Annotated in this window: 32 protein-coding genes; 17 read left to right on the top strand and 15 right to left on the bottom strand. The window is 66.0% G+C overall.

What is annotated here, in order from left to right; all coding sequences use genetic code 11:
* Positions 1-693 precede the first annotated feature (693 nt).
* Positions 694-1,185, bottom strand: coding sequence for a hypothetical protein (locus JWQ81_RS30065; protein WP_297546888.1), 492 nt, complete (start codon positions 1,183-1,185; stop codon positions 694-696).
* Between the two features lie 258 nt (positions 1,186-1,443).
* Here JWQ81_RS30065 and JWQ81_RS30060 point away from each other — a divergent pair, with 258 nt between their 5' ends.
* Entirely contained in the window at positions 1,444-1,605 is a 162-nt protein-coding gene (locus JWQ81_RS30060) for a hypothetical protein (RefSeq protein ID WP_297546886.1), read from the top strand.
* Positions 1,606-1,638: 33 nt separating this feature from the next.
* Here JWQ81_RS30060 and JWQ81_RS30055 read toward each other — a convergent pair whose 3' ends face one another.
* The 3 genes from JWQ81_RS30055 to istA all read right to left on the bottom strand — a co-directional run bounded on the left by JWQ81_RS30055 (position 1,639) and on the right by istA (position 5,184).
* The gene (locus JWQ81_RS30055; RefSeq protein ID WP_297546885.1) at positions 1,639-2,454 is read right to left on the bottom strand and encodes a hypothetical protein; all 816 of its coding nucleotides are present in this window, start codon (positions 2,452-2,454) and stop codon (positions 1,639-1,641) included.
* Positions 2,455-2,942: 488 nt separating this feature from the next.
* On the bottom strand, positions 2,943-3,767 hold the full coding sequence (locus JWQ81_RS30050) for an ATP-binding protein (protein WP_297546884.1): 825 nt from the start codon (positions 3,765-3,767) through the stop codon (positions 2,943-2,945).
* The gene (gene istA / locus JWQ81_RS30045; RefSeq protein WP_297546883.1) at positions 3,712-5,184 is read right to left on the bottom strand and encodes an IS21 family transposase; all 1,473 of its coding nucleotides are present in this window, start codon (positions 5,182-5,184) and stop codon (positions 3,712-3,714) included. The genes JWQ81_RS30050 and istA overlap by 56 nt, the downstream gene beginning before the upstream one ends.
* Positions 5,185-5,823: 639 nt before the next feature.
* Here istA and JWQ81_RS30040 point away from each other — a divergent pair.
* A complete protein-coding gene (locus JWQ81_RS30040; protein WP_297546882.1) occupies positions 5,824-16,146 on the top strand; it encodes a LamG-like jellyroll fold domain-containing protein in 10,323 nt (3,440 codons plus the stop codon).
* A 402-nt stretch (positions 16,147-16,548) separates the two neighbouring features.
* Here JWQ81_RS30040 and JWQ81_RS30035 read toward each other — a convergent pair whose 3' ends face one another.
* The 5 genes from JWQ81_RS30035 to JWQ81_RS30015 form a co-directional block, all read right to left on the bottom strand.
* Positions 16,549-17,040 (bottom strand): integrase core domain-containing protein, encoded by a 492-nt coding sequence (locus tag JWQ81_RS30035; protein ID WP_297546880.1) that lies wholly within the window; start codon positions 17,038-17,040, stop codon positions 16,549-16,551.
* Positions 17,041-17,507: 467 nt separating this feature from the next.
* A complete protein-coding gene (locus JWQ81_RS30030) occupies positions 17,508-18,206 on the bottom strand; it encodes a hypothetical protein (protein ID WP_297546878.1) in 699 nt (232 codons plus the stop codon).
* 271 nt (positions 18,207-18,477) lie between these two features.
* Positions 18,478-20,703, bottom strand: coding sequence for a DEAD/DEAH box helicase (locus JWQ81_RS30025; RefSeq protein WP_297546876.1), 2,226 nt, complete (start codon positions 20,701-20,703; stop codon positions 18,478-18,480).
* Positions 20,678-22,018, bottom strand: coding sequence for an ATP-binding protein (locus JWQ81_RS30020; protein WP_297546874.1), 1,341 nt, complete (start codon positions 22,016-22,018; stop codon positions 20,678-20,680). The genes JWQ81_RS30025 and JWQ81_RS30020 overlap by 26 nt, the downstream gene beginning before the upstream one ends.
* Positions 22,015-24,195, bottom strand: a complete 2,181-nt coding sequence (locus JWQ81_RS30015) for a TerB N-terminal domain-containing protein (protein ID WP_297546873.1) — start codon at positions 24,193-24,195, stop codon at positions 22,015-22,017. The genes JWQ81_RS30020 and JWQ81_RS30015 overlap by 4 nt, the downstream gene beginning before the upstream one ends.
* On the opposite strand from JWQ81_RS30015, the gene JWQ81_RS30010 reads away from it, so the two are divergent.
* Positions 24,165-24,377, top strand: coding sequence for a hypothetical protein (locus tag JWQ81_RS30010; protein ID WP_297546892.1), 213 nt, complete (start codon positions 24,165-24,167; stop codon positions 24,375-24,377). The two genes, JWQ81_RS30015 and JWQ81_RS30010, sit on opposite strands and share 31 nt — an antisense overlap.
* Positions 24,378-24,911: 534 nt before the next feature.
* Positions 24,912-25,973 carry a hypothetical protein gene (locus tag JWQ81_RS30005; RefSeq protein WP_297546871.1) on the top strand — a complete coding sequence of 354 codons (1,062 nt, stop codon included), beginning with the start codon at positions 24,912-24,914 and terminating at the stop codon, positions 25,971-25,973.
* A gap of 40 nt (positions 25,974-26,013) precedes the next feature.
* Here the strand turns inward: JWQ81_RS30005 and JWQ81_RS30000 are convergent, their stop codons facing one another.
* On the bottom strand, positions 26,014-26,274 hold the full coding sequence (locus JWQ81_RS30000; protein WP_297546869.1) for a hypothetical protein: 261 nt from the start codon (positions 26,272-26,274) through the stop codon (positions 26,014-26,016).
* Positions 26,275-26,659: 385 nt separating this feature from the next.
* Between JWQ81_RS30000 and JWQ81_RS29995 the strand changes: the two genes are divergently transcribed.
* Complete coding sequence (locus JWQ81_RS29995; RefSeq protein ID WP_297546867.1) at positions 26,660-27,307, top strand: hypothetical protein; 648 nt, start codon at positions 26,660-26,662, stop codon at positions 27,305-27,307.
* A gap of 803 nt (positions 27,308-28,110) precedes the next feature.
* Here the strand turns inward: JWQ81_RS29995 and JWQ81_RS29990 are convergent.
* Together JWQ81_RS29990 and JWQ81_RS29985 are read right to left on the bottom strand one after the other, a co-directional pair.
* Entirely contained in the window at positions 28,111-29,265 is a 1,155-nt protein-coding gene (locus JWQ81_RS29990) for a hypothetical protein (RefSeq protein ID WP_297546865.1), read from the bottom strand.
* On the bottom strand, positions 29,252-30,025 hold the full coding sequence (locus tag JWQ81_RS29985; protein ID WP_297546863.1) for a hypothetical protein: 774 nt from the start codon (positions 30,023-30,025) through the stop codon (positions 29,252-29,254). The genes JWQ81_RS29990 and JWQ81_RS29985 overlap by 14 nt, the downstream gene beginning before the upstream one ends.
* A gap of 173 nt (positions 30,026-30,198) precedes the next feature.
* On the opposite strand from JWQ81_RS29985, the gene JWQ81_RS29980 reads away from it, so the two are divergent.
* Positions 30,199-30,453: a hypothetical protein gene (locus tag JWQ81_RS29980; RefSeq protein ID WP_297546861.1), complete on the top strand. Its 255-nt coding sequence runs from the start codon at positions 30,199-30,201 to the stop codon at positions 30,451-30,453.
* Between the two features lie 90 nt (positions 30,454-30,543).
* Here JWQ81_RS29980 and JWQ81_RS29975 read toward each other — a convergent pair whose 3' ends face one another.
* Positions 30,544-30,813, bottom strand: a complete 270-nt coding sequence (locus tag JWQ81_RS29975) for a hypothetical protein (RefSeq protein WP_297546858.1) — start codon at positions 30,811-30,813, stop codon at positions 30,544-30,546.
* Positions 30,814-31,178: 365 nt separating this feature from the next.
* Positions 31,179-31,898, bottom strand: a complete 720-nt coding sequence (locus tag JWQ81_RS29970; protein WP_297546857.1) for a TetR/AcrR family transcriptional regulator — start codon at positions 31,896-31,898, stop codon at positions 31,179-31,181.
* A 361-nt stretch (positions 31,899-32,259) separates the two neighbouring features.
* Here JWQ81_RS29970 and JWQ81_RS29965 point away from each other — a divergent pair, with 361 nt between their 5' ends.
* From JWQ81_RS29965 to JWQ81_RS29920, 10 genes are all read left to right on the top strand, one after another.
* On the top strand, positions 32,260-32,511 hold the full coding sequence (locus JWQ81_RS29965) for an SDR family NAD(P)-dependent oxidoreductase (RefSeq protein ID WP_297546856.1): 252 nt from the start codon (positions 32,260-32,262) through the stop codon (positions 32,509-32,511).
* Positions 32,512-32,594: 83 nt separating this feature from the next.
* On the top strand, positions 32,595-32,981 hold the full coding sequence (locus tag JWQ81_RS29960) for a nitroreductase/quinone reductase family protein (protein WP_297546855.1): 387 nt from the start codon (positions 32,595-32,597) through the stop codon (positions 32,979-32,981).
* 298 nt (positions 32,982-33,279) lie between these two features.
* Positions 33,280-34,188, top strand: coding sequence for a haloalkane dehalogenase (locus tag JWQ81_RS29955; RefSeq protein WP_297546854.1), 909 nt, complete (start codon positions 33,280-33,282; stop codon positions 34,186-34,188).
* A gap of 12 nt (positions 34,189-34,200) precedes the next feature.
* A complete protein-coding gene (locus tag JWQ81_RS29950; RefSeq protein ID WP_297546852.1) occupies positions 34,201-34,434 on the top strand; it encodes a hypothetical protein in 234 nt (77 codons plus the stop codon).
* An 11-nt stretch (positions 34,435-34,445) separates the two neighbouring features.
* Positions 34,446-35,411, top strand: a complete 966-nt coding sequence (locus JWQ81_RS29945) for an SDR family oxidoreductase (RefSeq protein WP_297546850.1) — start codon at positions 34,446-34,448, stop codon at positions 35,409-35,411.
* Positions 35,412-35,419: 8 nt separating this feature from the next.
* Entirely contained in the window at positions 35,420-36,346 is a 927-nt protein-coding gene (locus JWQ81_RS29940) for a TIGR03564 family F420-dependent LLM class oxidoreductase (RefSeq protein ID WP_297546848.1), read from the top strand.
* Positions 36,347-36,751: 405 nt separating this feature from the next.
* Positions 36,752-37,669, top strand: a complete 918-nt coding sequence (locus tag JWQ81_RS29935; protein WP_297546846.1) for an SDR family NAD(P)-dependent oxidoreductase — start codon at positions 36,752-36,754, stop codon at positions 37,667-37,669.
* A 46-nt stretch (positions 37,670-37,715) separates the two neighbouring features.
* Positions 37,716-37,919 carry a hypothetical protein gene (locus tag JWQ81_RS29930; RefSeq protein WP_297546845.1) on the top strand — a complete coding sequence of 68 codons (204 nt, stop codon included), beginning with the start codon at positions 37,716-37,718 and terminating at the stop codon, positions 37,917-37,919.
* Positions 37,920-38,000: 81 nt separating this feature from the next.
* Positions 38,001-38,141, top strand: a complete 141-nt coding sequence (locus JWQ81_RS29925; protein WP_297546843.1) for a hypothetical protein — start codon at positions 38,001-38,003, stop codon at positions 38,139-38,141.
* Positions 38,142-38,607: 466 nt separating this feature from the next.
* On the top strand, positions 38,608-38,787 hold the full coding sequence (locus JWQ81_RS29920) for a helix-turn-helix transcriptional regulator (RefSeq protein WP_366942351.1): 180 nt from the start codon (positions 38,608-38,610) through the stop codon (positions 38,785-38,787).
* On the opposite strand, the gene JWQ81_RS29915 is transcribed toward JWQ81_RS29920, so the two are convergent.
* On the bottom strand, positions 38,746-38,907 hold the full coding sequence (locus JWQ81_RS29915) for a hypothetical protein (RefSeq protein ID WP_297546841.1): 162 nt from the start codon (positions 38,905-38,907) through the stop codon (positions 38,746-38,748). The two genes, JWQ81_RS29920 and JWQ81_RS29915, sit on opposite strands and share 42 nt — an antisense overlap.
* A gap of 16 nt (positions 38,908-38,923) precedes the next feature.
* Here JWQ81_RS29915 and JWQ81_RS29910 point away from each other — a divergent pair, with 16 nt between their 5' ends.
* The gene (locus JWQ81_RS29910; RefSeq protein WP_297546839.1) at positions 38,924-40,216 is read left to right on the top strand and encodes a hypothetical protein; all 1,293 of its coding nucleotides are present in this window, start codon (positions 38,924-38,926) and stop codon (positions 40,214-40,216) included.
* Positions 40,217-40,499 lie beyond the last annotated feature (283 nt).

Raw genomic sequence — 40,499 nt, 5'->3', positions numbered from 1 at the left:
CATAGGTGTACGTGCCATGGTGTGGCCCTCCCCGACCATCGCCGTCACTTAGTTCTGGCTAAGTTCTGGCTACGGTCAGTCTAGCGACCAGGGGAGGAGGTGCCACAAACCTCTGACCTGGCCTTATCGGTACCCCCGGTCCGACTCGAACGGACACTGGACGGATTGACAACCCGCGGGGCAAGAGCGTCGGCCAAGCGCGCTCATGTCGAGTTTACCTTGCTACGGCGCTGTTCGCGTCATCGGCGGGCTCGTGCGTCGGGCACAATCCTGGCGTAACTCTGGCGCGAGGAGATGCTCATCGAATTGGTCTTCGACGCTGCAGCAGGGTGGCGCGCGTCTTGCACGAATGGCTAGTCGGATTTGGGGTGGGCCGCGACTCTGCATTCGCACGTGATCGTCTGCGGCGTCGCGGCCGGCCGGTTCCAGTCGAGCGATGCGTCGCGTTGCGCCTGGGGCGCCGACACCGAGCTGGTGGAGCGGGCAGCTCGACTTCGAGGTGCGTGGTGGGCCGGAGCCGGAGACCGTGGCGCTGGAGGCGTTCGGCCAGGACATCCCCGAAGCGTGCGTCTTGGCAACGATTATCCGCTCGGTCGTAGTGTCTGTGGAGCAGAACACCGGGCTGGCCCGCGACCGTCGGGCGCATCCCGAGGTTCAGTCCGTTATGGATTCAGGTGCTGGGATTGATCCTGTCTATGGCGGAGCTCCTGTCGCGGGGCCTTCTATCGATGACGGGTTTCGGTGCAGGCTGCTCCACTGCTCGAAGGCCAGCAGTTTTTCGTCGTCGTCGCCGATGCGCTTGCGGAGGTCGTGAAGCAGGCTGGCTCGGCGTGCCTGATTCGCCTGGGATAGGCGCCTGGTGTTGTTCCAGCGGGATTGCTTCGCGAATCGCTCCCACGCTGCTTGCCGGCTGACGCCGAGCGCGTCGGCGATCTCGTCCCAGGTGACTCCGAATGTGCGAGCGAGTTCGATCTCGAGTGCGAGCTCGCGTTCCGCGGCCGCCGCGAATTCGCAGGCGCGGAAGATCCACTCACTGAAGTCGCTTTCTGCGGTGGGCTGCCGTTTTCCCCGAGCGGCGGCGTCGGCAACGACGCGGTGCTGACGCGCCAGATCCGTGTACGCCCGACTGAGCATGGCCAAGGACTCCGCGTGCGCGCGGAGGGTGTTCCGGTACGTCTTGCTCATGACGAAACACTCCGCGAAGTTGGTCAAGCTGTCAAGCTAGGCTTGACAGCTTAAATCCGGGTTGCCTTGACGAGGTCAGATCCACAGGAAAGGAAGCCTGCCTCTCCTGCCTGCGGTTTTGCCTCGACCGGGTCAGGGTAGGCTTGACACAGGGAAAAGTGGCACCCCAGTGGGGGGCTAAAGGACGAAGACGGTCGCCGATGACGGAGGTCGGCGGAAGGCTGTGGTGAACCTCGAACCGCACCTTCAGGAGTCCCCATGTGGAATTTCGTCACCCATCTCCAGATCCCCGCGCTCGGCGTTGGCGGAGGGCTCGCCGCGCTGGGAATCGGCGTGCGCTCGGTCTTCAGGTATCCCCATATGTGGCGATACCTGGAATCCCGCTCACGAGCGCGTGGCTCGGTACGCAAGCCGAAGTGAACGAGTCCAGGTGAGCGCAGACTGCACTGCGCATCAGTGAATGACGCGGACCAGAGCAGCAGTCATACCGATCAACGTCTCGACCTCGGCGCGGGTGTAGGTGTAGTCCTTCGTGCCGGCGTCGCCATGCATTGCGCCGCTGGCTTGGTCCTCCAACGCCGAGCGGATCAAGGACCACCGCTCGTCGGCCGTGCGGTCGACCTTGTTCTTGTTCCCAGGCCAGGTCCAGCTGCTGGTCGTCTTGATGGTTTCGAGGGCCTTACGTACCTGCAGCATCGCGCTGTCGATGTCGCGCCCACCGAGCAGCCGCTGAGCCTCACGCAGGAAGTCGGTGACGGCCCCACTTGGCTCGTCATCCGCTGGGAAGGGGATCACCATGTCCACACCGAGCGTGCGGCCGAGGCTGGCAAGTTGTTGGCGCCACGTGCTTTCGGCGACGCTGATGTGCAGAGTGGTCTCGGGACCGCCGGGAAAGCCGGACGCCTGCGGCAGGAACCCGCGGATCTGCAGCTCCAAGCGCAGGTCACCGGTGCGGCTATGTTCGAGTGCTAGCAGTTGAGCGTTCGTGATCAGGTACTGCAGATGATGGCGTCGCGTCTCGCCGGTCGGTACAAAAGGGACCGATACGTTCGTCGACGCGAGTGGGACCCGCGGACCGTTGCTTTGCTGGGCATGGACGGTCGTGTCGAGGTATAGCAGTTGACCCGCTTTCTCGCCGATCTCCGGGATGCCCACTTCCAGCTGGAGCTGGAAGTAGGGCGCACCCATCCCTTTAGAGATCCACAGGCTTTCTGGGGCGACGTTCACGCTGTACGTCCCGAGCCCCGGGTCGAACTTCAGCTGGTCCACGGTGACGACTCCTCATCTCGTGCCTCTGTAGCGTGCTGATTCTGTCACGCGGAGCCCCTATAGCTGGTCAGGTTTCCTCCGGAATGTCGAAGGTCGGGCGCACGGTCCGGAACCATGGGTCGTGCACGGTGCTGGAGGACTCGACCGTCCAAACTTTGAGGACTCGCGATACTTGAGAGCAGCCCTGAAGGCGCGGTCAGGTCAGACGTCGAGCGGGCTTGGTTCTGATCGTGCCGCCATCCTGTCGATTTCGCCTGGGAAAGATAGTGTCTGTAGCGGTCATCAACGATCTCGGCGCGGATGAGGGTGCCTTCTTCACGTCGGAACGTGCGAGGAGCTCCGCTACGGTATGACAGCCAATCGAAGCTGGTATTGACCCAGGTGTCTGTCAACGGTCATCGGGAACTCCGGGCGGGCGGACAGTTGATCTCAGGGCTGGCGGGCAGGACTTCTCCTGGCTGATGGACAGCAGTTCTCCGGACGGTCGGCTAACTCAAGGCGACCACCCCCTTGCCGGCGATAGCTTCGGCGAGACGGTGACTCTCACCTTTCGTGGTGACCAGGTGGGCGTGGTGAAGTAGCCTGTCGACCGTGGCTGTGGCCAGGGTTTTCGGCATGATCGAATCGAAACCACTGGGATGGATATTGCTGGTCACCGCGATCGAACGACGTTCGTAAGCGGCGTCGATGATCCGGTAGAACGCCTCAGCGGCCTCCTGTCCAGCGGGCAGCATCCCGATATCGTCAACCACGATCAGATCGCACCCGCAGATCCGGGAGATCGTCCGAGCCACCGACCCGTCGACCTTGGCTTTGCCGACCGCGGCGGTCAGGGTCTCCAGCGTGAACCAGGACACCCGCAGGTCGTTCTCGATCGCCGCGTGCGCGAGCGCCTCCACGAAATGCGACTTTCCGGTGCCCGACGGCCCCGCGACGGCCAAGTTCTCGTGCCGTCCGATCCATTCCAGTGTGGACAGTGAGTTCTGGGTGGCTTCGGTGATCGAGGACCCTCCGCGCGCCAGGACGAGAACGTCTTGCCGGTGGGGAAGTTCGCGGTTTTGCGCCGCATTCGCCGGGTCGCGGAGTTGCGGCCGGTGACCTCCTCGCCGAGCAGGACGCGGAGCACCTCGGCGGGGTCCCAGCGTTGCGCCCGCGCGGTCGCCAGGACGTCGGGGGCGGCTTTGCGCAGGTAAGGCAGTCGCATCCGGCGCAGGACACCGTCCAGCTCGTCGGGCAGGGCGGGGGCTTTGGGGCTGCTCACTGGCCGAACACCTCCCAGCCGCTGGTGCCCGGCTGCGCGGAGTGGGCCTCATCGGCCACCACGACGTCGCTGGGCGGCCCGGAGGCGGTCAGGTGGTCCAGGATCGAGGCGAGGTCGTCCTCGGCGAACCGGCCCGCGATCGCCGCCAGCCCGAGCGCATCGTCGACCCGGCTGGAGTCCAGGATCGCCGCCAACTCAACCGCTTTGGCCATCTTGACCCGGATCCGTGTCACCCCGGTCGACGCGGCTTCGACCAGCCACCGACGAGCACCCTCGCCCAGGGCGAGGAACGCGACCTCTTCGGGGGTTCGTGCCCTGATTTTCGGTGGGCGGGGCAGGTTCCCGCCGGGGTGGTGCGGGTAGTGCGCATCGTCGATGCGCGGAGAACCCGGGGTGGACAGCACATGCCGGGCGATCTCGGTGAGCCCGGCGGTGGTGTCCCCGACGATGACCAGCTCGTCGCCGTTGACACGGGCCCAGACTTTGCTGCCCTGGTGCCCGTCGGGGGTCGAGTAGCGCACCGACCCGAACCGGATCGTCTGGTCGTCGTCGACGAGGCGTTCCTCACCGAGTGCGATCGCGTGCGGTTCGGCGGGCAGGACGTGCAGCTGCAGGCGTTCGGTGGCCAGCCGGATATCCGGGGCGGTCCCGCCTTCGCGGTGGGTGCGGGCGTTGACCCGCTCGCACCACTCGACGGAGGCGTCGGCGAGGTCGGTGAACGTGGAGTAGGCGGGCAGCAGGTTCGCTGTGGTGGGCACCAGGTCCGCTTTGGCAATCTTGACGGTGTGCTCGGCGCCGCCCTTGGATTCGGGGTCGAACGGCTCGCACGTCTCCACTTTGCAGCCGTAGTGCCGGCCCGCGGCGACGATCTGAGGGTGACGCACCGGGACTCCGGCGACCCGGTCCATCGTCACCGTCCGGGCATTGTCGGTCAGCAGATACGTTGGTGCACCACCGATTCTGCGCAGAGTCGCGTCCACGCAGGACACTAGAGTGCCCAGCGTCTGGTCCCATGCCGGCAGCACTACGCGGAACCTCGACCAGGACAGCCAGGCGCAGAACAGTTGTGTGCGTCGCCCGCCGACGCGGGGGCCTTCGCCCCAGTCGAACTGCATCCACATCCCCGGCTCGGGGGTCCACGGCCGGTACTTGCGGCGATGCCCTGCTTTCCACGCTGCTTTCGCCTCGGCGACCGCGCGCCGGGTGGTGCGGTCGGTGCCGGTGAATCCCATCGCGATCAGTCGTTGGTGCACGACGTCGGCGCGAACCCGGCCTTCCGAGTTCGTCACCAGCTCTTCGATCTTGTCCAGGTACGGGTCGATGCCGCGGACGCGCCGGGTCGGGGTGAACGGGTCGCCGCCGGCGTCGCGGATCGCGACGTAGCGGGCGACGGTCTTCTCGTCGACCCCCGCGAGTTCCGCTGCGGAGTGCGCACAGCGTGTCATGTCGAACGCTTCCAGAATGTCCATGATTTTCCTGTCAGACTTGGTCAAGGGACTCCTTCGGCACCGAGAGGGTTGGCAACTGTCAGCAACCAGAGCCAACCCCGCCGGAGGGTCCCTACCTGCATTGATGTCAGGCGTGTCCCGGAGATCTCATGTCCATAGACCCGGAGATTTCATGTCCGCCTATCCGGACCAAACTGTCCGCCCACCCGGATTTTTTCATGTCCGCTGGCAGCTCTCGGTCCGAAGCGATGAAGTCGTGCGCGCAGGTGATGCATCGGCATTGTGTCTTGTTTGCCCGAATCGCTGGGCCATATGGACGTATGTGGCGATGTGTGATTGATGTGATGTGGGTCTCTGAATTTTTGCCCCGTTAGTGGATGTATGTCTTATTTTTACGGTTCTGCTCGCCACTCCTCGTATAAAAACATGTGAAAAGTAGCAATTGGCGCATGTGTAACGTTGTCACGTTTCGGTAACCGTGATTAACGCAAGGCGGGACCGGGCGATAAGTTCCCCGACGGCGTTTGAGGTAGCTGTTGAGCGGGGTTTGCTGGGCAGCGATGGACGCGTTTCTTTCTATTCCTGTTTTTCTTTTTCCGTCTTGCGGTCCCGCTCCTTTCCTGGAGCGGGTTCGTGCTGCGTGAGGGTGGGATTTCAATCATGGCTCGTCGATCTGTGCTGCCTGCTGGGCGTGGTTTTTCGCGGCTGCTGTCACTGCTGCTGGTCATCGTCGTCGGCGCCGGTGTGGCGACGGTCGCCCCCACCTCGGCTGCCGCCGCGACGATCGGGACGCTCCCGCAGCAGGCCGGCGGATCGGCTGCCGGGCGAGCCCACGACGTGTCTTCGGCGGCGACGACGGCGAAAGCCGCTGGTGCGGGCCACGACGCGCCCCCTGCCACGGGTGGATTAGGCCCGGACCAGGCGTTCCCCGCGCAAGGGATCCCGGAGTCTCCGGTCGCGCAGACCTCGGTCCAGGTGGGTGCGCCGCCGTCGTCGGCGGTGGCCGGGTTCAACGATCAGACCAGCCATGAGTTGACCGATCAGCGGTCGGCGACCACGCAGGTGTACGCCAACGCCGACGGCACCAAAACGGAGCGCAAGTACCAGGAGCCGCAGTTCTACCAGGTCCCCGACGGCACGTGGACCAAGATCGACCCCTCGCTGGTCCCCGACGGGCAGACATGGCGGACCAAGGCAACGCCCACCACCGAACGCTTCGGCCAGGCCGCGAACGTCGCCGACATCGCCTCATTGCAGCTCAACTCCGCCACCTCGGTCGGATTCTCCGTCGCCGGTGCGAGCGGTGCGGCCGCGCAGGTCACCGGTGACGCCGTGACCTACCCCGATGTCCGCCCGGGTGCCGACTTGCACTTGCAGGCGACGTCGTCGGGGACGAAGGAAACGATCCTGCTCAAGTCCAAGGACGCCCCCGCGACCTGGGACTTCCCGCTGCACCTGGCCGGCCTGACCGCCACCCTCGACGGTGGTGGCGCAGTGCAGCTCACCGACGCGGCCGGCGCCGTGCAGGGCACCATCCCGCCGGGTTTCATGGAGGACTCCAACCTCAACCCGCTCTCCGATGAGGGCGCTCGCTCCACCGCGGTGACCTACACGTTGGTCGGAGACGCGGCGAATCCGGTGCTGCGGGTCACCGCCGACGCGGCGTGGCTGGCCGACCCGGCCCGGGTGTTCCCGGTGAAGGTCGACCCGACCGTGGTCGGTCCCGGCACCAACGGCAGCACCTATACCCAGTCGCCCTACAACGCCGACAACTCCGGTGACCCGAACTTGAGCGTCGGGACCTACAACGGCGGCGGGAACACGGCCGCGGCGTACCTGAAGTTCGACTCGGCGACCTCCGGGCTGGCCGGGGACCACATCCTGGGCACGAAGCTGTGGATGTACGAGACCTACGCCTACTCCTGCCAGGCACGCGATGTGTCGGTGTACCCGGTGACGCAGGGGTGGTCGGTCGGTGGCACCAAGACCTATCCCGGCCCGGCCTACGGCGGCGTGCTCGCGACCGCGTCGTTCGCCCACGGTTACGACGGCAGCTGCGGCTCGCAGTGGCAGGGGATCGACCTGGGCAACAACGGGGTCAACCTCGTGACCGGGTGGAGGAACGGCGCGGCGAACAACGGCCTGACCGTGCGGGCCTCCGACACCGACAGCTACGCGTGGAAGAAGTTCGCCTCCGCCGCGTCGGGCAACGCCCCCTACCTCGAGGTCACCTACACCCCGTACTGGGCGACCTACAGCGTCGACGCGATGAACCCCCAGGTCAGCACCAACGCCGACGGCACGATGGCGGTCACGGTCACCAACCAGGGCCGCGACACCTGGACCCCCACCAACTCCTACAAACTCGGCTACCGCATTTGGGACTCCGCTGGCAACGAGCTGCCCGCCACCAGCAGCGCCTGGACACCGATGCCGTCCACCGTGGCACCCGGGCAGAGCGTGACGGTCAACGCGACGGTCAAGTCGCTGCCACCGGGCAGCTACACACTGCGGTGGGACATGGACAACTACGGGACCGGGCGGTTCTCGTGGGACTCGGTGCCGATGTCGGCCCCGGTCACGTTCACCCTGCCGAACCAGGCCCCGCAGATCGACTCGATGTCGCCGCTGAGCAACTCCAACGCCACCACGCTGACCCCGACACTGGCGTTGAGCGCGCACGACCCGGACAACTGGCCGGGCCAAGGCGTGCAGTACCGCTTCAACATCTGTGACTCCACCGGCGCGACGTGCACCGACTCCGGGTTCCTGACCTCCCCGGTGTGGTCGGTGCCCGCCGGGAAACTCAAGTGGGGCCAGACCTACACCTGGTACGGCAAGGCCACCGACACCAACGCCGAAAGCCCCTGGACGCTCGGCGCCTACTTGTCCACCCAAGTTCCGCAACCGGCGATCACCAGCCACCTGTCCTCGGTCGCCGGCGGCGGCGTGGACCCCGGGGTCGGCAACTACACGACGGCGGTCACCGACGCCTCAGTGTCCGCGGTCGGCCCCGCGCTGTCGGTGGTCCGCACCTACAACAGCCTCGACCCGCGGCACACCGCCGCGTTCGGTTCCGGGTGGTCCACGCGCTGGGACACCGCGCTGCGCCCGGACACCGACGGCTCCGGCAACGTGGTCATCACCTCCCCGGACGGCCGGCAGACCCGCTACGGGCGCAACCCCGACGGCTCCTACTCCTCACCGTCGGGGGAGACCACGACCCTGCTCGCGGTCTCCGGCGGCGGCTGGACGCAGCGCAGCGCCGACGGCAGCCGCTACGCCTTCGACACCACCGGACGCCTGAGCACCATCACCGACGTGTCGGGCCGCGTGCAGACCATCGCCTACGACACCGCCGGGAAACTGCACACCGCGACCGACGCCGTCTCAGGGCGGTCACTCACGTTCACCTGGACCGGCAACCACGTCACCCAGGTCACCACCAGCTCCGCGCTGGCGCTGGCGTGGAACTACACCTACACCGGCGACCAGCTCAGCAAGGTCTGCGACCCCACCAACGCCTGCACGTCCTACGCGAACACCACCGCGTCGCACTACCGCAGCGTCACCCTCGACGCGAACCCGCACGCCTACTGGCGCCTGGCCGACCCGGCGGGCACCACCGCGGTCAGCGACGTCCCCGGCTACTTCGGCACCACCGACGGCACCGCGAGCAACCTCACCTACGGCCAGCCCGGCCCGCTGGCCGGCAGCCCGACCACCGCGGCCGGGTTCAACGCCACGTCCAGCTTCGTGAAACTGCCGGACAACCTCGTCCGCAACTCCTCCTACTTCGCCGTCGAGCTGTGGTTCAAGACCACCTCCACCGCCGGCGGTGTGCTGTTCTCCACCGGCAACGACCAGCCGGGCACCGCGGCCCCGGGCGGGGCGATGCCGATGATCTACGTCGGCACCGACGGCAAGCTCTACGGCTACCAATGGACCGGACAGCTCAACGGCATGGCATCGGCGACCGCGGTCAACGACGGCGCGTGGCACCACGTCGCGCTGTCGGTGGCGCTGGACACCCAGACCCTCTACCTCGACGGCGCCTCGGTCGGCTCCCGCACCGGGACCTCGCCGAACATCGACCCGAACGACTTCATCGGCGCCGGCGCCGTCACCAGCCGCGCCTGGCCCGCACGCCCGACCAACAACTGGGGCTACTTCTCCGGCACCATCGGCGAAGTCGCGCTGTATCACCAGCCGCTGGGCGCGACCGTCGTCGCCGAGCACTACGCGGCACGCGCGGCCAGCGACCAACTGACCTCGATCACCAAGCCGGGCGGCGCCACCGCGGCGTCGCTGATCTACAACGGCGCGGCCGACCGCGTGTCGCAGTACGCCGACGCCAACGGCGGCACCACCGCCATCGCCGTACCCACCGTCGAAGGCGACGGATTTCGCTACACCGGCGCTGTCACCGACTCCGCCCCGGACGCGAACTGGCGCCTGAACGAAACTTCGGGCACCACCGCGGACGGCAAAGCCCAACTCGACCGCGCCACCTACGTCCGCGGCACCGGCGGTAGAACCACCGGACCGTTCGACGCCGCCAGCGGTGCCCAGTCCTTCGACGGCACCACCAGCTACGCCCGGCTGCCCGACAACGAGCTCAGGGGCGCCAGCCAGACCGCGGTCGAGATGTGGTTCAAGACCACCTCGACCGCCGGCGGTGTGCTGCTGTCGACCGGGAACGACCTGCCGGGCACCGCGAGCCCGGGCGGGTCGATGCCGGTCCTCTACGTCGGCGCCGACGGCAAGCTCTACGGCCACATGTGGAACGGCTCGGTCACCGCGATCACCAGCCCCGCCGCGGTGAACGACGGCGCGTGGCACCACGTCGCGCTCTCGGCCGCGCTGGACACCCAGACGATGTACCTCGACGGCACCGCTGTCGGGTCGACCACCTCCGGCTCCCTGCCCGGGATGCTCAACGCCCTTGACCCGGAGAACTTCATCGGCGCGGGCGCTGTCTCCACCCGTGCGTGGCCGGCGCGCCCGACGAACAACTGGGGCTACTTCTCTGGCTCCATCAGTCAGGTCTCGCTCTACCAGCACACCCTGTCCGCAACGGACGTGACCGCGCACTACAACGCCCGCGGCACCGAAGTCGGCTACCTCACCGCGGTGCGGTCGTCGGAGCCGCACGCCCTGTGGGGGCTGGAGGACGCGACCAGCAGCGCCTACGCCGGCAACGACCCCACCGTGTCCACCGCGACCTACACCAACGTCGGGCTGTCCGCGGCACCGGCGATGCGCGGTGGGGCGGCGGCGTCGTTCAACGGCAGCACCTCGTATGTGCGCCTGCCCGACCGCCAGGTCATGGGCCGCGCCCGCCTCGGGGTGGAGATGTGGTTCCAGACCAGCGCCACCACCGGCGGTGTCCTCTACTCCACCGGCAACGCCCCGCCCGGCTCCGCGACGCCGGGCGGTGCGATGCCGATCCTTTACGTCGGCACTGACGGCAAGCTGTACGGGCATTTCTGGACCGGCGCCATCGCCGGCATCGCCACCCCGAACGCCGTCAACGACGGCGCGTGGCACCACGTCGTCCTCGACGGCGACGAGAACACCCAGTCGCTCTACCTCGACGGGAACCTCGTCGGCAGCCAGGACGGGCTGTTCGCCGGGCTCGACACCGAGGACTTCGTCGGCGCAGGGTACACCGCGAGCAACCCCTGGCCCGCCCGCCCCACCGACAACTGGGGTCACTTCTCCGGCTCCATCGGCGAGGTCGCGGTCTATCACCGCCCGCTGGACTCCGCGAGCATCGCGGGGCATTACTCCGCCAAGGTCGCCGCCAACGCCGTGCGGGTCACCGACCCCGCCGGCGCGGTCACCACCTACACCTACGACCCGACCCGCGGCGGCCGGCTGACCACGGCCACCACCCCGGCCGGGGGCACCACGCAGTACGCCTACGACACGGGCGGGTTCCTCAACCGGGTCACCGACGAGAACGGCCACGCCACCACCCTGGTCAACGACGCCCGCGGCAACGCGCTCTCGCGCACCACGTGCCGCACCTCGGGCACCGACCAGTGCTATACCGACTACCGCAGCTACTACCTCAACACCGCCGACCCGCTCGACCCGCGCGACGACCGGGTCACCGCCGACCGCGACGCCCGCTCCGCCTCGGCGACCGACAACACCTACCTCACCACCTACGCCTACACCACCACCGGCGCGATCTCGTCGACCTCGGTACCCGGGGCGAGCACCGGGGCGCAACGCACCAGCACCACCACCTACACCGCCGGCACCGAAGCGGCCACCGACAGCGGAACCGAACCCGCCGGGCTGCTCGCGACGAGCACCGACCCCGCCGGGGGCGTTACCCACTACGCGTACAACACCGCCGGTGACCTCACCCGCACCACCGACCCGGTCGGGCTGGTCGTCACCTACACCTACGACGGCATCGGCCGCAAAGCCACCCAGAACGTCGCCTCCTCCACCGTCCCCGGCGGAGCCACCACGACCTACGGCTACGACGCGATGTCGCGGCCGACCCTGCAGATCGACCCGGCCACCGCCAACGCCGTCACCGGGGTCGGCCACCAGCGCCGTACCGCCACGGTCTACAACCCCGACGGCACCGTCACGAAGTCCACAGTGGACGACACGACCGGGGCGGACCCCGCGCGCACCACCGCCTACACCTATGACGCACTCGGCCGCCCGAAGACCGTGACCGACCCGGCGGGCGGAGTCACCACCACCGCCTACGACGCGTTCGGCGCCGTGGTCGACACCATCGACCCCAGCGGTACCGAGTACACCTCGACCTACACCACCGCGCGCCACCAACTGGCGACCACGACGGTCAAGGGTTTCACCGGCGACGGCCAGGCCGCCCACGACGTGGTGCTGCAGTCCCGCGCCTACGACCCGGCCGGGCGGTTGGCCAGCGTCACCGACGCGATGGGCCGCACCACCAGTTCCACCTACTTCGACGACAACCTGCCCGCCACCCAAGTCCTCACCGGCTACCTCGACCCGGCCACGGGGCACACCCGGGACCTGGTGCTGGCCAGTGACACCTACACCGGCACCGGGCAGGTAGCCACCGCCACCAAGGGCGACGGCCGCTACTCCACCACGACCACCTACGACCCGGGCGGTCGCGTCACCAACACCACCGACCGCGACGGCACCACCGTGCTGCGCTCCATCGGCACCGTCGTCGACACGCTGGACAACCCGACGCGGGTCACCGCACGCAACGCCGACGGCAGCGTCGCCGCCGACACCGAAACCGGCTACGACCCGATGGGCCGGGAAACCTCGGCGACCACCCACACCACCGGCACCGCGACCCTGGTCACCACCATCGCCCGCGACGAACGCGGCCTCCCGACCTCCACAGTGGACCCCCGAGGCACCGTCGCCGGCGCGAACCCGGCCGCGTTCACCACCACCTACGCCTACGACGCACTCGGCCAACCGACCACCGTCACCGCCCCCGCCGTGTCCACGGAGACCGGTGGTGCGGCCGCGGTCACCGCGTCCCCGGTCACCTTCACCGGGTATGACACCTTCGGTGAGACGGTCGACACCCGCGACGCCAACGGCAACCTCACCCACGCCAGCTACGACCCCGCGGGGCGCCCCACCGGAATCACGCTGCCCGCCTACGTCCCGCCCGGGCAGAGCACCCCGGTCACGGCGAGCACGAGCACCGCCTACGACCACGCCGGCCGGGTCACCGCCACCACCGACGCCCGCGGCAACACCACCACCTACGGCTACGACCAGCTCGGTGACCAGCGCAGCAAGACCGACCCACCCGCCCTCGTCGGGCAGGCCGGCGGCACCTGGCAGACCAGCTTCGACGCCCTCGGCGAGCCGCTGGTCACCAGCGACCCGAACGGGGCATACGCCACCGCCACCTATGACCAGCTCGGCCACACGCTCACCACCACCGCCATCGAGCGCAACCCGGCCCCGACCCGCAACCTCACCACCCGCTACACCTACGACCCGCTCGGCGACCCGGTCTCGGTCACCAGCCCCAGCGGCGAGGTCAGCACCGCGACCTACGACGATCTCGGTCACCAGCTCACCTCCACCACAGCGTTGGGCAAGACCACCAGTACCGGCTATGACGGCGCTGGGCGCACCACATCGGTCACCGACCCGCTCGGCAACAAGCGCACCGCCGCCTACGACCAGGCCGGCCGCGTAACCGCGCAGTCCGATGTGGACCCCCACGGCGCGATCCTGCGCACGTCCGGGTTCGGCTATGACGGCGCCGGGAACCAGACCACCGCCACCGACCCGCTGGGCGCGACCACCACTCAGACGTTCAACGCGGCCAACGAGCTGACCTCGACGACTCGGCCCACGACGGCGACGACGTCGATCACCTCGAGCTACGGCTACGACAAGGTCGGCAACATCACCCGCAGCACCGATGGCAACGGCCACGCCACGGTGTTCACGGTCAACCCGTGGAACCTGCCCGAATCCACCATCGAACCCGCCACCGCGGCGACCCCGACAGCGGCCGACCGCACCTACACCGTCGCCTACGACCGCAACGGCAAGCCTGCCAGTCAGATCAAGCCCGGTGGCGTCACGATCACCAACACCTACGACGCCCAGGGCAACCTGACCAAGCAGACCGGGACCGGCGCGTCGGTCGCCACATCGGACCGAGTCTTCGGCTACGACCCCGCGGGCCGTATGACCAGCGTGTCCACCCCGAGTGGCACCGACAACACCTACACCTACGACGACCGCGGCGACCTGATCACCGCCACCGGCCCGTCGGGCACCTCCAGTGCCACCTTCGACGACGACGGCCGCCAGGCCACCGCGACCACCGAGGCAGGGACCGCGACCTACACCTACGACAACGCCGGGCGCCTGGCCACCGCCGCGGACCCGCTGACCGGAACCACCGCGACCTACGGCTACGACGACGCGAGCCAGCCTACCAGCACCGCCTACGGCACCGGCAAAGCAGCCCGCACGTTCGGCTACGACGCGTTGGGCCGGCAGAACAGCGACACGATCACCGACCCGGCCGGGTCCACCACGGCGTCGACGACGTACGGCTACGACACCGCGGACCACCTGACCAGCAAGACCACCACCGGCGTCGCCGGTGCCGCGGCGAACACCTACAGCTACGACCAGGCCGGGCAGCTCGCCACCTGGACCAACGGCGCCACCACCACCCAGTACGGCTGGGACGGCGCGGGGAACCTCACCACCGACGGCTCGAGCACCGCGTCCTTCAACGAGCGCAACCAGCTCACCGCCAAAGCCGGCACCTCCTACACCTACACACCGCGTGGCACCCAGGCCTCGCGCACCACCGGCGGTACGACGACGAACAAGGCGTTCAACGCCTACGACGAACTCACCACCGACGCCACCACCAACTACACCTACGACGCTCTCGATCGTCTCACGACGGCCGGCACCACGAACCTGACCTACGCTGGAACTGGCCACGAGATCACCGGCGACGGCACCTCGACCTACAGCTACACCCCGATGGGCACTCCCTTGGGGGTGAGGCAGGGCGGTGTCGCATCCGTCGCGTCCGCCGATGCGCACACCGACCTGACCGCGTTGGTCGATCCGGCCACGGGTGCGGTGACCGGGTCGCGCACCTACAGCCCGTTCGGCCAGGTCACCGCGTCTGCGGGCACGCAGACGTCGCTGGGGTATCAGGACCAGTACACCGACTCGGCCAGCGGCAACGTCAACATGGGGGCCCGCTGGTTCCAGCCCTCCACCGGCGGCTTCGCTTCACGCGACACCACTGGGCTGGACCCGCGCGACACGAGCAACGCCAACCGCTACGGCTACGCCGCGACCGACCCGATGACCGGGACCGACCCGACTGGCCGTCTCGTTGGCGAGTGCGAGGCCGCTGGTGTGGCGACCCTCGAAACCGGACCCGGCGCGTTGGCGGTGTTTGGAGGTTGCGAGCTTGGCGAGGCGGCGCTTGAGTGGTTGTTCGGCCAGACGCTGCGCAACCTCGCCCAGGACGCCATAAGCGGTGCCGCCCGAAGTGGATCGCCGTCTCGCCCGCCTAGCTTGGGGCCGTCATTTGCGACCTGGCCCAGCGACTACACCGAAATTCAGGAGCTGAGGGCTGCTAGTAGGCAGAGAACACCTACCGGTGGTCAGCCGGGTGGTACGGGGGGATCCGGCAGATGCGTCACGCACTGTAGTTCCATACCGAAGAGCTACCGGCCAGCACCGCAAAAGGCGAAGTCTTCAGCTGCTGACGACGCCGCAGCTGCGGCGCGGATGCGTGAATTGCTTCGGCAGGAGCAGATCGACAAGGACGCTCGGACACCGCACCCGAAGCCCTCAGCGACGGCTACCATTGCGAGCGACCTCACCGAGTTGTTCAACGACGCCTTCAACGCCACTCCCATCGCCCTGGGGATCCTCGATCCCAGCGGCATCGACGGCGGGGACAATCCATACCAATCCGCGCAGGTTGACAGGTCCACCGGTCCAGGAGCATTGTCACCCGCAACAGGCCAACTGGCTGGTGCCTGCGCTACGGGCGGGAATGTCAATGCAGATGGCACACGATCTGCCCAAGCCTGGACGTGTGGCGACGCGGGCTACGCTCGTCGTACGGCCAATACCGGGGTCTTCTCGGGGCTGCAAGTTCCTATGCAAAAGCGAGTCGTCAGGCAGATCGCTCGAGACTCCGGCGTCGGGCTCGACGGGGTGACGGTAAAGATCAACCGTGACCCTGACCTGATCGGGCGTGGACTGTTCGGCCATACATCACCGGATGGGACAATCACGTTGTACCCGGACGCGTTCGGTTCCGAGGAAGACCTCGTGAAAACACTCGGTCACGAGCGGATGCATGTCATGCAGGTCGGACTGTACGGACCGGCCACCTCGTTGGAGCAGGAAAGCAGCTGGGAACGGGCCGCATATAGTTCGGAGGACCAGTTCTGGAACTACTACAACGGGGGATTGGGCTGATGGCTGGCAGACAAGCCTGGCTGGCTGTGTTGGCGCGTGTCGTCGACGGTAGACAGTCGACGGGGACCGGGCTGTGCCCGAATTGCGATAGGGATCAGCTTGAGATCCGGTACATTGTCGACGAAGAAACGCGCGTCGGTTACCTGTTATTCTGGTGCAATGCCTGCCTGCATGGCATAACAGTTTCGCGAGTGCGCGCTCCAAAGGGTATGCCTACGAGGGTCATCGGCGATCCGGAGGCGATCGTCGACGTCCCTGATTTCACTCGAGATGATTGATTTCACAAGGTGGCACAGTTGGGTCGGTCAGCATGCTGGCAACTAATCGCGTACCGAATTGCGTAATCGATGGTGTCAATGTGGGGTTCAAGAGATCTTGGACTGTGCCGCTGACGGTGATGGGCTACGCCTGGGCGGCTTTCGCGGTGGTCTTCTGTCGTAGTCTCTCATGAGGGGTTTGGCCGTCCAGGCCGCCGTGGGGCCGGTGGTAGTTGTAGTAGTCCTCCCATTCCTGCAGCTTGTCGCTGAATAGCGTGCTGTCGTCGATGACGATGCCGTAGAGGAGCCGGTAGAACTCTTCGGTGTCGATGCGGTGGGAGCGTTTGACCTTCTCGTTCAGGCGGGGTGTGCGGGGTTTGATGTAGACGTGCTGGATGCGCTTGTCCAGCACGTGCCAGTGGAACGCTGATGGGAATCCTGCGCCGTTGTCGGTCTGGATGACGTCGACGATTTCGGTGAATGCGTAGCGTCTCCGGGTGCGGCGGGAGGCGGCTTGGGGCCACGCGATCCGGTTAATCACCATCGCTGGCAGTTCTTGACCATCCTCACGAGAGGAATTTCGGAAGTGGTCCAGGCCGGACGCAATGTGAAATCGGGACGAACGTTCCTTCGTCACGTGGCAGCTCCCTTGCAGCAGATTTGCAGCACGATCTAGAGGTAGCGACCTCGTCGACGCGATGGTGGTCTCATTCTGCACGCGGCGGGATCATGTGACTTCGTCAATGTGGCCGGTGGAAGTCGCTACTTGGCGTCGCTGCGCTACAAGTCGGTTGACGGTGCAGAGCGGATGACCTTGAGCGCTAACCGTAGAGATGATGTTCAGTGTGGCGTGTTCATCGCCGTAGTTGCAGATCGTGCTGTAGCCCGTGACACGATGTGCGCGATTCCGTTTGGGGGCCTTACTGTCATTCTCGAAGAACTACTTGGTTATCATTTCATTTCGGTCGAGTCCGTCTGCCCTGGCACAACCACGAGCGAGAACCGCTCTCTGCGCTCGGTCGCCGCAACGAACTCCTTGGTCTCCTCGTCTGAGGTCTTCTGGCGCGTAATGACTGTCCTTCGGTACTGGCGTTTTCAATATCATCATGACGAACTCTTGACAACGTTTACTGAGGCAACTTGGCTACAGCCTTCGGGGAGGTGCGGGAAGACGATGTCGCCGCTTGCGTTGGGCACGGCCGATCCTAAGGTACCGTTGCATCTGGCGTCTGCCTGGGCTAGTAGGAGGACAAAGGTGTGTCCGTCGTCCTCGGACGTTGTAGATCCGACTTGCGGGTCCTGGGCCGACCAGCGGCCGTTGGTGACGGTCAGCGGAGCGTTGCTGATTAAGTAGTATAGATTGTCGTCCGCGTGATCAAAAAGCCACAGCTGTCGGTCGTCGGCTTCGCCTGCGGTTCCCTCCAGTAGAACACCGGATTTTCCGATTACCTTCTGGCCGGTCGTGGGTGATGTGATTGCGACTTGCGTGACTTGCGGTGTTGGCGATGCCAGTTTTACTGTAGGTGGTATGGATGACGGTCGTGTTGGAGTTGTCGGTGTTGATGAAACCGGGTTTTGGTCGCGGTTGCTTATGTTGCCAAGTGGCCATAACAGGCTCGCGAGTAAGATTAGGCCGCCGATCATGGCGAGAACCGTTCCCGCTCCGCCACTTAGCTCGATTGGGCCAATCCGTGCGATGGTGGGAGTGTCTTCCGTTTTCTCCTTGATTCTGTGAGCGATGACAACGACGCCGGCCATTGCTATCAGGCAGCCGGCGATGATCGCAATTGTGTTTGTGGTCAACAGTTGACTTTCCGTGTTGGCGTGAAGGTGAATACGGTAGGTAGTCGCGTAGCTCGCAAATTTTGTTACGTCATCCTTGAAGGCGTTCTGATCAGGGGCATGAAAATGCGTGTACCGGCGCTGTCAGCGTGCTCGGTGGAGCTAGGTAACGCCGTGGTGACAGCTTGTGCTCTGTCCATGAACTCTTGACCATTTAGTTGACGCAGCGGTCAGCGAGTGGACAGCCGCTGCATCTGTAGTGGCTGGTGCTGCCGCTACAGGACACGTCGAGTTAAGTTGAGCTGCCGGCCGCGGAGGCTTTTGCGACGAGTCGGGCTGCTTCGACGGCACCGATGCAGTCGAGGGATGCTGACCCGAACTGGTCGCAGAGAAGGTCTTCCCCAAGCCAGTCGTCGAACTTCGCGGTGGTCTTGTTCTCAACCTTGCGGGCGAGCTGGTCAGGACCGGGTGCGGGACTGTCAGCTATTTTCGCCATTGCTGTCAGCGCTGCGCTGCGGGGCGTACCAATGAGTCGAAGCGCCGCGCCGTCGACAGTCGCCTCCATCCCGGTCTCGTTAAGGATCGCGGCGAGGGTGTGCAGTTGGCGATCCCCTGTCCAGGGGAGCAGCAACGTGTCGGCGCCGTCGGTGATGATTGGGCAGTGGTCGAGTTGGAGGGTGGCGTATTCCCGGCGGGCTTGTTCGAGCAGCGTGCGGGACTGGAGATCCAGATAGGCAGCGGCGCGATCATCTTCCAGGAGAGTCCGCATACGGACTCGCACCTCGGCGTGCACCAGACCGGCTGAGACGCCCAACTGGGGTGGCTTGCCTCCGGGGGCTGGCGTCAGTTGAACGACCTTGTCCTCTTCGTGGATGGCGGTCACACGCCAACGTTGGCCGGCGAAAACGAGGAGTAGATCTTCGTAAAGTGGGAAGTCGATCGGCATGGTGCCGAGCTGCCGACCGCTGTGTATTAGACGGTATTCCTCTGATGTCTGGAACGCGGCATAGAACGTGTAGTGGTTGACCGTGGGTTCTCCGCGTCCGCCGAGCAGGAGGGTTCCGTCGTTGGACTGAGTGAGCACGTCCTTGCTCCCAAGTGTTCGGAGCAGCTCGGCGAACTGTGTCGAGGTGACAATGAAGAACGGGCTTCCTCGGCCACACAGCACCCGGTACGCCTCGAGCGGTAGCACGCCGCTGTGTTGGGCGATCAAGGACAGCAGTTGTTGGATCAGCGTTGACAGGTGCAACTGGGCCGGCTCCGGTGGCTCGCACCAGCGGTCCAGCAGCAGTTCGATGGACGCGATGGTCTGCACTAAAGGTAGTTGGAGGCGATCGAGCAGTGGCGTTTCGGCGTCGACGGCCATCGAGGCGCAGTAGGCGCGGAGGATCGCGGGTTCGTTGCGGCGGCCGGACCGACCGAGTCTCTGCCGCAGGGAAGCGACGGACGGTGGGGGTCCGATCTGCGCGACTTGGGCGATGGCGCCGATGTCGATGCCCATCTCCAGCGTCGTCGTGCAGACTGCGGTGGTCGGTTTTGTCGGGTCCTTGAGCATGGCTTCGACATCTTCGCGGAGTTCTTTGGCGAGGTTGCCGTGATGGGCGTGGAACTCGTTGGGAACGCCGGCGTGGAGGCTGCGGTCGGCGAGTTCGGCCGCGTACAGCTCGACTCGTGAACGCGCGTTGGCGAACACCAGGTTGGTCTTGCCGCGCAGGTTGGCGAACAGGTGGTCCGCGATCCCACGGACTGACGTTTCCTCACCAGCGTCTGTATCACTTGGCGCAGCTGGTCGTTCGTCGACGTAGCTGCGCACCTGCAGACGCAGGTCTTGGCCACTTGCTTGTGACTCCAAGATCGTCACCTTGTCTCCGTCGCTCGGGCGGAGCTGAGCAGCTGCCAGCGACATGTCACCCAGCGTCGCTGACAGGCCGATTCGAGGTATCTGTCGTTTCACTGCGATCTCGAGGCGGTGGAGCTGGGACAGCAGCTGGGCGCCGCGCTCGGTGTCCAGGAACGAGTGCAGCTCGTCGATCACCACGTACTGCAGCGAGGCGAAGAGTCGCGGGATGTGCGTCCCGCGGAGCACGAACATCGCCTCCAGCGACTCCGGCGTGATCAGGAGAATCCCGGACGGATTGCGCAGCATGGCCTGCTTGCGCGTGCCGGCGACGTCGCCGTGCCAGCGGTGGGTCCGGATCTCGAGGACTTCGCAGAGCTCCTCCATACGGCGGAACTGATCGTTGATCAGTGCCTTGAGCGGTCCGACGTACAGCGCTTGGATGCCGGGTCCGCTCTGCCCGGCGATCTTCGAACAGATGGGCAGAAAGGCGGCCTCGGTCTTCCCGGCTGCGGTCGCGGCGCCGATCAGAACGTCGTTGTTCCCGTCGAGGATGGCGGGGATGGCCGCGTCCTGGATGTCGTGGAGTTCATTCCACCCCTGCTGCCACACCCATCGCCGGACCAGCGGATGCAGCCGGTCGAAGTGGAGGGCCTCAGATGCGGAGGTCGGCGAGTTCATCGGTGCCGTTCACATCCTGCGTGTCGGACTCGTCGGGCAGCGGCTCCAGATCGGGATTGCTCTCGGTACTGATCGACACGGTGCCGAGCAGCTGCCGCCAGTCCGCTCCGGGGTTCTGCTCGAGCACGGCCAGGAGGTTGACGAACTCCTTGATGGTGTTGCGCGGGGTGCGGAAGTAGGCGTCGCCGATCCTCCCGGCGCAGTGCTGCATGAACGCGGACAAGGCGTCGTCGGGGACGAGGTAGGCCGCGGGGTCGCCGGCGGCGTAGACGTGGCGGAGCCGTTCGAGCAGGACGTGCATGTCCTCCGGGGTCAGGTTCGCCAGTCGCAGCACAGGTCCGGAGTAGTCGACCAGGCCTCCGACGGCGAAGGTGTTCTCGGCGAGACGGCTGCGCAGCGCCTCGTAGCTGTACAGTCCGCGGCGAGTATCCATCAGCATCTCGGGGGTACCGCCGAAGCAGAAACCGAGGCCTTCGACGTTGCCCTGCAGACAGTCGTTGACGATGCGCAGAACCTGCTCGTAGTTCGACTTGCGGGCGCCGGTGTGGGCGAGTTTGTAGAGGTTGACCATCTCGTCGAGGCAGACCAGCAGGCCGGAGAAGCCGGCGAGCCTCACGAACCGGGCCATCAGCTTCAGGTGGTCGTAGAAGGTCGTGTCGTCGACGATGCTGCGGACACCGAGTGCCGCACGGGCTTCGGTGCGGGTGGTGAATTCGCCCCGCAGCCAACGGACCGCATCGGCCTTGAGCTGCTCGTTGCCGGTGTCGTGACCTCGCCAGTAAGCGGCGATGACCTGGGCGAAGTCATAGCCGCCGACACTCTCCGACAGTCGTTCGAGCCGGGTGGAGATCACGGTGGCGGGGGAGACTCCAGCGGTTGTGGCTTCCTGGATCGCCGAGGTCACGAACCTTTCGACGATGCTGGGCAGGGCGTTGCCGTCCGGGGTGGAGCGGGTGGCGATGTTGCGCATGAGCTCGGCGTAGAGCGAGCGCGCCTGTCCGCCGCTGGCGTGCAGGCGCCGGTCGGGGCTGAGGTCGGCGGTGGTCGTGACGAGCTTGCTCTCGGCTGCGATGGAGCGGACCAGGTTGAGGAAGAACGTCTTGCCGGCACCGTATTCGCCGATCACGAACCGGACCGCGGAGCCGCCGTCGGCGATCCGGGCGATCTCCTGGCTCATCGCCGAGACTTCGGCGGCGCGGCCGACCTGGATGTGCTGGAATCCGGCGCGGGGGACGACGCCGGACCGCAGCGACGAGATGATCGCGTCGCGGTCGCGAGGGCGCAGGCGGGTGGGCTTCGGGGCTGGGGTTGTCATCGGAGCATGTCCTTCACGATGTCGTGGTTGATCTCGATGGGGTCGGAGCCTTCGCACAGTGGTTCGTCGGTGCGGTCGTAGGCCGCGTCGTTGAGGACCTCGAGTGCACCGTCGGGCAGTAGACCCGCGTTGCTGGCCAGCTCGTCGAACTCGGCGCGGCTCCACTCCTCGCGCTCGACGAGCCGGTGGAACAGCCGAGTGTGCGCTGCATCGAGTCCGCAGGCCGATGCTGTCTCGACGGGAGACGGCGGCGGTAGCGGCTCGTCGTCGGCGAAGATCTCCGCCAGCTCGGCGGCGACCAGCGCTGACTCGGCCCTGGTCCTCGACAGGCGTTCCGGATCCAGGGTCAACGTCGCGGCGCCGGTCCCGTTTGCCGCGATCCTTCGGCCCTGTCGACGTTCACCGGGGATCTCGGTGCGCGTGAGGTCGTCTGTCGCGGTCGCCGCCGCGTGCAGCGTCCCGTACACCTCACCGGGGTCGAGTCCGAGCGTGGTGAACAGCCGTTCCAGCGTGCGTATCTCGTCCGCGGTGACCTGGCCGTCCGCGGCCGCGATCGTGATGAGCAATCGCCCGACTGCGGCCTTGCGCGACGTCGGCAGTGACTCCAGTCGTCGACGCAACGCTGCTGGCGTTGGTGGCTTGGTCAGTACCAGAGCAGCGTGGGCGTCTAGACGGAGACGCTCGTCTTCGCTGAGGTCGAGCTCATCGATCGCCAGCTCCCGCAGCGCCCTGCGCTCTGGTTCACTGACTGTGCCGTCCGCGGCGGCGACGAGCATGCCGAGGTTGATAATCGCGAGCGCGGCGGCGTATTCGGTGCCAGGCGCGCTGACCGGACGGTCCGCGCGACGGAACAGGACGATCGACGATGTAGGTGTCGGCGTGGTGCCGCCGAACCGCACGTCTGGCTCGATACCGAGACCACGCTGCTCCAGCAGTTGTGCCACGGCGACTGCGTCCGCTTTTGCCAGCTTGCCTGTTTTGGTCGGCCACCGCGTGATGAGCTCCTCCGCGGAGACGACTCCGCGGCCAGCGTTGCCGATGCTCTGAGCCGCCCACGACCAGAGTGCGTCGGCCTCGGGACTCGGTTTGTGGGTGACGCCGTCGGGCAGCAGTGCGATGGCCGCTGGCGAACTTGCGCCATCTGGGTTGCGGCCGAGATAGCGGCTGAAGGCCTCGAGATCGCTGGTCACGCCTTCGACCAGGTCTCGCAGCTTGGTGATCGGGCCGGTCAGCTTGCCGACGTCGGGAAGTGCCGTGTTCTCCAGTGTCACGTTTCCGTGGAAACCACGGCTGGCGGCGTAGTAACTGGTCGAGAGGCGCGCCTTGTTCGGCTTGATGATCATGCCGTCGCCGAACCGCGCACGATAGCGCTTCGTGAACAGCTCCAGGAATTCGTCCGCGCAGCGAACGGCGGGGGTGCGCAAGTGGGTGTCGGGGTGGTGGCCGTACCAGGACAGTGCCCAGTCCGCCGGGATCGGCCGGGCGGCTACTGCCAGCTGTGCGAGTCCGATCTTCAGGTCCATGGGGAGCTCGTGGCTCCACTCGGGAACCCGCGGCGCGGCCCGGTCGTACCGGAGGGCCGGGTCCAGAATTCCCGCGCTGTCGAGCAGGGCCTGGGCGTACCCCCGAAACGAACTATTTCCCTGGTAGATCTGCAGCAAACGGCTGATCTCGGCTACCAAAGTGCTGCACTCGGCGGCGGCATTGTCGAGGTGGGGAAGCTCGGTGAGCACGCGGCGCTCGAGGCCGTAGAAGTACAGGAACACATAGCCGATGTAGGCGTTTGGATTCGCGCGGCCGCCGGTCAGCCACGCCAGGTACGCGCCGCGGGCTCTCGGTGAGATATCGGCGTAGCTGGGCCAGTAGCTCATCGACTCGCCCTGCCAGTCAGGGGTACGCAGGTCGACCGGCAGTGTGGGATCGATCAAGGCGGGCTCGGTATTACTGCCTGCCGCGTCTGCCATGCTTGTACCGACGTAGAGCATGCCTCCTTTCACGAGCGTCTTCGCGACCGCGACGTCCTGACCTGGGGTAATCCACCTATGTTCGGGTGGCAACTGCGGGGTCGGCTGGGGAGTAGGCGGTATAACAGCGCGGCTGCTGACAGCTTGTGTGGCCAGCGGCCGGCTGTTCCGGGGGAGTGGAGATGGAGGCGGCGGAGGTGGCTGTTGTCTCATCGGCGCCGGAGCTCTGGTCGGGCGCGGTGCTGCTGGACTCGGTGTTCTTCGGTGTCTCACCGGTTGAGGGGTCGGGCGCGGACGTGCTGCCGGCACCGCGCGCTGCTGTTGTCGCGGCGTCGTGGGGGCTTGGGTTGTACGCGGCAGCGGAGTACGACCAACTTGTCGAATCAGCCAGATGACGATCATCAGCACGATCAGGAGCCCGACCAGTCCCGCCAAGGGTTTTCTCGCTTCGTGATCAGTCGAAATGCTGATGGGTCAACGTGGACATCGGTGGGCGCCCGGCTGTAGTTACTGTCTTGATCGAATCGTCACCTACCCGGATGTTCACCTGAACGCGTAATTTGGTGGAATTTTTTCTTTTGGCTCCGTGGTGGCCGCCAAACTGCTGGTACGGCCCCACTTCGGGGTGGCGGTGATCAGCGGTTCGAGTTCAGGTCTAGTCGGCAGCAATCCGTCGCCAATTACTCTAGGAAGCCTGTCTCCCCGGAAGTGATACAGAGGCAATTTTCGCACCAGTATGATGTTTGGTTGCGTTTTGCTCTCGGTCGGCGGAGATGTGTAACACCCTCTTGGGCGCCTACGTTTACACACGTATCACCCTACGCGGAACGGGGATTTTTGACGCAGCCGGACTCGACCACGATTAGCACTGCCGCCCGTCAAGTCGTGGATCTCGTCGCCGAATCCGAGGGGGGTATGACGGCGCGCAGATGGCGGATGTGGCCAAGAGGAGGTTCCCCTGGCTTCATCAACGGCGGTTCCAGGCGCTGATCGAGCAGGCGGTGCGGGCCGGTGCTCTAGCAGTGATCGGCGGTGTGTTCAGGACTTCGGCTCTTCTGGATGTTGCACGGCAAATACCCGCTATGGCAACGGACGCCGAAGCGCCGGTGCGTGCAGTGGTTGTCGATGTGGAGTCCGTTGTCTGCACAATGGCGGCTGATCCTTACCTCGAGAAGCGGATCTTCCAGATCGGCGCGGTCAGGATGGGTACTGACAGTGACTGGATCGCGGCTGAGCCCATCTTCGACCGGTTCGTCCGGCTACCCGATGCCTTGTGGGAAATTCGGAGCGAGCGGGTGCAGGCGATGCATGCGAGCGGCGCAGTTCCGCCAGTAGAGGCTCTCATGGCCCTGCAGTCGTTTTGCGCCAGTGCGGACATGATTGTTACTTACAACGGGACCGAGGCGGATTTCCCCCTCCTGGCCGAAGCATACGAACGAGAAAGCCTGCCAGCACCTGACTCGGCTCCGGTGGACGCTTACTACCTGGCATTGGCGATGTGGCAGACCGCGCGAACACATCAGCTCGGGCCGTTGGCCGACGCTGTCGGAGTCGATCGCGCCAGGCTGAACTGGCACGATGAGCAGCCAGGCGGGGCCCTTGAACACCAGTCCAGCGCCGAAGATGAGCACGGCCACGATGAGATACACGATGACGATGACCATTGCGGTTCCCTCGTTCGTTCACCTTGTCGCTGTGTTCAGGGGTCTGCCGGCGCTACTGTTGTCCGCTCGTGGACACGAGGAAAACACGTAGTGTCGAACATCCCGACCGACCCCGCCGAGCGTGAACTATTCGGAATCCGCAGCATCGTCCGTGACGTGCTGCGCGAGGAGCTTGCCGAGGTGCAGGGTCTGCCGGGCACGGACCTCGACCACATCGTGAACTCGATCGTCGAAGGCCTGGTCGCAGCTGACCTGCTGAAGCTCAAGCACGGTCCCGACCCGCACGCGCACGTGAACATGTCGCAGAGGCCGAAGCCGGTGCTGTAACTACCTGGCCAGAGGCGCCCGAGCCAGCTGAGCGAGTCACCTACTTGAGCAGCTCGTCGAGCGCGCCGTCTCGTGTCCGGCGCCACCGGACGCCAGCAGTATCCCGAAACTCCAGCGATACGCCGGCGAGGCTGTAATTGCCACCATTTCCCCATTCCCGCGAAAGCTGAACTTCCTCCTTCGGCTTGAGGGCCACCAGCTCGTCGGTGTCTTTGCCACCTTGAGACCAGGGCGCCGTCCCGTTGTGCCACCGCACCAGGACATCGAAGACTGGCTGATCACTCGTGTTGAACGCTCGCACGAGGAACCCGACGAAGCCGTGGGCGTTCGGCCGTTCGTCACTAGCAGGTATACCTTCGAGGCCTGCTCTCGGCGCCGCAGCTCGGCGTCCCTGTGCCGCTCTGCTCGGCTCGCGACTCCATTCGGCCTGTGCCTGCTCCAGGTACACCGGCTGGATTTCACGAAGCTGAGACTGTTTGCCGAACGCTTTCGCCGCGACACCGGCAGCTGTTAGCGAACCGGCTACCGCTACTCATGTTGGGACACTGCCCCAGTCGACCGCCATGACTCGGAAGCCTAACTTGTCCGAAGACCGGCTACCGGCAGGCTGAGTCGACGAGCGACTGCCCAGCGCCTAGCAAGGGGGTTCTACCGCGTCAGCGGTCGGCATCGGCTTGGATGTGCCGATGGACTTCTCCTCGCTGGGCGACATCACCAGGGTGACTGGCGAGGTAGCCACCGGCCTGAAAGCGACTCGGACCTTGTTCGCAGCGATCCCAGCTGGTCAGAAGGACAAAGGTGCTGCAACGGCGGCCCGCAAGGAAGCGTACTCCGGGTTCCTGGCCGCGACGGGCGACTTGTCCACGTGGGTGACGCATCTGGGCGTGTTGTCATTGGCGATGCAGCAGCGCCAGCCGTTCGCTTGGCGCCACATGTCCACGCTACTCGGGTCGCTTTCGGATCTTCGTTCATCGCAGGCTGCGTACTTTGCCGCATTGTCGGAGGTCAGGGTGATGGGCGCCTCGGTTCCGCGCGCCGCTGCAGAAGAGGTGACGGCCGTGTTGAGTGAACTGTTCAGCTCGCTGCCCGTGGGTGATACACCGGCCGAGCGGGAGGCGCGGACTTCGGAGGCTGCTCTGTGGCAGGCCCGTCTCGGCGAGGCGATTAAGGACTTTGTCTTGGCAGTGCGTGTCGACATCGGTACCGCAACCAAGCCGCGCCGCAGGTTCTGGCTGGTGGGTGCTCGCCCCAAAGTGATCGAGGAGTGGCCGGGCGGTTGGCCGGGAAAGACGGTCACGTTGGCGATCGAGGACCGGCCAGACACCAGCGACTGACCTGTAGCAAATACGCAAGGAAGGACAGAGCCGATGCCCGTGCTGGTGGTGCTGCTGACGAATGTGTCCGCATTGGGAATATGGCGCCTCGTGCGCCGCTTAAGCTCTCGTCCAGCGGAAATCCATTCCCTGATGGCAGCCATCTCGGTGGTCGGCTCGGTCGATCTCGCGGTCCTTGTGCTGTGGGGATGGATCGAGAACAAGCAGGCCGATTGGTGGGCTGCATGGGGACGGTGGGTCGGCGGAGTTGGCTCGCTGGCTGCTGCCATCACCGCGGTCTGGATCGCGCAGCGAGGATGGTGGCTGGCCACGATTGAGCGCCGAGAGGATCTAGCTTCACGCTTCTCGATCTGGGTTATCGATGGACGCGATGCGATGCCGACGGCAAAGTTTATCAATGCGACCCAGCTCCCTGTGTACGACGTCAAAGTGGAGTCTCGAGGACAAGGCATAGTGGGCAGCTGTACAACACTTATGGGTGCACTCTCGCCGACCAGCGAGCCGCCTAGATCTACGCGATCTGTCGCGGATACTGGAGGAGCTAGTCACATTAACGAGCATGCGGACAGTCTGTGGCCGGTGTACGCGAGCTGCAGTCTGTGTGAAAGCCACACCGGAAACGCAGAACTCGGTTGTGCCTCTTCGCAGTTCACTGATCACCGCATCGACCCGACGAACGGCTGTCGAGCGGCCACGAACGCCACCTTACCTCGACGTGATCACGCAGCAGGTCACGGCGAGTGCGGGGTCAAGCGGCGTGGCTTCTCAACGCCTGTTCGACTGTGCGTAAATCGCAAGAGGCCTCAGCAGCCAATCTCCATGGCGGTCGGCGCGTGGCCGGAAACACCAACTCCGTTGACAAAGGTAACGGTGGCTTGCCCGGACGCGTATTGGGCGGGAGCTGCTGTGTCGAGGCTGAAGGCGATGGCGCCACCGGGGCCGTCGACGACCACGCCGTTGGTGCCTTGTCCGAAGTCGAGGTTCAGGTACTCGTGGATTTGGTAGCCCCGGAACGCGGTGCGGAGCTGGGCGAGGGTGGACCCGGCGTGGATACCACCGATCTCGGTGGAGAGCTTCGTCCCGGAAGCGCCGGCTCGGATAGCCAGCACGCGCCCGTTCGGCTCGACGCTGTAAGTCAGCGGTTGGCCGGCCTTCTCGTAGCTGACGCACGCGGGGTTGGTGTCGTCGTAGAGGTTGCCGTGGTCGGTGTAGCCGCGGGCACGCAGGTCCGCTGGCGTGGTGGCGAGGTTTAGGTCGCCGATCCCGTCGAAGCGGACCGTGCCGCTGCTGCGGCGCTGGACGGTTGCCAGGGGTTTCTGCTGCTTGATCCCGCCGACCTGCTCGGCAAGAGTGTTGGCTAGCGGGTAGAGAATCGTTTCCACTGTTTCCGGTAGGACCTTGACGGTGTCGAGGAGTTCGATCAAGGTGCCTTGCAGGTTGAGCTGTTTGAGCAGGTCGCTCAGGCAGGCGTGGACGACATCCGCGGTCGCGCGGATGCCGGGCCCGGTGAATAGGTCGGCCGGTGCGGTGGTGTGGGCCTGTTTGACGATGCAGTCGATCAGGCTGAACGCCTGCCCGACCCACGCCGAGGGTTTCCCGGCCTCGCCTTTGGCGACGGTTCCCTTGATCGCTGCCTCGGCTGCCGTCTTGATCGCGGGTTTGAGGGTGGCTTGTTCGGGGGCGATGACCATGAGAAACGCCAGTGCCATGTCGAAGCCGACCGCGTCGCTGTCGATGTCCATCGTTGTGGTCGCTGTCTTCTCGAGCTCGGGCGTGGCGGTCACCGTTCCGAGGGCTGCGCCGCTGAGCACGGCTCGGTTGTGCAATGCCCAGTAGGCGTTGCGGACGAGGTTGACGAGGTCGTCGCCGTTGTTCCAGACGTCGCTGAGCCTCAGTGCGAGGCCGGCGGGCAGTTTGTCCAGGCGCAGCGGGAAAGCGTAGCCGTTACGCAGCCGCACGGTCGTGTCGTGGCCGGTCCCGGTCTGTGCGCAGCCGGTTGAGCAGGCTCTTCGTGGTGACGGTGAATTCGGTGGCGGCCGGTTTGCAGGCGAGGTCGGGTGCAATACCGAAGAGGTCATTCACGAGCGTGTGGGTGAGCTCCGTGAGTAGCTGAGCAGCCCACTTCGCGAAGCTGACGCTGCTGTCGATGATGGTGTGAATGGCCTTGCCGGCCACGTTGACCAGGGCCTTCGCCTGGTTGAGCACGACGGGGCTGAAGAGGGAGAAGTGCGGGGCGATACCGCTGACGGTGTGCCGGGCTGGGTTGGCCTTGGCGCCGAGGATCGGGATCCAGCTGTCGAGTTCGCGGTCGAAGACGGCGAGGCCGACCTGGTCCGCGGTGAGCCCGGCCGGGACCAAGGCCGGGTCGTAGGTGAGAGTCACGGTCGAGCGGCCGGGCGTGAGCGACCCGTTCGTAACCTGGAGGTCCACCGGCGTGCCCGCGGCCGTGGCCCCGCGCAGGGTGGCGTTCAGCCCCGGTGTCTCGGCCGGAGCAGGGAGGAAACCGACCGTCGTGCCCGGGGTCATAGCCCCCGGTGGGATATCGATCCAGGATGCCCCGTCCGGTGAGGTGAACGCCGGTCCTTGCGCGGACGGTTCCACTGCGGTTGCAGGTGAATCGTCGCGCGCGAGAGCGCGGATCCCGAACCACGCGCCCACCGCGACGACGACGAGCGCGCTCACCGAGAGGAGCATGGTGCGCTTCGCCGGACGACCCATGAGAAACCTTCCGCGCTGGCGTGGTGCGTGCTTGTTCCCGGTCGGCGAGGAACATCATTGCGTTACGACGTCCCCCGGAATCCAGCGGCGCCGTAACGCACGCGGCAGCCAAGGAGGCTCTGGGAGAGATCGGGCGGCGTCTGCAGTCCGCGCCGGAGGGCGGAGGAGGACCGGTGGTGGCACCACCGAAACCCACGCGCCGTCGCCGCCTTGTGGTGGTGCTGGTGCTCGTCGTGGCGCTGGTAGCCGGGGGAGTGACGGCTTGGCTGCTCAGCGGCGGCCTGCTGCCAGGCAGTTCGACCGCGACCGCGGGCGAGGTGTTCCGCGACCTCGGCAGCGGGGTGAGTGTCGCTGACGGCGCGCCGACAACTTTGAAAGCGGCCTCCGACGACCATGTCGCGAAGCCACCATTCTTGGAAACCGAATAGCTGGGCAGGATCGTGCACATCACCCCGGATGGGGATCTTCCTCAGTGCCGGCGGCAGCACGACGTTCGCCGCGATTGACCAGACTCGGACTTAGCCTCGCCCGTTGTTACCGTCGCCGTTGATGGAGGTGGCCGAGCAGTCGATCGAATTCGCGGCCGGAACAAGGGAGCCCAGCACCGCCGTAGCATCGCCACACCCGCTGGACAGCACGACCGCGACGTTGTCCCCCGCGACGGTGCCGGCGACATTCAGGCCGTCAGGTAGATCGGTAGCCGGGGCCGACATCGCGGGCGACGCGAAAGCCGCCAGCGCACCGGCGGCGATCAACGGGGCCGCGAGAGCAGCGCGAATGCCTTTCACGAAACAGGCTCCTTTCGAGATCAGACACTGGTCACCGTGAGCTTTCCGTGTCCGGATCCAGTGCGCTACTGCACGATTGGCTGGTTCACCCGAGAACGCCCGGGCGGCGCCGGGCGGGCGGGTCGGCACACGTGCCAGGCAAATTAGCAACTTCATGTAGACATGAGTCATCGACCGCGAGCGCCGCCCCGGTGAGTCCGTTCGCGCTGATGATCGCCGGACAGCGCCAGGCGGCGCGTGCTACTCCGATGGACCGGAAGCGTGCGAACCCCACCCTTCCGGTCCAGCGCGACTACGCGCTGGTGGCATGCTTGCGGCCTTCCTTCCCGGGAAAGCCGAGTGACCGGCCATCTGTCCAGCCACTATCAGACACGGCGTTGCGGTTGTTCCCGGGAATACGCGACCGATTTCGACATGTCGCCGACGTTCGATGGTGAGGATGACTTCGTACTCGGTTGCGGCGGTTGTGGCTGGTTTGGGCAGCGCTGGGCGAGCGCGAGCAGCGTGTCGAGAGTGGCTTGCAAGGGACGGGTGTTGCGCTGGACTTGTGCGAGCAGCAATCCGCCTTGAAGGGCGGCGAGAAGGGTGACGGCGAGGTCGTCGGGGTTGATGTCGGGCGCGAGATGCCCGCTGATGTGCAGTGTGCGTAGTCCGTCGCGGATGGCGGTTGACCATCGTCCGAAACCGGCTGCGGTACGGGCGCGAGCGTCGGGATCGCTTTCCGCGAGTTGACTGCCGAGGGAACCAAGGGGGCAGCCGCCTTTACCGCCGGTGTGTTCGGCCTGGGTCAGCACAAGTTCGCGCCAGGCCCTGAGTCCGTCGACGGTGCCCAGCTCGGCATGTTCTGTGGCGGCGACCAGCGTGTCGGCTTGGCGGTCGATGACCGCCTGGACCAGCGCCTCCTTGTTCGCGAAGTAGTGATAGAGCTGTGAGCTGCTGACTGCGGCCGCAGTTTTGACGTCTTCGAGGGTGGTCGCAGTGACGCCGCGCTCATAAATCAACTCGGCGGCTGCATCGACGATGCGGACACGGGTCCGCAGCCCTTTGGGTGTCAGCGTTTCCTTCTGTCGCGCGAGGCTGGCCATGCTTCCAATCTAGCATCTGTTTTGGAGTTGACAATCCATTTTTTCCCCGCCAGAGTGGCTTGCATGATCCAATCTAGTGTCAGTGGGCCGCTCCACTGCTTCGCTCAGAGGGTCTCCAATCGCCGAGCGGTGTTCACCAAAGAGGAGGGGCAACAACCCGTATCCGATACGCCTGTCTGGCTGTGCCATCTGAGGTGAACCAGCCGTTAGGGACACGAGGTCCTGAACGAACGCAGCACCAAGACGCGCCTGATCGAGTCGTACACAGCTGCAGTTGAACGACGTTTGGGCTGTCCGCCGTGAGCACCACCGCCAACGCCGCCCAAAACAGAATCCGCAGGCCGGGTAGAAGGAGTACACCATGGAGCTTGACGGCGAGACCGTCTTGGTTACCGGTGCGACGTCCGGTATCGGACGAGACACCGCCAGGGCGCTCGCGGAGCGTGGCGCCCATGTCATCATCACCGGTGGGCGAAAAGCTAATGCGCCCAGCGTAGAAACTGCAGCACCACTCCAAGGAGGCAGCCTCGTCGGGGACCGCAGTCATGCGTCCGCAGGCAAACTGATTGGCTGGCCATCAAGCACGATTCCGAGTTCCGGAAGGATCGGGTAATGCGGCGCGGCGCTGTGAGCGCGTTTCAGAGGTGGCAGTTCCGCGACGGGCGTCCGGGTTTGTCGGCACGCACGCTAGGCCGCTTGCTCGGCATCGCGTTTGCGTCGGGCATCGGACCAAGTCAAGCTGCAACACTCGTGGTTCGGGGCCGCAAGACCGGCAGGGAGATCTCGTTTCCCATAGTTATCGTCGCCTACGAGGGTGACCGCTATCTGGTGGGCATGCTGGGTGACAAGACGAACTGGGTGCGCAACATGCGCGCCGACAATCGCGCTGTTCTGGTGCGAAGGAAGCGCGAGAACGTGTCGCTGGAGGAATTCTTCGGTAAGCGCGCCGCGATCTTGCGTCGATATCTCGAGCTCGCGGCCGGCGCACGCCCGTTCTTTCCGATCGACCGCCGAGCACCACTCGGCGACTTTGAGCGGATCGTTGACGAGTATCCAGTATTTCGAGTCTCCCCAGCTTCCTGAGGCGTCGTGCCCTTTATTCAGAGGGCCAATCCGCCTTCTTGGTGGATCCCCTGACCAAACGCAGAATCTCAATGAAGATAACCGGCCGGATGCTCGGTCGCGCCGCAAAGAATATGACCGCACGGCAGTCCAGTATCCAAGTCCGCTGACGCACACCACATCGCTCAAGTCACTGGAGGTGGAATCGTCGTGTGTCGTCGTGCACACCGGCAGCGACAGGGGGTGTCGTGGGCTGCCGCCGCCAAACATGGCCTGACCCGCCGACGCCGAACCTGACGAAACAACAAGGAGCCACCTGATGGTAGGGGCAAAGCCATACGGCCAGCTGCGATACCACAACGTCAACGGCACGCGGATGGCCTACGTCGACGAGGGCGCCGGCGACGCCATCGTCTTTCAGCACGGCAACCCGACGTCGTCGTATCTGTGGCGCAACGTGATGCCACACTTGGCAGGGCTGGGTCGGCTGGTGGCGTGCGATCTGATCGGAATGGGAAGATCGGACAAGCTGCAAACGTCGGGTCCTGGCCGCTACCATTATGCCGAACAGCGCGACTACCTGTTCGCGCTGTGGGACGCGTTGGATCTCGGCGACAACGTGACACTGGTACTGCAGGACTGGGGTTCTGCGCTGGGCTTCGACTGGGCTAATCGGCACCGTGACGGGGTGTGGGGCATCGCGTTCATGGAAGCCATAGTCACCCCGAGGACGTGGTCGGAGTTCCCCAGCGACTTCACAGAAGTGTTGCAGAGCATTCGCTCCACGGAGGGCGAACGGATGGTGCTGGAGCAGAACCTGTTCGTCGATGTTCTGTTGCCCGCGGGAGTACAGCGCAGGCTCAGCGACGAAGAGATGGGCCACTACCGAGCGCCGTTCATCAACCCCGGTGAAGACCGCCGCCCCACGTTGTCGTGGCCGCGCAACATTCCGATCGACGGCGAGCCGGCCGACGTCGTCGCGGTGGTCAATGACTACAGCAGCTGGTTGGCCGAAAGCGATGTTCCCAAGCTCTTCATCAATGCCGAACCGGGCTTCGTCGCGCGCGGCCCTATCCGCGAGCTCATCCGTACCTGGCCCAATCTGACCGAGACCACTGTCAGCGGAATCCAATACACACAAGAAGACAGCCCCGACCAGATCGGCACCGCCGTCGCAGAGTTCGTGCGGAAGATTCCCAGCTTCCCGATAGACACACGATTCCTGTGACGCAGTGACGTGATGATCAGTCGACCGATCGCCGACAGTACGTGCACGCTGGCCAGCGAGGTCCGCGAGATCGTCGCCGACGCGCTCTCCCGGCCAGGTCGCAAGGTCACCTACTGCGGTGTAGGGATCGCGGCGACCAGCGACGCGCTCGCGTTGACCTTGCTGGGCGAGTCCGACGTGGTGCTCGACGACGGCTCGCTACACGAGTGGACCAGCAACCCCGAACTCCCCCTGGAAGTAGGTTGATCGCAGTGGGTATGCGCGTTTTCGTCACGGGCGCGACTGGCTGGATCGGTTCCGCCCTCATTCCCGAACTCCTCGGCGCGGGCCACGAGGTCACCGGCCTCGCCCGCTCAGACGCCTCCGCCGCTGCCCTCACCAACGCCGGTGCCCGGGTACATCGCGGTGATCTTGACGATCTCGACGGGCTGCGCAGCGCGGCCGGAGCGTCGGACGGCGTGATCCACCTCGCCTTCAACGTCGCCCTCGCACGCACCGGAGACTTCCAGGGCGCGGTCGAGGCCGACCGGCGCGCCATCGAGGCGCTGGGCGAGTCCCTCACCGGTTCAGACCCGCCATTGGTCATGGCATCGGTGACACTCGTGCTGGAACCAGGGCGGGTGGGAACCGAACGCGACGCGCCGAGTCTCGACGCGGCCGACGTCGGCGGGCCGCGGGCCCGCTTGGCCCCGGAGCAGGTCGCGCTCTCGTTCGCTTCGCTCGGCGTCCGCTCGTCGGCTGTGCGCCTTCCTCCGACGGTCTATGGCGACGGGGATCATGGATTCCTCGCGAACCAGATCGCCATCGCCCGGGCCAAGGGAGTCTCCGGCTTCATCGGCGACGGCTCGAACCGCTGGTCGGCTGTACACCGTCTCGATGCGGCACGCCTGTTTCGCCTGGCTCTGGAGAACGCCCCGGCGGGATCGCGTCTGCACGCGGTCACGGACGAGGGCGTGCCGACTCATACCATCGCCGAGGTGATCGGGCGACACCTCGAGGTCCCGGTGGTTTCCATCCCTGCCGAGGACGCGCTCGCACACTTCGGTCCGCTGGCCGGCTTCCTGGCGGCCGACACCCCGGCCTCGAGTGCGTTGACCCGCGACCTGCTCGGCTGGCAGCCGACCCATCCCGGGCTCATCGACGACCTTGGTGAAGGCCACTACTTCCACAGCCGGCCCGCACAGTCACCCGAACCCGAGGACAACCACGGAGAAACACTATGAAATTTGGCGTGACGCTTTCCTCCCTCGCCGCAACCCCGAAGTCCACCAACCTCGTCGACCGCGCCATCGAGCTCGCCTCCCAGGCCGAGCGGCTCGGTCTCGACTCGGTGTGGTTCCCACAACTACTCAGCTACGACGCGATCGCGGTGGCCTCGGCGGTGGGCCGGGCCGTCGCTCGGATCTCCGTCGGCACCGCGGTAGTTCCGATCTACCCACGGCATCCGCTGCTCCTCGCATCCGCGGCCAAGACCGCCCAAGCGGCCACCGGCGGCCGGTTTCAGCTGGGCATCGGGTTGGGCGCCAAGGATGTGCTTGAGCCTGCCTACGGCCTGCCCTATCCGCCACCGATCACCCACCTGCGCGAGTATCTCAGCGCGCTAAGGCCGCTGCTTGAAGGCGCGACCACCGGCTTCAGCGGCACCACGGTAACTTCGCACCCGTTCCTCCCCACAGCGGTGCCGGGCGCCGAACAGGCCATTCCGGTGCTGGTGGCCGCGATGGGACCACAGGCACTGCGAATCACCGGCGAACTCGCCGACGGCACCCTGCCGTTCCTGGCCGGTCCCAGAGCGCTGGAGCAGCACATCGTCCCCGCGCTCACGAAGGCCGCCGCCGACGCGAACCGCCCGGCACCCCGGATCATCGTCACGGTACCCGCGGTGGTCACCGACAATGTGGAGCAGGTGATCGCCTCGGCGACCGACCAACTGGCCTTCTACGAGACGATCCCCTCCCACCAGCGGGTGTTCAATTGGGAAGGGGTGGACAGAGCCGCGGAGCTGGTTGTAGCGGGCGACGAGGATACGGTGGCCGCCGGGCTACGCCGCTACTTCGATGCCGGCGCCACCGAGATCGCGCTGTACCACACCGACCTGGCGGGGGACGCGGACCGGCTACGCACCTGGCGCCTCGCCGGAGAACTGACCGGCCGATGACGAGTGCTCCTCTCCGGCCGCGTAGACGAGGACAGCATGTCCGGGCTCAGCCATTGCTGGGGGTGAGCCCTTGGTTGTGGACACCTCGATAGGTGGACCCTGAGGGGATCCTCGGCGAACAGGTACACAAGAGGACGCCGGTCCCGTTGCTCCCCGGAGTTCCGGACTGACGCGGTGGCGTCGGTGCGCGACTCGACGACGCCGCGCACGGCCACCGAGGCGCTGCGCTCCTGCTCAGGGCGGCGGTGAACGGCTCGTTCCCCTGCCAGACCGGCGCGCTCGGCCCGGCCCGACAGACCGCGGCGCGACCGGACGACGACGCGGCCCCCACGGTCCGACAGCAGTAGGCCTCAGATCATAGATTCACCGCCCTGGCCGGTTCCCGGCCTGGCACTTGGAGGAATTGTGAACGACAAATGGACCGCCAAAGACGTCCCCGGGCAGTCCGGCCGTGTGGCTGTGGTCACCGGAGCCAACACCGGCATCGGATTCGAGACCGCCCGAATCCTCGCTGCGCGCGGCGCGAGGGTGGTGTTGGCGGTGCGAGACACGGACAAGGGCAAGCAGGCGGCCGCCCGGATCGCCGATGCCGCTCCCGGGGTGGATGTCACGGTGCAGGGCCTCGATCTGGCCTCGCTCGATTCCGTTCGCGCCGCGGCGGAAGAGCTGCGGGCCAGGTACCCCGGGATAGACCTGCTGATCAACAACGCCGGGGTGATGTTCACGCCCAAGACCACCACTCGCGACGGCTTCGAACTGCAGTTGGGCACCAACCATCTCGGCCACTTCGCGCTGACCGGGCTGCTGCTGGAGCGGATGCTGCCGGTCGCCGGCTCTCGGGTGGTGACGGTCAGTAGCATCAACCACCGTATCCAGGCCGAAGTCGATCTCGAGGACCTGCACTGGGAACGGCGGAGCTACAGCCGGACGGGCGCCTACGGCCAGTCGAAGCTGGCGAACCTGCTGTTCACCTATGAGCTCCAACGTCGGCTCGCCGACAGGGGCTCGACCGTCGCCGTCGCCGCCCACCCGGGCATCGCGAACACAGATCTGATGCGCAACTCGCCTCCGGCCGTGCGCGCGGTTGCCGCCGTGATCAGCCCACTGGTTTTGCAGAGCCCGGACCGCGGCGCACTGCCCACGCTGCGCGCCGCGACCGACCCGGGCGTGGGCGGGGGTGAGTACTACGGCCCGGCTGGGTTCCGGGAGGCCCGAGGCCACCCGGTGCGGGTGGAGTCCAGCGAGAAGTCCCACGACGCAGCCCTCCAGCGCAGCTTGTGGGCTGCGTCGGAGGAGCTGACCGGAGTGTCGTTCCCGGTCTGACCGTCCGACGCCACATCAGACAGGCGACAAGCGCAGCTCGCCGCACTTGGCGCCGAGGTCGGCCTGCGGGCCGCAGGCGGTCGCCGGTTCGCCGGCGTGCGGCGAGGAAGATGATGGCGTCGTCGGGTTCAACGGGTTCGATCTCCACCACTACGGTTGCCTGGGCCAGGACGGCTCCGCCATCCTGGACCGCTTTTTTGTACTGGCGGGTGACCTCGTCAGCGACCGCGGCGAGGTCAGGGCGGTCTGAGCGCCGGAGGACCTCGGCGAGCTGAGCCAGGGAATCTTCGGGTGAAGTCGATCTCAGGATCTGTATCCCGGCGGCGGGGCCATGAGTTTCGCTCAAGGTCTCCATGAGTTCGAATGCCCGCCAGTGCAGGTCCCCCTGCACGACCGGGCGGTCGTCCGGCACTTCCGGCATCGGTTCGTCGAGGTCCCCGATGACGTCGCCGGGCTCGGCCAGGCCTTCTAGCGCGGTACCTCGGGTTGCCCTGATCAGGTGTGTGAGCAGCGCAGACGCCAGCTCCGGGACCTCGGAGAAGCGCTGCGCGACCGCGATGGCCTCCTCAGCGATGTGGTCGTCCCACGGGATGTGGAACATCGCGTGTGCCACATTCGCGCTTCCTGCTCGGACCGGATAGGGGGGCGGTGCCGGCTGATGGTCGCTGCCGCGCGACTCTCCCCCGCGTTGTCCAATTGAGCCTGGACGAGGCCCCAGACGATCCAGACTGGTGGCGGCGTTCGGTAGTTGATGGCTGCCGCGATGATCGCTTCGACCTTGGCTCGCTGCCTAGCGCTACTCGCGATGTCTGCCAGTCGGCCGGCAATCTCCAGTCGCGCGGATGGCCGGTCATCGCTGTGGAGCGCTTCCCGCAGGGCTTCTTCCGCTCGGGCGTCCCAGGTCCGGCCGGAAGCCGGCTTGGCCGCACTGAACGAGGCTGAACGAGGCTGAACGACGAGTCGCACATCTGGTCGGGGATGGGCACAGCAATAAGTCGGCCGCTGCGGAGCTGTTCCTGTCACCGAACACCGTCGCGACCCACCTGCACGCGGTTTACCGGAAGACCGTTGTCACATCACGTCTTCAGCTGGCGAAGCTCGTCGCCGAGCACAGCTGAGCCGTCGCCGCGTCCGTCCCCGGGGTCGGCGCCAGGCAGGGGCCGCCGCTGCCGAAGTTGCGGGCCGCGTGGCCAGTTGCGCCCGCTGCCCTGCCTGCTCAGGCGATTCGTAGCGCGCATGGTCACTCTTGGGCCGGTGGCCGACCCCAGCCGAACGCAACAATACCGGTCCTGCTGCCGCTGTCATCCTGGAACCCGCAGCGCGAGCACCTGCACACCTGGCTGCGGCCGGGTCCCGGTCGGGGTTCTGGCGGCGGCCAGCGGGCGGACCTACACCTCGGTCCTGGTCAAGCGGGCCGCGGGAATGCTTGTCGCTGTCGCGGCGAACGACGACGAACACCACGCCGAGCTCGAGGTCGCGTTCGCGGCAACGGGGCGTCCCGTCGTCGTCGATCTCTCGACGTTGCTCGTGCTGTCCCGCTTGAGCAGCGCCGACGTCGTCTTTGGACAGGTTTCCGAGCTGCTCCTGGCCCGCGCGGCCCAGGACGACGTCCGGCGAGCAGTCCTCGAAGTTCATAACCAGGGTGGGAGCCCTGGCGTGCTGGGCTCTGACGCGACGTCCGGAGAACTCACCTTTTACCAGCAGACCGAGGAGCAGCAACACTTCGTGCGAGAACGCACGGCGGCCATCGAGGCCTTCGCCCGACGCTGCGAAGTGCGGGACGTTGAACCCTCCGCAACACTCGGCGACATTGGCGACCAGATTCGCGCCGCTCCCTGGGCCGCAGCGATCGAGCTGGCAGCCCAGGAAGGATTGCCACTGTGGTGCGATGACCTGGCTATGCGCCGGTTCACCAGCGAGGCCGGCGTCGAGGGCTTCTCCACGATGGCGATGACCGATGCCCTCTACGAGGCCCGAAGTGAGTCGGCGGGGTCCGCAGAAGCGATCGATGACGTTGTCCATGCTGCCGCGAAGACGGTCAGCGAACTGCTCGCCGAGTACATGGTCGATGTCCCTGTCACGACTGAGCAGCTCATCGACCAAGCCCGTGCGGACAGCTGGGTCCCGGCTGCGGCCGCGCTCGCCGTTTCTCGCTCCGCCTGGTGGACCGGGCAACCCGACCCGGTCCACCAACTCATGCAGCTGCTGTACCCAGCGATCCGCGACGGCGACCCGAACCAGCTGCCGGGCTGGCAACACGCAGCAATGTTCGGAGCAGTCAGGCCTGTGGCGCTCCCAGCTGAGCGGTGCCAAGTTCTAGCGAATCTGGCACTGCTCGGCTGGGAGTCTGAGCCAGCGTTCCATGACCTCGCCGACGGCCTCCGCACCGCCCGGCGCATCGCCGCCACCCTGAACGGAGTCGGCGATCCCGTTCACGCATTGCCGACCGCGCTGGTCGCGCTCGGCGACTCCGGGATCGTGCGGTCGGAACAGCTCGTGGAGGCACTCCGCGCCGAACTAGGGGAGTGGGACCGGACCTCAACCTGAGGCTCGGGCTCTCCCGGCTGACACTGCGGTGGAAGCCGCTAACCGATCGTGGCTACGACACCGGCGCCTGCATCGCGCGGGTGCGGCGCCGGCCACCAGGCGCAACACGGGCTTAGTATGGGGCCGCCGTCTGGCTTGCGGTCGGCTTGCGCGAACCCCTGCGTGTCAGGGTGAGTTGAGTCCACTGGTTCACAGCAACCCGGCCTGATGCAGGGCGAGATACGGATCGACTGAGATGACCCGCACGAGCATGTCCTCGCTGGTCGAGGGCGATAATGTGCAG

This window comes from Amycolatopsis sp. (assembly GCF_025464955.1).
Taxonomy (GTDB): Bacteria; Actinomycetota; Actinomycetes; order Mycobacteriales; family Pseudonocardiaceae; genus Amycolatopsis.
Note: the sequence above shows the minus strand (reverse complement) of the source record. Positions and strands in the feature narration are given on the sequence as shown.

Excerpts from the sequence above, each read along its gene's own strand:
- JWQ81_RS30065 (WP_297546888.1), bottom strand. The coding sequence starts at position 1,185 with ATGAGCAAGACGTACCGGAACACCCTCCGCGCGCACGCGGAGTCCTTG.
- JWQ81_RS30060 (WP_297546886.1), top strand. The coding sequence starts at position 1,444 with ATGTGGAATTTCGTCACCCATCTCCAGATCCCCGCGCTCGGCGTTGGC.
- JWQ81_RS30050 (WP_297546884.1), bottom strand. The coding sequence starts at position 3,767 with ATGAGGCCCACTCCGCGCAGCCGGGCACCAGCGGCTGGGAGGTGTTCG.
- istA (WP_297546883.1), bottom strand. The coding sequence starts at position 5,184 with ATGGACATTCTGGAAGCGTTCGACATGACACGCTGTGCGCACTCCGCA.
- JWQ81_RS30040 (WP_297546882.1), top strand. The coding sequence starts at position 5,824 with ATGGCTCGTCGATCTGTGCTGCCTGCTGGGCGTGGTTTTTCGCGGCTG.
- JWQ81_RS30025 (WP_297546876.1), bottom strand. The coding sequence starts at position 20,703 with ATGAACTCGCCGACCTCCGCATCTGAGGCCCTCCACTTCGACCGGCTG.
- JWQ81_RS30020 (WP_297546874.1), bottom strand. The coding sequence starts at position 22,018 with ATGACAACCCCAGCCCCGAAGCCCACCCGCCTGCGCCCTCGCGACCGC.
- JWQ81_RS30010 (WP_297546892.1), top strand. The coding sequence starts at position 24,165 with ATGGAGGCGGCGGAGGTGGCTGTTGTCTCATCGGCGCCGGAGCTCTGG.
- JWQ81_RS30015 (WP_297546873.1), bottom strand. The coding sequence starts at position 24,195 with ATGAGACAACAGCCACCTCCGCCGCCTCCATCTCCACTCCCCCGGAAC.
- JWQ81_RS30005 (WP_297546871.1), top strand. The coding sequence starts at position 24,912 with ATGGCGGATGTGGCCAAGAGGAGGTTCCCCTGGCTTCATCAACGGCGG.
- JWQ81_RS29995 (WP_297546867.1), top strand. The coding sequence starts at position 26,660 with ATGGACTTCTCCTCGCTGGGCGACATCACCAGGGTGACTGGCGAGGTA.
- JWQ81_RS29985 (WP_297546863.1), bottom strand. The coding sequence starts at position 30,025 with ATGGGTCGTCCGGCGAAGCGCACCATGCTCCTCTCGGTGAGCGCGCTC.
- JWQ81_RS29970 (WP_297546857.1), bottom strand. The coding sequence starts at position 31,898 with ATGGCCAGCCTCGCGCGACAGAAGGAAACGCTGACACCCAAAGGGCTG.
- JWQ81_RS29965 (WP_297546856.1), top strand. The coding sequence starts at position 32,260 with ATGGAGCTTGACGGCGAGACCGTCTTGGTTACCGGTGCGACGTCCGGT.
- JWQ81_RS29955 (WP_297546854.1), top strand. The coding sequence starts at position 33,280 with ATGGTAGGGGCAAAGCCATACGGCCAGCTGCGATACCACAACGTCAAC.
- JWQ81_RS29950 (WP_297546852.1), top strand. The coding sequence starts at position 34,201 with ATGATCAGTCGACCGATCGCCGACAGTACGTGCACGCTGGCCAGCGAG.
- JWQ81_RS29945 (WP_297546850.1), top strand. The coding sequence starts at position 34,446 with ATGCGCGTTTTCGTCACGGGCGCGACTGGCTGGATCGGTTCCGCCCTC.
- JWQ81_RS29925 (WP_297546843.1), top strand. The coding sequence starts at position 38,001 with ATGAGTTTCGCTCAAGGTCTCCATGAGTTCGAATGCCCGCCAGTGCAG.
- JWQ81_RS29915 (WP_297546841.1), bottom strand. The coding sequence starts at position 38,907 with ATGCGCGCTACGAATCGCCTGAGCAGGCAGGGCAGCGGGCGCAACTGG.